We start from the raw sequence: 56879 nt of genomic DNA, 5'->3' as shown, positions 1-56879 counted from the left end.
AATGCAATAAGCCAAGCTCAGCGCTGGCGCGGCGGTGCCGCGCACGCTGGACGCGCTAGAACAGAAGTTACAGTGAGCCTGTATTTACATATCCAACTACCCAAGAACCTGGTCTCAGAAGACATGGTCCGGCAAAAGAACATTCCCTGCCTTTGCAAAGTGGCCACCGACCTCGCCATGTTCAACACCACCTTTGGCTGGTGCCAGGTGCTGGAGAACGGTGAATACAGCCCGCCGGGGAAATTCCACGACGACGACGAGGATGACGACATCGGACGTTGAATAAAGCGCCCGGCCCGCAGGCCGGGCGCCCTGGCTTACTCGGCTGGCACGCGGACCCAGCCCTCCATCAAGACCCGCGCGCTGCGGCTCATGATAGCTTTCTTCACGCTCCATTCACCGTTTTCCCGTGTCGCCTGGGCGCCCACGCGCAGCGTGCCGGAAGGATGCCCGAAGCGCACCGATTCACGCTCGCCGCCACCGGCAGCCAGGTTGACCAGCGTGCCGGGAATCGCTGCTGCGGTGCCGATGGCAACGGCGGCGGTGCCCATCATGGCGTGGTGCAGCTTGCCCATCGAGAGCGCGCGCACCAGCAGGTCAATATCGCCGGCCCCCACCTGCTTGCCGCTGGAAGCGGCGTAGCTGGCCGGCGGCGCGACGAAGGCGACCTTCGGCGTGTGCTGGCGGGTGGCCGCTTCGCTCACGTCCTTGATCAGGCCCATACGCAGCGCGCCGTGGGCGCGGATGGTTTCGAACTTTGCCAGCGCGGCGGCGTCGCCGTTGATGGCTTCCTGCAGCTCGGTGCCGGTGTAGCCGATGGCGTCGGCATTGATGAAGATGGTCGGAATGCCGGCATTGATCATGGTCGCCTTGAGCGTGCCGACACCCGGCACTTCAAGCTCGTCCACCAGGTTCCCGGTCGGGAACATCGAGCCGCCAGCGCCCTCTTCTTCGGCCGCCGGGTCCATGAATTCCAGCTGCACTTCGGCGGCCGGGAAGGTAACCCCGTCCAGTTCAAAGTCGCCGGTTTCCTGCACCTCGCCGTTCGTCATCGGCACGTGGGCGATGATGGTCTTGCCGATATTGGCCTGCCAGATGCGCACCACCGCCATGCCGTCGTGCGGCACGCGGGCCGGCGGCACCAGGCCGCCGCTGATGGCGAAGGCGCCCACCGCCGCCGACAGATTGCCGCAGTTGCCGCTCCAGTCGACAAAAGCCTTGTCGATGCTGACCTGGCCGAACAGGTAGTCCACGTCGTGGTCGGAGCGGGTGGAGGCGGACAGGATCACCGTCTTGCTGGTGCTTGACGTCGCGCCGCCCATGCCGTCGATCTGCTTGCCGTACGGGTCGGGGCTGCCGATCACGCGCAGCAGCACGTCGTCGCGCGCCTTGCCCGGCACCTGGGCGGCCTGCGGCAAGTCCTGCAGCCGGAAGAACACGCCCTTGCTGGTGCCGCCACGCATATAGGTGGCGGGGATCTTAATTTGCGGTTTGTGTGCCATTACGCTGCCTTTGCCGATTCCAGGAAGTCCTGCGCGAAGCGCTGCAGCACACCGCCCGCTTCGTAGATCGACACGTCTTCCGACGAATCGAGGCGGCAGGTGACCGGCACTTCCACGCGTTCACCGTTCTTGCGGTGCACCACCAGGGTCAGGGTGGCGCGCGGCGCACGCTGGCCAATCACGTCGAAGGTCTCGGTGCCGTCCAGGCCCAGGGTCAGGCGGTTCACGCCTGGCTGGAACTCCAGCGGCAACACGCCCATGCCGACCAGGTTGGTGCGGTGGATGCGCTCGAAGCCTTCGGCCACAATCGCTTCCACCCCGGCCAGGCGCACGCCCTTGGCGGCCCAGTCGCGCGAGGAACCCTGGCCGTAGTCGGCGCCGGCGATCACGATCAGCGGCTGCTTGCGCTCCATGTAGGTTTCAATGGCTTCCCACATGCGGGTGACCTGGCCGTCGGGCTCCACGCGCGCCAGCGAGCCGGCCTTGATGCTGCCGTCGGCGTTGCGCACCATCTCGTTTTTCAGCGTCGGGTTGGCGAAGGTCGCGCGCTGCGCGGTCAGGTGGTCGCCGCGGTGGGTGGCGTAGGAGTTGAAGTCCTCTTCCGGCAGGCCCATTTTGTGCAGGTATTCGCCGGCGGCGGAGTCCATCATGATCGCGTTGGACGGCGACAGGTGGTCGGTGGTGATGTTGTCGCCCAGCAGCGCCAGCGGACGCATGCCTTTCAGCGTGCGCTCGCCCGCCAGCGCGCCTTCCCAGTACGGCGGACGGCGGATGTAGGTCGATTGTGGGCGCCAGTCGTACAGCGGGTCGGCGCGTTCGCCGGCGTCGGCGCTGCGCGCAAACATCGGGATGTACACCTTGCGGAACTGTTCCGGCTTGACGGAGGATTCGACGATGGCGTCGATCTCTTCGTCGCTCGGCCACAAGTCCTTCAGGGTGATTGCCTTGCCGGCGGCATCGTGGCCCAGTACATCCTTCTCGATATCGAAACGGATGGTGCCGGCGATGGCGTAGGCCACCACCAGCGGCGGCGAGGCCAGGAATGCTTGCTTGGCGTATGGGTGGATGCGGCCGTCGAAGTTGCGGTTGCCCGACAGGACGGCGGTGGCGTACAGGTCGCGCTCCACTACTTCCTTCTGGATCGCCGGGTCGAGCGCACCGGACATGCCGTTGCAGGAGGTGCAGGCATAAGCAACCACGCCAAAGCCCAGTTTTTCCAGCTCCGTCATCAGGCCTGCTTCTTCCAGGTACAGCGTGACCGCTTTCGAGCCTGGCGCCAGCGAGGATTTGACCCACGGCTTGCGCAGCAGGCCGACCTTGTTCGCGTTGCGCGCCAGCAGGCCGGCTGCGATCATATTGCGCGGGTTGTTGGTGTTGGTGCAGCTGGTGATGGCGGCGATGATCACGGCGCCGTCCGGCATCTTGCCCGGCTCGTTCTCCACCACGCCGGAAATGCCGCGCGCGGCCAGCTCGCTGGTCGGCACGCGCTTGTGCGGGTTGGACGGGCCGGCGATATTACGCACCACGCTCGACAGGTCGAACCTCAGCACGCGCTCGTATTCCACCTGGGCCAGGTCGTCCGACCACAGGCCGGTGCGCTTGGCGTACTGCTCGACCAGTTCCACCAGCGCGTCGTCGCGGCCGGTCAGCTTCAGGTATTTGATGGTTTGCGCGTCGATCGAGAACATCGCGGCGGTGGCGCCGAATTCCGGCGCCATATTCGAGATGGTGGCGCGGTCGCCCAGGGTCAGCGCGGCCGAACCGGCGCCGTAGAACTCCAGGTAGGCCGACACCACTTTTTCCTTGCGCAGGAATTCGGTCAGCGCCAGCACGATGTCGGTGGCGGTGATGCCGGGCTGCGGCTTGCCGGTCAGCTCAACGCCGATGATGTCGGGCAGGCGCATCCAGGAAGCGCGGCCCAGCATCACGGTTTCCGCTTCCAGGCCGCCCACGCCAATCGCGATCACGCCCAGCGCATCGACCATCGGGGTGTGCGAGTCGGTGCCGACCAGGGTGTCCGGGTAGGCCACGCCGTCGGTGACCTGGATCACCGGCGACATGCGCTCCAGGTTGATCTGGTGCAGGATGCCGTTACCCGGCGGGATCACGTCGACGTTCTGGAAGGCTTTCTTGGTCCAGTTGATAAAGTCGAAGCGGTCTTCGTTACGGCGGTCTTCAATGGCGCGGTTCTTGTTGAACGCGTCCGGATCGAAACCGCCGCATTCCACGGCCAGCGAGTGGTCCACCACCAGCTGGGTTGGCACCACCGGGTTGACCAGGGCTGGATCGCCGCCCTGCTCCGCGATGGCGTCGCGCAGGCCGGCCAGGTCCACCAGGGCGGTCTGGCCCAGGATGTCGTGGCACACCACGCGCGCCGGGAACCATGGGAAGTCCAGGTCGCGCTTGCGCTCGATCAGTTGCTGCAGCGAGGCGGTCAAATTGGCTGGATCGCAGCGGCGCACCAGATTTTCCGCCAGCACGCGCGAGGTGTACGGCAGCTTGGCGTAGGCGCCTGGCTTGATCGCGTCGACCGCTTCGCGCGCGTCGAAGTAATCCAGCTTGGTGCCTGGGAGTTGTTTGCGATATTGGCTGTTCATGATTACTTGCGGTCCTTGATCGGTACGAAGGCCAGGTCTTCAGGGCCAACATAGTTGGCGCTTGGACGGATGATCTTGTTGTCGATGCGCTGCTCGATCACGTGGGCTGCCCAGCCGGAGGTGCGCGAGATCACGAACAGCGGGGTGAACATGGCGGTCGGCACGCCCATCATGTGGTAGGACACGGCGGAGAACCAGTCCAGGTTCGGGAACATCTTCTTGATTTCCCACATGGTCGATTCCAGGCGTTCGGCGATGTCGAACATCTTCATCGAGCCGGCTTCCTGCGACAGGGTGCGCGCCACTTCCTTGATCACCACGTTGCGCGGGTCGGAGATGGTGTAGACCGGGTGACCGAAGCCGATCACCACCTCCTTGTTGGCGACGCGGTTGCGGATGTCGGCTTCCGCTTCGTCGGCGTTTTCGTAGCGCTGCTGGATGTCCAGCGCCACTTCGTTGGCGCCGCCGTGCTTAGGGCCGCGCAGCGCGCCAATCGCGCCGGTGATGGCGGAGTGGATGTCGGAGCCGGTGCCGGAGATGACGCGGCTGGTGAAGGTGGAGGCGTTGAACTCGTGCTCCGCGTACAGGATCAGGGAGGTGTGCATCGCGCGCACCCAGCTTTCGGACGGCTTTTCGCCGTGCAGCAGGTGCAGGAAGTGGCCGCCGATGGTCTCGTCGTCGGTTTCCACGTCGATGCGCTTGCCGTTGTGGCTGAAGTGGTACCAGTACAGCAGCATGGAGCCGAAGGATGCCATCAGGCGGTCGGCGATATCGCGCGCGCCGGCGATATTGTGGTCGTCCTTCTCCGGCAGGCAGCAGCCCAGCACGGAGACGCCGGTGCGCATCACGTCCATCGGGTGGGCGGAGGCAGGCAGCGCTTCCAGTGCCGACTTCACGCCTTGCGGCAGGCCGCGCAGGGATTTCAGCTTCTTCTTGTAGCCTTTCAGTTCGGCCACGTTCGGCAGTTTGCCGTGCACCAGCAGGTAGGCGATTTCTTCGAATTCGCAGGTGGTGGCCACGTCCAGGATGTCGTAGCCGCGATAGTGCAGGTCATTCCCGGTCTTGCCGACGGAGCACAAGGCGGTGTTACCGGCTGCAACGCCGGACAGGGCGACGGATTTTTTTGGTTTGAAGGTAGGTGCGTCGGTCATGTCTATGTCTCCTTATTTCTTAGCGGCGGCAAACAGCGCGTCCAGCTTTTGTTCAAAATCGTGATAGTTGATGCGTTCGTACAGTTCGGCGCGGGTCTGCATGGTGTCGACCACATTCTGCTGGGTGCCATCGCGGCGGATCGCGGTGTACACATTCTCGGCGGCCTTGTTCATGGCGCGGAAGGCGGACAGCGGATACAGCACCAGGCCCACATCGGCGGACTTCAACTCCTCCACGGTAAACAGCGGAGTCGAACCAAACTCGGTGATATTCGCCAGCACCGGCACCTTCACCGCAGCGGCGAACTGCTTGTACATATCCAGCGAAATCATCGCCTCCGGGAAGATCATGTCGGCACCCGCCTCCACGCACGCCACGGCGCGCTCGATCGCCGCATCCAGTCCCTCCACGGCCAGCGCATCGGTGCGCGCCATGATCACGAAGTTCTCGTCAGTGCGCGCGTCGACGGCAGCCTTGATACGGTCCACCATTTCACCTTTGGTGACGATCTCCTTGCCCGGACGGTGGCCGCAACGCTTGGCCCCCACCTGGTCTTCGATATGCATGGCCGCTGCGCCGAACTTGATCATCGACTTCACCGTGCGCGCCACATTAAAGGCGGAAGCGCCAAAGCCGGTGTCCACGTCCACCAGCAGCGGCAGGTCGCACACATCGGTGATACGGCGCACGTCGGTCAGCACGTCGTCCAGGTTGGAGATGCCCAGGTCGGGCAAGCCCAGCGAACCGGCGGCCACGCCGCCACCCGACAGGTAGATCGCCTTGAACCCGGCGCGCTTGGCCAGCAAGGCGTGGTTGGCATTGATCGCGCCCACCACCTGCAGTGGGGATTCTTCTTGCACGGCCTTGCGGAAGGCGGCGCCGGCGGAGTGTTGGCTCATGGTGTCCTTTCAGGAAACAGGTTTGTTTGCCGCCTTTATTGCAAGCGCCATGCCAGCTCGGCGTTGCCAGCAAAATCAAGCACTTGCAACAGGCGCACCAGAGTATAATGTTTCACATTGAAACACTGAAACGTTTCAGGTGAAACATGCGACATTCGACACCCCTACCCTTCGACCCCGCCGACAAGCCCGTCATCTGGACGGTTTCCGTCTCGCGCCTGTCCGAGCTGTTCCGCGACATCACCCTCGAATACGACGCCCTGGCCGACATTGAGCCGATCAACCTGGGCTTCGACGAGGCGGCGCGCCATATCCGCGAGCGGCTGGCCACGGAGCGCTGCGACGCCGTGATTGCGGCCGGCTCCAACGCCGCCTACCTGAAGGGCCGCCTGTCGGTGCCGGTGGTGATCGCCAAGGCCAGCGGCTTTGATTTCATGCAGGCGCTGGCGCGCGCGCGCAAGGTATCCGACCGCATCGGCGTGATCACCTACCAGGAGGACATGCCGGCGCTGGCCGAATTTGCCGCCACTTTCGGCGTGCCGATCGAGCAACGCACCTACGCCACGGAGGAAGATGCCCGCGCCCAGATCAATGAGCTCAAGGCCTCCGGCATCAAAGCCATTGTCGGCGCGGGCCTGATCACCGACCTGGCCGAGGAAGCCGGACTGACCGGCGTCTTCGTCTACTCCGCCGCCTCCATCCGCCAGGCCTTTGACGACGCGCTGGAAATGGCGCGCCTGGCGCAGCTGGAAACGGGCCGCAACCGGCGCCCGGTGGTGGCCGACACCCTGCGCGCCAAGCACGGCCTGGCCGACCTGCGCGGCGAATCCGATGCCATGGAACGCGTGCGGCAGGCCGTCGTGCTGTACGCGAAATCGCCCGCCACGGTACTGATCCAGGGCGAGACCGGCTGCGGCAAGGAACTGGTGGCGCAAGCCATCCACCGCGAGTCGCCGCGCACGCTGGGCGGCGCCAACCGGCCTTTCGTGGCGGTCAACTGCGGCGCGATCGCCGAATCGCTGCTCGAGTCCGAACTGTTCGGCCACGAAGAAGGCGCCTTTACCGGCGCGCGGCGCGGCGGCCACGCCGGCCTGTTCGAAGCGGCCAACCGGGGGACGCTCTTCCTCGACGAAATCGGCGAAATGCCGCTGGCCCTGCAAACGCGCCTGCTGCGCGTGCTGGAGGAACGCGAAGTGGTGCGGGTCGGCGGCACCCGCCCGATACCGGTCAATGTGCGCATCATCAGCGCCACCCACTGCGACCTGGAAGCGCGCGTGCGCGAAGGCCGCTTCCGTGCCGACCTGTTCTACCGCCTGGCCGTCCTGCGCCTGGCGCTGCCGCCACTGCGCGAGCGCCCGAGCGATATCCTGCCGCTGGCTGAATGGTCGCTGCGCACCGCCCTGGCCAGCCTGGGCGTGCGCGCCCATCCCAACCTGGCCGCCGAACTGGCGGCCTGCGCCCCGCTCCTGCTGCGCTACGACTGGCCCGGCAATGTGCGCGAACTGCGCAACCTGACCGAGCGCCTGGCCCTGTTCCTGGCCGCCGAACCGCTGCAGGCGCTGACGCCGAACTTTGTCGCCGGCGTGGCCCCCGAGCTGACGGCCGCCCTGCCAGCACCGGCACCAGCGCGCCACCTCGCGGCCGTAGCCGCCACGGCCGACGCACCGGCCGCACGGCAAGGCCCGGCGCCGCGCGAAAGCGTGAGCGCTGTGCTGGCGCGCTTCGGCGGACGGCGTGACGCCGCTGCCGATTACCTCGGCATCAGCCGCACCACGCTGTGGCGCCGCCTGCGCGAAGAAGGCAGCGTCTAGTCGCGCGCCCCCCTTCCCGGCGGCCAGCTAGAATGCCGCCATGGACAATCCAAGCGAACAAGAATCGCTGAAAGAGCAGATGGGGCGCATCATCGAGGAAGCGCGGATGATGCTGCCCGGTATCCAGGCCCTGTTCGGCTTCCAGACCATCGCCGTTTTCAACGACCGCTTCGAACGCCTGCCGCTGTACGCCCAGGATTGCCATGTTGCCGCCCTGGCGCTGGTGGTGGTGGCGATTGCCCTGGTCATGTTGCCAGCCGCCTATCACCGCCTGGCAGAACCGGGCTGCGTGTCGCAGCATGCCATCAAGGTCAGCTCGCGCGCCATCTGCTATGCCCTGGCGCCACTGGCGGCCGGGCTATCGCTCGACATTGCCCTGGTGCTGTACATGGTGACGGAATCGAGCCGGGCCAGCGCGGTCGGCGGCCTGGCGGCATTCATCCTGCTGATCGGCATGTGGTTCGTCTACCCGCTGATGATGCGGCGGCGCCTGCGGCGCTACTGCTGACACCACCCATCACGCGTTTCTACCGTTCGTCACGCCGCTGCCATGCCTGCGCGGGGGATGCGTTATGCTCCCACCCATGAAACGCGCTCACTATTATTGGCTGTTGCAGGTGCTTGGCTGGAGCGCCATCGCCCTGTTCACGGCCCTCTTCATCAACCAGTTCAGTCCCCTGAGCACCATTTATTTCCCGTTGGCCGCCTGGTGCGGCGCCACCGGCCTGCTATTGTCGGAGGCGTGGCACCGCCTGTGCCGCCGGCGCCAGGCGCGCGGCCAAGCGCTGGCCTGGCCGGCCGCGCTGGTCGCCACCGTGGTGCTGGGTACCGTCCAGGCGGCGAGCAACCTGGCAATGGACCAGCTTATTTCCGGCGGAGGCTGGAACAGCGCGCCGCCGGGCTGGATCATGATGCTGCTGCTGTTCTGGAGCGGCATCATGCTGGCCTGGAACGTCGCCTACATGGCGGCCCTGTCGCTGCGCCGCAACCAGCGCCTGGAAGCCGAGGCGCTGCTGCTGGAAGCCGAAACCCTGCGCCTGGAAGTGCTGGCCAAGGATGCCGAACTGCGCGCCCTGCAATCGCAGGTCAACCCGCATTTCTTCTTCAATAGCCTGAACAGCGTGCGCGCCCTGATGTACGAGGACCGCGACAACGCCGCCAACATGATCGACCAGCTGGCAACACTGATGCGCTACACCCTGATGTCCACCTTCACAGACTGTGTGCCTTTGGCACAGGAACTGGGCGCGGTGCGCGCCTACCTGGCGATCGAGCAGATCCGTTTCGAAGAACGCCTGCGCGCGCGCTTCGAGATCGAAGCCGGCATGGAAGGCGTCACCATCCCACCCATGTCGTTGCAAACGCTGGTCGAAAACGCGGTCAAGTACGGCGTCGAGCCGCGGTCGGCCGGCAGCGAGATCCGCATCATCGCCCGCCAGGACGGAGCCGGCGCGGTGATCGAGGTCGCCAACCAGGGCGTGCTGCGCGCCAACCCCGGCGCCACCCGCGTCGGGCTGTCCAACGCGCGCAAACGCCTGGAGCTGGCCAAAGGCGGCCAGGCCAGCCTGGACCTGAGCGAGCATGAAGGCTGGGTGCGCGCCACCTTGCGCTTCCCGCTCGCAGCCTGAACACAACCCATCGAACGATCATGCAAACAAGTAAAGCCCCCCTGCTGGCGCGCATCAACTGGTATTGGCCCCTGCAACTCCTCGGCTGGAGCGGCATTATCGGCTTTGTCATGCTGGCCAACGGTCCCTTCCTCACGCGGCCCGGCGCGGTCGCCACCTGCATCCTGGACGGCGTCGCCGGCCTGCTGTTGACGGACCTATGGCGCCGCTTCCTGAAAGGGCGCCGCTGGAACACGCGCGCCGTGGATTGGCGCCAGGTGGCGGTCGCCCTGCTCGTGCTCGGCCCGCTGCAAACGGCATGTGTCGCCCTGATAGCGCGCGTGCTGCTTAAAGAGGACGACAGCGGCAGCTGGCTGCCAATGCTGCTCTTGTTCTGGACCGGGGTCATGATGGCCTGGCAGATCTCCTATATGGCCGCCACCGCCTTGCGCCGTGCCAACCGCTTCGAATCGGAAGCGCTGCGTCTTGACGTGCTGGCCAAGGATGCCGAACTGAAGGCCCTGCAGGCCCAGGTCAACCCGCACTTCTTCTTCAATAGCCTGAACAGCGTGCGCGCGCTGATCTTCGAAAACCAGGAGTCGGCCGCGCGCATGGTGGACCAGCTGGCAACCTTGATGCGCTACACCCTGGCCTCCAGCTATGCCGACACCGTGCCGCTGAAGGACGAGCTGGAAGCCGTGCAGGCGTACCTCGCGATCGAAAAGATTCGCTTCGAGGAACGCCTGAGCGTGGCGCTGGATATCGCGCCCGGCATGGAAACGGTGGCGATTCCGCCCATGTCCTTGCAAACGCTGGTGGAAAACGCCGTCAAGTACGGCGTGGAGCGAAGCAGCAGCGGGAGCGAGATCCGCATCAGCGCCCGCCACGCCGGCGGCCGCGCCGCCATCGAGGTGGCCAACCGCGGCGCCCTGGCCATGCTGGGCAACTCCACGCGCATCGGCTTGGGCAATGCCCGCAAGCGGCTGCTGCACGCCAAAGGCGGCGACGCCAGCCTGGAACTGGTGGAGCGCGACGGCTGGGTGCGCGCCACGCTCGACTTCCCGCTGGCGGCATGATGCGCGTGCTGCTCGTTGACGACGAGCGGCTGGCGCGCCAGGAGCTGCGCCGCCTGCTGGCAGTCCACCCCGACGTGGAAATCGTGGGTGAAGCGGACAGCATCGCCGGCGCCCTGTCCCAGGCGGCGCTGCTCACGCCGGACCTGGCCCTGGTGAATGTACAACTGCCGGACGGCAGCGGCTACGACTTGCACGAGGCGCTGCCAGACGCCACCGAGGACGCGCCGGAACTGGTATTCACTACCGGCCACGGGCCCGGCCTGCCCGACACGCTGCTCAAGCCCATCGATACCGAACGCCTGGCCGCCGCGCTGCAGCGGGTCGCCGTCAGGCGCGGCATGGGTGGCGGCCGCCAGCAGCGCAAGCTCTTGCTGCGCGACGGCGAGCGCTGCTGGCTGGTACGGCAGGATGACGTACGCCTGTTCGAAGCCGAGGGCCGCCACACGCGCGCCTACCTGCCAGGCGCGGCGCCGCTCATCCAGCGCCCCTTGCGCGAGATCGAAGCCAGGCTGGATCCACTGCGCTTCATGCGCGCCAGCCCGCGCCATATCGTCAACCTGGCCGACGTGCGCCGCATCAGCCAGTCCGGCGACGGCGCCTTGCAGCTGGACGTGGCAGGCATTCCGGTAAGGATGTATGCTCACATCGACCAAATCATCCGATAAATTTCTCACCATGGAACACACCCGCATCATGCGCGTCCTGCTTGTCGACGACGAACGCCTGGCGCGCGCCGAGTTGCGGCGCATGCTGGCCAGCCATCCGGGGGTGCAGATCGTGGGGGAAGCGGCCAATGCGGCCGAGGCGGCGCTGCAGGTGGCGGCGCTGCAGCCGGACTTGCTGCTGCTGGACGTGCAAATGCCGGGCGGCAGCGGCTTCGACCTGCTGGCCGCGCTGGACGATGCGCCGGAAGTGATCTTCACCACCGCCTTCGACCAGTACGCCCTGCAAGCCTTCGAAGCCAGCGCCCTGGACTACCTGATGAAACCGATCGAGCCGCAGCGCCTGGCCTCCGCCCTGGAGCGGGCCGCCGCGCGCCTGGGCATGGCGCCCGCGCCCAGTAGCGCGCCGCGCAAGCTGTTTATCCGCGATGGTGAACGCTGCTGGTTCGTCAAGCTGGAGGATATCCGCCTGTTCGAGTCGGAGGGCAACTACACCCGCCTCTATTTCGACGACGCCAGGCCGCTGCTGGCGCGCTCGCTGCTGCAACTGGAGCAGCGCCTCGATCCGCAGCAGTTTTTCCGCGCCAGCCGCCGCCACATCGTCAACCTGGCGGCCGTGCGCGGCATCGACAACGCGGACGGCGGCGGGCTGACCCTGCGCCTGGACGACATGGCGGTGGAAGTATCGCGCCGCCGGGCGGCGGCGCTCAAACAACTACAGGACTTCTAGCGCTTATTTCAAGGCCGGAATGGCTTGCGGCTGCAGCGGCCTGACCGGCTGCTCTCTCAGCTTCTTCTGCAGCATTTCGATCGCCACGTCCAGCTGGCGGTCCTGCCCCTTGTAGCTGGCGTGCGGCAGGTTGTCCACCTCCACGTCCGGCGACACGCCCACGCCCTCGATCAGCCACTGACCGTCGGCCTCGCTGAACTGGCCGTTCTCCGCCACGCGCACCATGCCGTTGTCGCTCAGGCGGTTGCGGTCGCTCAGCCAGACGCCGGCGCCGGCCGTGCGCTTGCCGACCAGCGGCGCCAGCCCCAGCGACTTGACGCCGGCCGCGAAGGTTTCGCCATCCGAATAGGTCAGCTCATCGACCAGCACCACCAGGTGGCCGCGGAAGGTGTTCTGCATATTCGGATAGGTGCGGCCCGACGGCGGCGCCCAGTAAGCCCAGGCCTTGCGCAGCAGCTTCTCGATGATCCAGCTGTCGATATTGCCGCCCTGGTTGCGGCGCACATCGATAATCAGGCCGTCGCGGTTGACGTTGGCGTAGAACTCGCGCGCGAAGGTGGCGATATCGTTCGGCCCCATGGCGCGCAGGTGCAGGTAGCCGATGCGGCCTTTGGAGGCTTCATCCACCTTGCGCGCCAGGCTTTGCTCCCAGTCGCCGTAGCGCAGGGTCGCATGGCGCGCCTGCGCCACCGGCGTCACGATCACCGAGCGCTGCGCGCCCTTGGCCGTGACCACGTTCAGCAGCACCTGCTTGTCGGCCTGATTCAGCAGCAGGTCGGAAATATCGCGCGCCTCGAGCACCGGCTTGCCGTTGACGGCGGTGATGGTGTCGCCCTCGCGCACGTCCACGTCCGGCTGCGCCAGCGGCCCGCGCGCATTCGGCAGCTCGGGCTCGGTGCGGTAGACATGCTCGACGCGGTAGCCCTTGGCGGTGCGCGCCAGCACGGCGCCCAGGCCGGCCGGGCTGCCCTCCGGCGCGGGACGGCGGATATCGCCCGGCTGCACCTGCGAATGCAGGGCGCCGACTTCGGCCACCATCATGCCCAGGATGTCGTTCAGCTCCGCACGCTCGGTCACGCGTTCGACCAGCGGCGTGTACTTGGAGCGCACCAGGTTCCAGTCCACGCCGCGCATCTTGGCGTCGTACAGGAAATCGCGGTGCATGCGCCAGGCGTCGTTGAACATCTGCTTCCATTCCAGGCGCGGGTTGGAGACGAAGGTCCAATCCTCCACGCGCACCTTGGCCTTGCTGATGTCGGCCGGCTGCTTGGCGCCCGCGTCCACGATCAGCATATCGCCCGGGCCGCTGGCCGAGAAGCTGCGGTAGAACACGCGTTTGCGGTCGCCGGACAGCTCAAAACTGCGCACATTGGCGGCAAACACTTCCGGCTGCGGATTGTTGCGCGCAATGGCCAGCGTCTTGAGCGTGGAACGGCCGTCGCTGCCCTCGCGCTCCAGGAAATACAGGCGCTTGTCGTCCACCGCCAGGTCGCGGTAATTGCCGGGAGCCAGCGGCACTTCGTACACGCGCTCGGCCAGGCCGGCGAACACGATGGCCGGCAGCGCAGGCTTGGCCGGCGCGCCTGGCTTGGCAGGCACACCACCGGCCGCCTTGTCGGCCTTGGCGTCGGCCACTTTCTCGACCGCCTTCTCGACCGCCTTTTCCGCCGCCTTCTCCTCCGGCGTTTCGGCCGGCTTGGCGCCCGCCTTGCTCAACTCATCGTCCGGCTTGAAGGGGAAGCGGTTGCCCGGCTGCAGGGCCAGCGCGAACACGCCGACGCGCTTGTCGAACACCGGGCCCATATTGCGGTCGCCCCATGGCGAGCCGTTGGCCAGCGTGAAATTGCGCGCCGACAGGAAGTACAGCCAGCGGCCGTCCGGCGAGAACACCGGCGACTCGGACGGATAGCGGTCGCCCGTCACGAAGGCCAGCTGCTTGCCCTCCACCGCGTACAGGCCGACCTGGTCGCGCTGCGCGTCCGTGTCGGAGCGCACGAAGGCCAGGTAGCGGCTGTCGGGCGACCACACGGCCGGGTCGTGCTGGTCGATGCCGGCCGCCTTGCCGGCGTCGTCCACCAGGGTGTTCACGCGCGTGGCCAGGTCCAGCAGCCACATGCGGCCTTTCTTGTCATTGTGCGCCAGCCACTTGCCGTCCGGCGAAGGGTAGATCGCCCAGCGGTGGTTGTTGCCGTCGGTGGTCAGGCGCTCGGCCTTGCCGGAGCCGTCGGCGGCGAACTTCCAGATCTCGTTCTCGCCGCTGGTGTCGACGATGGCGTAGACCGATTTCTCGTCGTGGCTGAAGACCGCGTCACGGGCGCGCGCGCCTTCCGGGATGGCGATCTCGACCCGGCGCAGGCTGCCGGTGCCGGCAATGCTGACGCGCCCGCGCGCGGTCAGCACCACGCGCTCCTCGCGCGCCGACAGCGCGGTATTGGTCAGGGCCTCCAGCGGCGAGCGGACCTGGCGCGTGCGCTGCTGGTCGAAGTCCGACAGCAGCGACACCTTCAGCGCGCGGGTGGCGCCGCTGTCCAGGTCCAGCAGCTGCGCGTCCGCGCCCAGCTGGTAGACGATGCGGCCGTCGCCCAGCGCGGCGTTGCGCACATCCCAGTCCTTGTGCTGGGTATGCGCGCGCAGGTCGCCGCCGTCCGCGTTGGCGGACCAGATATTGTCGGCGCCGTCGCGGTCGCTGACGAAGTACAGGCGGCCCTTCCACCACATCGGGCGTTTGAAATTGGCCGTGTCGCCTTGGAATACCGGGCGCGCCTCGCCGCCGCCGTCCACGTCGTAGCGCCACAGCTGGGCCGTCGCGCCACCGCGGTAGCGGCGCACATTGTCGCCGGTCATCAGCAGGCCGAGGCGGGTGAAATACAGCGTCTTGCCTGCATCGTCCAGCACCGCGTCGTTGGCGTCGGCCACCGGGAAGCTGCGGCGCGCCAGGGTGTCGGGCTGCAGCGCCGCCACTTCCCAGCGGTTGCGCGGGCCGGTCTGGGTCGGCAGCGCCACCAGCACCTCGCCCTTGGCGGTCCAGCCCAGCACGCGCACATTCTCGTTGGCGAAGGTCAGGCGCTTGGGCAGGCCGCCGGCCAGCGGCATGACGTAGGCTTCCGGCGCGCCTTCATAGCTGGCCACGAAGGCCAGCCACTGGCCGTCCGGCGAAATGGCGGCCTGGGTCTCGGAACCGGCATGCGTGGTCAGGCGTTGCGCCGGGCCGCCGGCGACGCCGGCTTTCCACAGGTCGCCTTCGGCGGTGAAGACCACCGTGTCGCCGCGCACGGCGGGGAATCGGACATATGGGTCGGCGGCATGGGCGCCGGCTGTGGCGGCCAGCAGGCCAAGCGAAAGCAGGATGGATTTATTCATTACGTTTATAAAAGATGATTAAACCGCTCACGATTGTGCAATAAAAAACCCGCTCTGTGAGCGGGTTTTTGCGGCGCTATGCCGGTTTATTCGACTTCGACGGTTTCCGGCGGCGGGGTCGGCGCCGCATCCGGCTCCGGGAACTCCAGCTTGATCGCTTCCGCGTCGTCCAGGTCGACGATCACGCGCCCGCCGCTGACCAGGCGGCCGAACAGCAGTTCGTCGGCCAGCGCCTTGCGGATCATATCCTGGATCAGGCGCGACATCGGACGCGCGCCCATCAGCGGATCGAAGCCCTTCTTCGCCAGGAACTTGCGCAGCTTCTCGCTGAAGATCGCTTCCACCTTTTTCTCGTGCAGCTGCTCTTCCAGCTGCATCAGGAACTTGTCCACGACGCGCAGGATGATCTCCTCGTCCAGCGCGCGGAAGCTGATGATCGAATCCAGGCGGTTGCGGAACTCCGGCGTGAACATGCGCTTGATGTCCGCCATCTCGTCGCCCGCTTCCTTGCTGTCGGTGAAGCCGATCGAGCGCTTCTGCAGGCTTTCCGCACCCGCATTGGTGGTCATGATGATGATCACGTTGCGGAAGTCGGCTTTGCGGCCGTTGTTGTCGGTCAGCGTGCCGTGGTCCATCACCTGCAGCAGGATATTGAAGATATCCGGATGCGCCTTCTCGATCTCGTCCAGCAGCAGCACCGCGTGCGGCTTCTTGGTGACCGCCTCGGTCAGCAGGCCGCCCTGGTCGTAACCCACATAGCCCGGCGGCGCGCCGATCAGGCGGCTCACCGCATGGCGCTCCATGTATTCGGACATGTCGAAGCGGATCAGCTCAATACCCAGGATGAAGGCCAGCTGCTTGGCCACCTCGGTCTTGCCGACGCCGGTCGGACCGGAGAACAGGAAGGAGCCGATCGGCTTGTCCTGCTTGCCCAGGCCGGCGCGCGCCATCTTGATCGCCGATGCCAGCGCTTCGATCGCCGGATCCTGGCCGAACACGACATTGCGCAGGTCGCGATCGATGGTCTGCAGCTTGCTGCGGTCGTCCTGGTTGACGGTTTGCGGCGGAATACGCGCGATCTTGGAGATGATTTCCTCGATCTCGGTCTTGCCGATGGTTTTCTTCTGCTTCGACTTCGGCAGGATGCGCTGGGCGGCGCCCGCCTCGTCGATCACGTCGATCGCCTTGTCCGGCAGGTGGCGGTCGTTGATGAAGCGCGCCGCCAGTTCAGCCGCCGTCGACAGCGCCGACGACGAGTATTTCACGCCATGGTGCTCCTCGAAGCGCGATTTCAGGCCGCGCAGGATTTGCACGGTCTGCTCCACGGTCGGCTCGTTCACGTCCACTTTTTGGAAGCGGCGGCTCAATGCATGGTCCTTCTCGAACACGCCACGGAACTCCGTGAAGGTGGTCGCGCCGATGCATTTCAGCTGGCCGTTGGCCAGCGCAGGCTTGAGCAGGTTGGACGCATCCAGCGTACCGCCCGAGGCCGAACCGGCGCCGATGATGGTGTGGATTTCGTCGATGAACAGGATGCCGTTCGGGTTGTCCTTCAGCTGCTTCAGCACCGCCTTCAGGCGCTGCTCGAAGTCGCCGCGGTACTTGGTGCCGGCCAGCAGCGCGCCCATATCGAGCGAATAGACCACGGCATTGGACAGCACCTCCGGCACGTCGTTCTGGGTGATGCGGTACGCCAGACCCTCGGCGATGGCGGTCTTGCCCACGCCGGCCTCGCCCACCAGCAGCGGATTGTTCTTGCGGCGGCGGCACAGCACCTGGATCACGCGGTCCACTTCGTCCTCGCGGCCGATCAGCGGGTCGATCTTGCCTTCGGCGGCGGACTTGTTCAGGTTCTGGGTGAACTGGTCCAGCGGCGACTCCTTGGCCTGGCCTTCCGGTGCGGCGCCCTCTTCCACGCCCTCGGAAGCTTTGCCGGAATCCATTTGCTGGTCCTTGCGCACGCCGTGGGAGATGAAGTTGACCACGTCCAGGCGCGTGACGCCCTGCTGGTGCAGGTAGTACACCGCGTGCGAGTCCTTCTCGCCGAAGATCGCCACCAGCACATTGGCGCCGGTTACTTCCTTCTTGCCGTTGGAAGCCGACTGCACGTGCATGATGGCGCGCTGGATCACGCGCTGGAAGCCCAGGGTTGGCTGGGTGTCCACCTCGCCGGTGCCCGGCACGGTCGGCGTGTTGTCGCCGATGAAGTTGGTCAGCGTCTTGCGCAGGTCTTCAATATTCACCGCGCAGGCGCGCAGCACCTCGGCTGCCGATGGATTGTCCAACAAGGCCAGCAGCAGGTGTTCCACGGTGATGAACTCGTGCCGTGCTTGCCGCGCCTCGACAAACGCCATATGCAAACTTACTTCTAATTCCTGCGCAATCATACTTCCTCCATCACACATTGCAGGGGGTGCCCCGCCTTGCGTGCATGCGTTAACACAAACTCCACTTTGGTTGAAGCTATATCTTTAGAGAAAACGCCGCACACGCCTTTGCCATAGCGATGCACACTCAGCATAATTTGCGTGGCCGTTTCCCGGTCCTTATTGAAATACTCCTGGATTATGGCCACTACGAACTCCATGGGAGTGTAGTCGTCATTGAGTAGCGCCACCTGGTACATAGGTGGCGGCTTAATCGCCTGCCGTTCCAGGACGGTTTCTGTTTCATGCTTGGTTGCCATACGCTTATATTCTAATGCTTTCAGACTAGATGCAACGCCCATTTAGGGGGGCATTTCCACCAGTACTTATCTTACGCGTTTTCGCCGATCACCGCAGATGGCGGCAGAGTTGGCCAAAATCAAGTGCAGCCGAAATAGCTGTTGCAAAAATCTCACCGTGTGCTAGTGAAAGCGCTTGACATTAAAAATTGTTCCGCCAACAATGCGATATCGACTTTGTGCAGATATGTACATGTGTTGGTAAGAAGTGAGTTGTCGAGGAGGGGGCAGGAAGCTTCTTGCTTTTATGGCTCGTGTGATTCGTTTTTATTGAAAGTTTTTTTAAAATGGCAACTGGTACCGTTAAGTGGTTCAATGACTCCAAAGGTTTTGGCTTCATCACTCCTGATGATGGCGGTGAGGATTTGTTCGCACACTTCTCCGCTATTAACATGAACGGCTTCAAGACCCTGAAAGAAGGTCAAAAAGTTCAGTTCGAAGTCACGCAAGGCCCTAAAGGCAAGCAAGCTTCCAACATCCAGTCCAGCTAATCCCTGGCCTCGGACAACGAAAAGCCCCGCCCCGCGGGGTTTTTTTTCGCCCCGATCATACCCGCATTATGCCGATTTCGTCATGCTAATCCGCACTATCCGCCCAACCGATGTCCCGGCACTCCTGGCGTTCGAGCACGCCAATCGCACCTGGTTCGAGTCGCACGTGGACGCGCGCTCACCGGACTTCTATAGCCTGGCCGGGGTTGCCGCCCATGTCGACGACTACCTCGACCGCCATGCGGCTGGCAGCATGCATCCATGTTTGTTGGTCGCTGACGACGGCGCCATCCTTGGTCGCTGCAACCTGAAAGATATCAACCCGGCCACCCACCGTGCTGAAGTCGGGTATCGTATTGCTGCAGACGCCTGCGGCCGGGGCCTGGCCAGCGTGGCATTGCGCCACCTGATGGAACTCGCTTACGGCCAGTGGCAGCTAACTGGACTCGACGCTCATGTGACAGTCGCCAACGCTGCCTCCACTCGCGTCCTGGAGCGCGCCGGATTTACCCTCGCAGGCCCCTCCCCTTACCAGGCCCGCGTCGCCGGCCGGCTACTGGATTGCCTGCGCTACCGGCACCAGGCTTAAAAAAGGCGGCTGGCCATGTGGGCCACAAGGACGACCACGGCCATCGTCAAGCCTACCATCCAGCGGCTGAAAGCATCCTGTCGGCGCGACATTTCGACCTGGCGCGCCTCCTGCCGCTTGTCCATTTCAACCATTTGCGCTTGAAGCTGGTTGGCCAGCGCTTGCATATTGGCTTGCTGGCGCCGCTCCATCTCGGCAAAGCGTTCCGCGATGGCTAAGTCTTGTTTCGCAAAGCGTTCCGCGATCGCCAGATCTTGCTCGGCAAAGCGCTTGGCGATGGCCAAGTCCTGCTCGGCAAAACGCGTCGCAGTGTCGGCACGCACAAGGGCAAAGCCACTGTCCATATGCTGGCGCAACAATGACAACTCGTAACTCAAGGCATCCACCTTCTTCTCCAGTGCTTGAAGCGGGACTCCTTCCCCATCTTCCGACCTGCACGATTGATCGTCAAGCAAGCTCTGCGACATAGAGGCCTCCCGGAACGGACATGGACGTCTGATTGTCCGCCCGCCCGAATGCTGCAAGTTTGCGCTACCTCAGAGGTTCGTCAGCGCATTTCGCACGACCGGATACAAACTCCGTGAAACCGGAATACCACTGGCGAAATGCGTGTCGATCGAATACTTGCCGCCAGCTTCAATCTGCAGCCGCGAAAAGTGCTGCAAATTCACCGCATAAGACCGATGCACACGCAGGAAATGCGGCGGCAGGGCCTCCAGCAGCCGGTCAAGCGAGCTGTCATGGAAATGGCAGCTGCCGTCACACATCCGCACCTGCGAGTAGTGCCCATCCGCGCGAACATGGCAGATCTTATCTACGGGCAGCAATTCAATCCCTCCCATCTTCTTCACCAGCAGCGAGCGCGCCCGCGCCTGGCCAGCACTATCGGCAAAGCGCTGGAATGCCTGCTGCAAGCGCAACTGGCTGAACGGCTTGGCGACAAAATCCAGCACGCCGAAATCGAATGCCCGCACCGCCTGTTCAGCATGCGCCGAAACGATAATGGTGCGGAAAGCCCCCTCCCCAACAAGCTGCAGCAAGCGGAACCCGTCATCCCCATGTAAATTGAGATCAAGCAGCAGTAAGTCGACCTCGCCAGCGCGCAGCGTTCCCAACACTTCGTCAACATCATCGCCCATGGACAAATCCTGCAAGCGGGCCCCAAAAAAGGCCCGCACCTCGCGCGCCAGGCGCTGTGCGATCAAAGGCTCGTCCTCGACAACCAACACCCTCATGCCGGCACCCTGAACGTAGCGCGCCACATGCCATCGCGTGGGCCGCTATGGAAACTCGCCATCCCCGCGAACGCTTCGCGCAAGCTATGAAGGATATACGTGGCGCCGGTACCGCTTCCCTGGTGTTTGCGACCATCCGCCAGCGGCATGGCCAGCGCCAACGTGGCATGTCCCTCCCCGCATTCGATGCTGAAGTCGAAAGCCAGATCATCCCGATAACGGTTATGTGAAAATGCATTCTCCAGGCAGGTCAGCAAAACAGCCGGCGGCAAGCACAGCGCCCCCGGCTCGCCGCGTACATGCAGCACGCAGCTTCGCTGCAAGCGCATACCCATGATGGCGAGGTAGTTGTGGCAAAGTTCCAGCTCCCGCACCAAGGGGATCGTGACATGGCTCGCGTAATCGCCCAACATGCGGAACTCGCTTCCCAGCGCCTCAATGAATTGCTCCGCCTGCGCCGGCGACTGGTGCACCAACTCCCCTACCAGGCTTAAAGAATTCATCAGGAAATGCGGTTGCAAGCTTTTGCGCAGCAACTGGATCTCCAGGCGCGACGCCAGCATCGCCTTCTCCCGGTCGCGGATGAACTGGCGCAGCAACTGCCCAAGGATGGCAAACAACAGCAAGAACACTACCAGGGCAAACCCGGCTTCCGAGAAAAATCCCGCCCCCGGCACCAGCCATAACACCAGCGCGCCGATCGCCACGGCCAAACCCGCACCGCTGCCGCCACGGCCGCGCCGCCACGCCAGCAAGTTGATGCCAAGGCTCGCTAACAAGGCAACACTGAAGGTAAGCGCAGCCATGGCATCGAACGGTATGCCGCTGCTGGCAATACCCGCCATGACCAGCGCCAGCCCACCCATTGCCAGCATTTTGCGCCGCAACTGGTAAGCCACCAGGAAATAAAGCGGCAACAGCAATCCGAACACTGCCGTCAGTAGCTGGACCGCCAGTAAACGCGCCAGGTGAAGACCATAGGCGTATCCCGTCACCCCGCGCCACGCCTCCACCACCAAGAGCACACTGGCCGCCGCACACAGTGCACTGAATACGCCCCACCGGGCGTTGCGCTGGTAGCGCAGCAACAGGGCCAGGAACAGCAGCGCCATCAGCGCCAGCGCTCCGGCCAACATCAATGGCAGGATGGTTCCCGCCGCACCAGGCGCAGCATCTTCCATCGCTAGCTGGTAAAACTGATGGCGAATCCTGTCACTGCCGTGCCATGTCGAGAGCTTCAGCACCAGTTCGTGCCGGCCTGCCGCGAGTTGGCCCGGCGCCAGCGTCACGTGGTAATCGACCAGCCCTTGCCGCTCGGCCGGGGCTGAATCCGCCGGTACCCCGTTGACACCCACCCGTACACCATCCAGGTAAATTTCGCTGGCCGCCAGAATCGACAACCCCAGGCGCTGCGGCTGTCCGGGCTGGCGCGCAACCGTGAATCCGGCACGCAGGCAATAAGTCTTCTGTGCGCGCAGTTGCTCGAAGGAGAACGGTAATCCGCCTCGCGCCTGCACGCGGCCGCAATCTGCAAACGGCACGCCGACTTCCTCAAATCGCAGACTTTCCAGCACTATGGCACCGGCAGCCTGGAGCGGCATCAACACCAGCAAGCAGCACAAAAGGAATGGTCGTTTCATGCGACGCATTGTAACGAACTATTTTTGCCTGGCAGTGCAATTGGCGCCCTCGCAGTGCAGTTCACGCTTTTGAGCCGCCCTGCCGCACCGGCGCGGCATATGATGTCACCATGCGCCTCCCATCCAATTTGCTGCTCCTGCTCGCCGCCCTGTCCCTGCCCGCACTTGCCGCGCACCCCACGCCTCCCGGACCCGGGTTCGACCGTTTCGTCAACGCCGAAATGGCAGCGCGTAAAATCCCCGGGCTGTCTATCGGCTATTCTCGCGACGGCGTCACCTGGGCCAAGGGCTATGGCTATGCCGACCTGGAAAACAAGGTGCCAGCGCGCGCCGACTCCAGCTACCGCCTGGCTTCCGTCACCAAACCCATGACAGCCGTCGCCATTCTGCGCCTCGCAGAGCAAGGCAAGGTCGACCTCGACGCAGAAGTGCAGGCCTATGTGCCCTACTTCCCGCGCAAGCCCTATCCCGTAACGGTGCGCCAGCTACTAGGCCATCTTGGCGGCATCAATGCCTATGTCAACCCGCAGGCGGAGCAACACTTCAAGGAGCACAAAGACACGCGTCAATCGATCGCCGTATTCCAGGACTTCGACCTGGTTGCGGAGCCAGGCACGCGCTACCGCTACACCAGCTATGGCTACAACCTGCTCGGGGCGGTGATCGAAGGCGCCTCTGGCCAGTCTTACGCTGACTATATGCGCGCATCCGTGTGGGCGCCGCTCGGCATGACAGCCACCCGCATGGATAACCCGCTCGACCTGATCCCACATCGCGTGCGCGGCTACCAGTTGCTGGACGGCCGGTTAAAGCACGCCGAATTCATCGACATCAGCAGCCGCTTTTCCGCCGGCGGCACACGCTCCAGCGTTCCAGACATGCTGCGCTTTGGACAGGGCGTCAGCGCGGGACGCCTGCTGTCGCCAGCCAGCGTGGTGATGATGACGACATCGATGACCACAAAAAACGGGCAATCGACAGGCTACGGCATGGGCTGGGAAGTGCGCCCGCTCGACGGCAAGTTTGTCATCTCCCACGATGGCGTGCAGCCGGAGACCTCGACCCACCTGTTTGTCTTCCCGTCGCGGGGACTGAGCATCGCAGTGGCGGCCAATCTCCAGCGTATCGACCTTACCGCGTTTGCACGGCGCCTGTTCGAAGCAGTCACCGGCGAGGCCTGGCAGTTGGCAGTCCACATCCGCCAGCCTGCCTATCGGCCCTATTACGAAACAATGCAAGGCTTGTACAACGAAGGCCGCAGCCATGCCGAGGCTGGCCGCGCGCCCTTGGCCGTCGACCGCACGGTAATCGATGCGGCTTTCGCCGCGATCAACGAGCGCGCATACACCCAGGCACCAGCTGGCGCACCAAGTGCGACGCAGTTTCGCATCGCCGGCAGCGCCATGGCGCAAGCACTGGCGCGCAGCGGCGCCCGGCTGGACAGCTATTCCAACGCCGGTGCAATCGCCTTCTTACATGACTATATTTCGCTTTACCGCCGCGACGCCACCATCCCGCCGGAGCAGCGCTTCACGCCAGCATACGAGGATGCGGTGCTGGCTTTGCACGCTGATTGGCAACGCACGCGGAGTGCCACACCGCGCTCGCTCGATACAACGGCCGCCATTCAGGCACTTCGCCGCGCCATGCAGTCATACCGTAGTGCGCAAGCCTACCCCGACCACACTGCGCAACTGCGCGAAGCCGCCTTCCGCCTGCTCGCGCGCGGCCAGCAGGCAGGCGCACTGCAAGCTGCACAACTGGCAGTTGAACATTATGGCGACACTGATGCCGCACAAACCCTGTACGGCACAATCGCCATCCTGACCGGCAAGCAAGCACTTGGGGAAGACGCGTGGCGCAAAGCAATCGCCATCGCTCCGGCAGGCAACGCCAGCTCGACATCGCTGAATTCCCTGGCCTATGCAGTGGCAGCTGGCGGCGGCGATTCCATCCCTTTATTGCAGACCGCCATTGCCGTCCATCCCGGCGACGCTAACCTGCACGACACGCTTGCCGAATTCTATGCCAGTGCCGGAGCTGGCGATAAGGCCCTGCTCGCCTATCAACAAGCGCTCACCCTCAACCCGCACTACCCCAATGCCAACGCCGCCAAAGAAATCATCCGCAAGCTGACTCAGGAGCGCTACACAAAATAAAAACCCCGCCTCCTTTCGGATGGCGGGGCTTGCTTGCGCGGAGGGCGCGAATCTTACATCTGCTCGATCATCACATCGCCGAAACCGGAGCACGACACCTGGGTCGCGCCTTCCATCAGGCGGGCGAAATCGTAGGTCACGCGCTTCGAGGTGATGGCCTTCTCCATGGCGGAGATGATCAGGTCCGCCGCCTCGGTCCAGCCCATATGGCGCAGCATCATTTCGGCCGACAGAATCAGCGAACCCGGGTTCACATAGTCCTTGCCTGCGTACTTCGGTGCGGTGCCGTGGGTCGCTTCGAACATGGCCACGGAGTCGGACAGGTTGGCGCCCGGCGCAATGCCGATGCCGCCCACTTGCGCCGCCAGCGCGTCCGAGATGTAGTCGCCGTTCAGGTTCAGGGTGGCGATCACCGAGTATTCCGCCGGGCGCAGCAGGATCTGCTGCAGGAAGGCGTCGGCGATGGAATCCTTGACGGTGATCTCGCGGCCGGTCTTGGGATTCTTGAACTTGCACCATGGGCCGCCGTCGATCAGCTCCGCGCCAAACTCTTTCTGCGCCAGCGCGTAGGCCCAGTCACGGAAGCCCCCTTCGGTGTACTTCATGATATTGCCCTTGTGGACAATGGTCACGGATGGCTTGTCGTTATCGATCGCGTACTGGATCGCCTTGCGCACCAGGCGCTCAGTGCCTTCGATCGATACCGGCTTGATGCCGATACCCGAGGTCTCAGGGAAGCGGATCTTCTTCACGCCCATTTCCTTGGTCAGGAAGTCGATCAGTTTCTTCACGCCTTCGGTGCCTTGCTGGTACTCGATACCGGCGTAGATGTCTTCCGAGTTCTCGCGGAAGATGACCATATCGGTCTTCTCCGGCTCGCGCACTGGTGAAGGCACGCCCTTGAAGTAGCGCACCGGGCGCAGGCAGACGTACAGGTCCAGCTCCTGGCGCAGGGCCACGTTCAGGGAACGGATGCCGCCGCCGACCGGGGTGGTCAGCGGGCCCTTGATCGAGACCACATAGTCGCGCAGCACCTGCAGGGTTTCTTCCGGCAGCCACACGTCCGGGCCGTACACCTTGGTCGACTTCTCGCCCGCAAAAATCTCCATCCAGCTGATCTTGCGCTTGCCGCCGTAAGCCTTGGCCACTGCCGCATCCACCACCTTGATCATCACCGGGGTAATATCAACGCCGGTACCATCGCCTTCCAGGAAAGGGATGATCGGGGTGTCTGGCACGTTCAGGGAAAAGTCGGCATTGACGGTGATTTTCTGGCCGTCGGCAGGTACTTTGATATGTTGGTACATCGTGTTCTCCGAAGAAGGAATTGGGCAGTCTTCTATAAGACATAAGACACAAGCGTTCCACATTATGCACCAGTATTTTACTGGGCGCTATACAATCCAGCCTATGCCACTGATACTTTTTAATAAACCTTTCCAGGTATTGTGCCAGTTTTCCCCCTCGGGAGATAAGGAGACGCTGGCCGATTACGTGAAGGTGCCGAACATCTACCCGGCCGGCCGCCTCGACTACGACAGCGAGGGCTTGATGCTGATGACCGACGACGGCAAGCTGCAGCACAAAATCGCCCACCCCGACCGCAAGGAAGCCAAGATCTACCTGGTGCAGGTGGAAGGCGTGCCCGACGCCGCCGCCCTGGCGCGCCTGCAGGCGCCGCTCAACCTGGGCGACTTCACCACCCTGCCCTGCACGGCCGTGCGCATTGCCGATCCCGCGTGGATCTGGCCGCGCAACCCGCCGATCCGCCAGCGCGCCGAGCAGCCCACCTCCTGGCTGGCGATCACCCTGCAAGAGGGCAAAAACCGCCAGGTGCGGCGCATGACTGCCGCCATCGGCCACCCGACCCTGCGCCTGGTGCGCTCGGCCATCGGCGGCATTTCCCTGGCCAGCCATCCCTTGCTGCCGGGCGAGTGGATGGAAGTGTCGCCGGACGACCTGCGCCCGGCTTAAGTCAACCCAGGCGGGCGCGACAGCGTTTATGAAGCAGGTTCATCCAGAACCTGCCTTCACTATAAAAGGAGTCCGTCATGTCTAAGACTACTGTCGCGCTGCTTGCCTCCCTGCTCTCCCTCTCCGCTTTTGCTGCCGACCATCATATGAAGGGCTCGGCCTCGGCATCCGCCGCGGCGTCGGCCGCCTCCGCCGCACCGGCCGCATCGGCAGCTGCCTCCGCCGCATCAGCCGCATCGGCCGCCGACAAATCGGCCAAGAAAGCCAAAAAAGCCGCTTCTGCCGCAGCGTCCGCAGCTGCATCCGCCGCCTCCGCTGCTTCGGCCGCCGCTTCGATGAAGTAAGTAGAAAGCGAAAAACCCGCTATGGCGCAATGCCATGCGGGTTATTTCGGTACACCTGTTTGGCGGCTAATGCCGCCAGCACACGAACTTAAGCGGACAGTGCCTTCAGGGCAGCTGCCAGACGGCTCTTGTGACGAGCAGCCTTGTTCTTGTGGATGATTTTCTTGTCAGCGATCGAGTCGATGGTCGACACGGAAGCTTGGAAGATGGTGGTAGCAGCAGCTTTGTCGCCAGCCTGGATAGCCTTGCGAACAGCTTTGATAGCGGTACGCAGGGTCGAACGCTGAGCGGAGTTGTGAGCGTTTTGCTTAACTGCTTGGCGAGCGCGTTTGCGCGCTTGTGCGGTATTTGCCATTTGAGAATCCTAATTCGTTGTCAAAGTTCGTTTGCAAACAATAGCGTTTGCCAAACCGGTGCGGTGTTTTCAGAGCCGGCTGAACGTCGTTGCCTGCCTTACTGAATTCTGTACAGCCTTAGATTATAACGGGGTTTTGCTGCCAGGGCAATTCAAAATATAATCAGCCCCCATGAACTTGCTCAAAACCCTGGCTGCCATTTCCAGCATGACAATGCTGTCCCGTATTACGGGTCTCCTGCGCGACATCCTTTTCTTCCGCGCCTTCGGCGCCGGGGGCATGACGGATGCCTTCTATATAGCCTTCCGCATCCCCAACCTGCTGCGGCGCCTGTTCGCCGAAGGGGCTTTTTCGCAAGCTTTTGTGCCAATGTTGGCAGAATACAAATCCAAACAGGGCGAAGAAGCGACCCGCACCCTGATCGACCATGTGGCCACGGTGCTGGTCTGGGCCACCCTGCTCACCAGCGCAGTCGGTATTATAGGCGCTCCGGTGTTTGTCTTCCTGCTTGGTTCGGGCCTGGAGAAGAATTCCTTCGACGCCGCCGTCTGGATGACGCGCCTGATGTTCCCTTACATCGCCTGCATGTCCTTCGTCGCGCTCTCCAGCGGCATCTTGAATACCTGGCGCCAGTTCAAGATCCCGGCCTTCACGCCGGTGCTGCTGAACGTCTCCTTTATCGGCTGCGCCCTGTTCCTGGCGCCCCACCTCAAGCAGCCGGTGTACGCCATGGCCATTGCGGTGGTGCTGGGCGGCGTGCTGCAGGTGGCGCTGCAGGTGCCGTCCCTGGTCAGGATCGGCATGCTGCCGCGCCTGTCCTGGAACCCGCGCCATGGCCTGGCCGATCCCGGCGTGCGCCGCATGCTGAAGAATATGGTGCCGGCGCTGTTCGCCGTCTCCGTTGCGCAAATCAGCCTGATGATCAACACCACCTACGCCTCCTGGCTGCAGGAGGGCAGCGTGTCCTGGCTGACCGGCGCCGACCGCCTGATGGAGTTCCCGAATGCCTTGCTGGGCGTGGCGCTCGGCACCATCCTGCTGCCCAGCCTGTCCAAGGCCAGCCAGGAGCAGGATCACACCGAGTACTCGGCCCTGCTGGACTGGGGCTTGCGCCTGACCTTCCTGCTGGCGTTGCCGGCGGCCGTCGGCCTGGCCGTGCTGTCGCTGCCACTGGTGGCGACCCTGTTCCACAACGGTAAATTCACCGACTTCGCCGCGCAGATGACGGCGCAGCCTTTGATTGCTTACGCGGTCGGCCTGCTGGGCATCATCCTGGTGAAGTCGCTGACGCCGGCCTTCTATGCGCGCCAGGATGTGCGCACGCCGGTGCGCATCGGCCTCTTTGTGCTGGTTGCCACGCAGTTGATGAACCTGGCCTTCGTGCCGGCCTTCGCGGTGGCTGGCCTGGCGCTGTCGATCAGCGTGGCGGCGCTGCTGAATGCCGCCCTGCTCTATCGCGGCCTGCGCAAGAAGGGTATTTACACGCCGCAGCCGGGCTGGCTGAAGTTCTTCGGCAAGCTGGTGGTGGCGGTGGGCTTGATGGGCGCTGCGGGCTGGTTCGGCGCGCAGCAGTTCGACTGGCTCGGCATGCGCGGCCAGGTGCTGCTGCGCGCGGGCGCGTTGTTCCTGGTGATCGGCGGCTGCGTGGTGATCTACTTTGGCACCCTGTTCGCACTCGGCTTCCGCGTGCGCGACTTCAAACGCCGCGCCAAGTAAGCGGGCCGCGCTTAACGGCGCGCAGGCGGCGTCGCCGGTTGCTCGCGCGCTGGTTCGGGCGCGGTTTCCTGCTGCGGGTCGGCCGCTGCTTCGGGCGGCTGCTGCGGCTCCTGGGGCGGCTCCTGGGGCGGCTCTTGCGGCGGCTCCGGTTCCGGCTCGACCGGCTTGGGCGGCTCTTGCGGTGTGCCGCTTGGCGTGCCGGTCGGTGTGCCCGGCGGCGTGGCAGGCGGCATGCCCGTCCCGGGCCGCGCTGCCTGGCCTGGCATCGGCTCGCCGCCTTTGCCGCCGGCCACCTGCACGCCCTCCCCGCTGAACTTCCATTCGCTCAGGCTGGACTTGCCGTCGAACGCCGCGAAGCGCGGCGGGAAGTTGGAGATCTTGATCGGGGCCGCTTTCGACAGGCTGTAGATGGCCAGGATGCCGCCGTTTTCATTGGCCTTCACGACGCCCCACTCCGCCTTGCCGGTCATCGGGTCGACATAGACGCGCCGTAGATGGCGCTTGAGCTGCGGCGAGCGCGGGTCTTTCAGCAGCTCCTGGAACGAGTTCGGATAGTTGGGCTGGCCGTCCGGCGTGGCGGCGGCGTAACTGGCCAGCGCGTTGCTGTATTCAATGCCGATATCGAGCAGGGCCTGTTCGGCCAGCGCGCGCTGCAAGGTCGTCCCCAGGCGCAGCGAGGTCGCCCCCACCAGGCCGATCACCATCACCAGGATGATGACGCTGGCGTAGGTGAAGCCTGCCTGCTTACCATTCCGAATAGGGCCTGCCGCTGCGGTCATTGCCGGGCGCTCCACTCTTGATATCCGCCACATTGCCCTTGGCCACATCATCCGGCGCGACGATGGTCCAGCTGTCGCTCTTTTCCGTGATCGGGTCGATCGGCACCGCGCGCAGGTATTTTTTCTCCACCAGCTGCTCCAGGCTGTCCGGGTAGCGGCCGGTGTCGCCGTAGAACTGGTCGATAATGGCGCGCGTGCTGCGCAGGTTATCGGCCAGGATGGTTTCCTTGGTCTTGTCCACGCTCGGGAAGTAGCGCGGGACTGCGAGCGTCAGCAGCAAGGCGATAATGCCCAGCACCACCAGCAGCTCGATCAGCGTGAAGCCTCTTTTGTTCACCATTTCTTGTACGGCACGCCGTTCAGGCCCACCTGCTCCGAAGTCGAATACACGTCATACACATCCTCGCCCTCGCGCGGGTCGTCGGCCTCACTGGCGTAGCTGCGCTTGCCCCAGGTCTCGGCGCCGCTGGCGCCGCTCTCGTTGTTGAACGGGTCGCGCGGAATGCGGCGCAGGAAGAAGATCTTGGCGCGCTTGGGGCTGCGCAGGTCGACCACGCCTTCCACCAGCACTTCCAGCTTGCGCGGGTAGCCGTTGCCGGTGATCGATTTGGCGATGCGGCCCTCGTCGTAGGCGACCTTGTAGTCGTCCAGCGCCTTGCGGATTTCGTGCAGCGAGCGGCGCAGCTCCTGTTCGTTGCGGCGCTGGACCACGGTCTGGCCGACCGGGATCGCCAGCATGGCGAGCAGGCCGAGGATGGCCAGCGTCACCAGCAGTTCAATCAGCGTGAAGCCGCGCGCGCGCATCGCTTAGTCCTTGCGCTCCGTGCTGGCGGGCGGCTGCACGGTGTTGGCCGGGGATGGCGCTGGCGCCGGGGCCGGCTGCGGCGCGGTGACGCTGCTGGCCGGGCCGGGCTGAGTGTCGGACAGCGGCACGTTCTGCGGCGCAGCCAGGCTGCCCGGCGTCGGCACGGCCATCGGCGTGGCTGCCGGCTGCGGCGCGACGCTGCCGGCAGCGGGACGGGCGCCCGGCAGCACGACCGGCTGGCGCGGCGTCACATCCGGACGGCGGCGGAAGTTGGCCTCCGTGCCGGCCGAGAACTCGGCAGCCGAAGACTCCGGCCGCTGCAGGTTGCGCACCAGGTGCGGCGTAATCGACAGCACGATCTCGGTCTTTTGCTTGTCGTCCGATTGCGAGCCAAACAGGCGGCCCAGGATCGGGATGTCGCCCAACCCCGGCACGCGGTCCGCCGTGCTGCGCTCCTCGTTGTTGATCAAGCCCGCCAGCACCTGGTTCTCGCCGTCCTTCAGTTGCAGGAAGGTGGAGGCCTGGCGCGTGCCGATCTGGTACGCCGTGGTGCCGGTCTTGGTCGTGATCTGCTGGATCAGGTTCGATACTTCCAGCGCGATACGGATGCCGACCTCGTTATTCAGGTAAATGGTCGGTTCCGCGTTCAGCGTCAGGCCGACATCGACATAGCTCACCGACTCGTAGGCAAAGCCCTGCGTGCCCGGCGACACGGTGGTGGTAATCACCGGCACCTTCTCGCCGATCACGACCTTGGCCTTCTCCTTGTTGCGCACGCGGATGCGCGGGCTGGCCAGCAGGTTGGTGTCGCCGTCGGTCTTCTTCAGGTTGATGTTGGCGCCCAGCGCCGACACGCCGATGTAGTTGCGGTTGATGAAATCCAGGTCGCGCAAGGTCAGCGGCGTGCCCTTCTTGTCGGCATTCAGCACCGACAGCCCAACCTGGTTCGGCCAGTCGATGCCCAGCTCCAGCAGGCGGCTGCGCTTGATCTCCAGGATCTCCACGTCCAGCATGACTTCCGGCTCCGGCTGGTCCTGCATGGCGATGATCTTCTCGGCCAGCTTCACCGCATCGGCGCTGTCGCGCAGGATCACCAGGTTGAGCTTCTCGTCGGCCACCACGTCGCGCGATTTGAGGATGGTCTTGAGCGTGTTGGCCACGCTCTTGGCTTCCGCGTTGGACAGGTAGAAGGTGCGCACCACCGTCTCCTGGTATTCCTTCAGCTTGGCCGCCGTATTCGGGTAGATCAGGATCGTGTTGCCATCCATGACCTGCTGTTCCAGCTGGTTCGTCATCAGCAGGAAGTAGACTGCCGACTCCACCGTGCTGTTCTTCAGCATGATGGTGGTGCGCGCGTCGCTCTTCACATCCTTGTCGAAAATGAAGTTCAGGCCCGAGCGGCGCGAGATGATGTCGAACACCTGCTTCAACGGCGCCTCGCGGAACTCGATCGTGATCGGCGTCTTGTACGCCTTGGACAAGCCGGTCTCCACCGGCGCCGGCGGCACCTGCTCGTTGATCGCGCGCAGCAAAGCGCGCCCGCGCGCATGGTCGGGCTTCTCCGACAGCACGGTGCTGACGCGCGCTTTCGCCGCCTCCAGTTCTTTCTGCTCCAGGTGCAGGCCGGCCTGCGCCAGCAGCTTCTCGTGGCGGTCCGCCATTTCCAGCGCGCGCATGCCGGCGCGGGCGCGCTCATTCTGCGGGTTCAGCACCAGCACACGCTGGAAGTTCTGCGCCGCCAGCTCATACTTGCCTTCGCCGATCAGGCGGTCGGCCTGCTCCAGCAGGCGGATGCTGTTGCGGTCGCGCGCTTCGTAGAAGGCGGCGCGGTAGGTCGGATTGCCCGGCTCTTGCTTGATCGCCTCCTGGAATTTCAGCAGGCTCGCCTCCACCTGGTCCTTCTCGGCCAGGCTGCGGCCTTCGCGGTAGGCCATTTCGCCGGCGCAGCCGGACAGCGCCAGCGCCAGCACGGACAGGGTCAGCGTTCTCAGGGTTGGCTTCACTCAATCACTCCAATATGTAGCTGCTGCGCCTGGTTCATGGGCAGGTAGGTAATCGTCAGGGTGGGCGGGGCGATGTTATCGACGCGGTAGGCGCCGTCGATCTGCGTGCCCTTGCGCACCACATAGGTTTGCTCGCCGCGCCCCAGGTAGACTTCCCACTGGCCGTCGGCGGCCGCCTTGCCCAGGAACTGGAACGGCAGCGGCGGCGCGCTCGGCGGCGGCGCGGCCTGATTGCGGTTCTCGGGCGGGGGCGGCGGCGGTGGCGGGTTCCATGACTGGCCGCCGAACACCCCGTCCTTGCTCTTGAACGAGCCCTCGCCCACGGCGCCAATCAGCTCATCGCGCGGCACCAGGCGCAAGATGGCGGCCGGGCCGGAGGCCGGTTGCCCGCCTGCCGGCGTGGCCGCGCGCGCCGGCGCCGCCGCTGCCGGCGTGGCCTGCGCGCTGCGCGCCGGCTTGCGCTCCACCGCCTCGGCCACGGTTGCATTGGGCGTGCGGTCGCCGAACAGCACCAGCGCCGCCGCCCCGGCCAGGGCCGCGCCCATCAGCATATGGCGCGGCTTCATGGCTGCTCCTTCATATACAGGGTAAAGCGCACCCGCGCCTCCACCACCGGCTCGCTCACCGTCTCGCGGCGGAAGGCGATATCATCCAGCGCCGCAAAAGGAATCGCCGCCAGCGCCTGCAGGCTGAATTGCCAGATATTGTGGTAAGCGCCCTTCACCGGCAAGGTGACCTGGTAGGACGCCACGCCGCTGGCCTTGTCCGCGCTCAATTTGTAGTCGCCCTGCTCCAGCGTCAGCCCGGTCTTGGCGGCGATATCGAACAATTGCCTGACCTGCTGCTCGGCGTGGCGCTTCTCGCCCAGGGTGGCGTAGAACAGGGCCAGGTTCTCATTGGCGGTCGGCGGCGGCGCGGCCTGCACCAATTGCGGCGGCGCCGGCGGCAACGGCGCATTGGCCAGCTGGCGCGCCTTGAGCGACCATGCCAGCGCCAGCGCGCCGGCCAGCAGCAAGCCAAGGGCGATGCAGGCCGCCGGTCCAAGGCGCATGGCGGCCAGGCGCAAACGCAGCAGCACGGCGGCGACGTTCATGGCGCCCTCCATTGCACTTCCACCTGGAACCGCAGCGGGCGGTTCGGGTCCTGCTCGTTGGTTTCATGGCGCAGCAAGACCGCGCCGCGGAAGAACTCCTGCTGTTTCAACTGCGCGATGTAAGCCACCATATCGTCCGCATTCTTTGCCTCGGCGGTGAGCTTCAGCGCCTGCTTGCGCGGGTCCGGATCGAGCGCCAGCAAGGCCACCGCCGGCGTGTTGGCGGCGGCCACCGCGTCCTGCAGCTGGCGCCATGGCAGGTTCAGTTGCAGCACGGCGGCATTGACCGCGACCGCCTGCGCCTCCGGGATGGCGCTCTCCGGCTGGCGCAGCGGTGCGCGCACGGCGGCCGCCTGCTTGCGCTGCTGGGCGCGCAGGGCTTCCTCGCGCGCGGCCTGCTGCTGCGAGGCCTGCAGGCCGACGCTGGCCCCGGCCAGCAGCAGGGCGCCGCCCGCCAGGGCGGCCACGATGGCGGCCGGATGCACGCGGTACAAGGCGCGGCGCCAGCCCGGGCGCGCAAAATCAAGCTGCATCGGCTTCATGCGGCGGCTCCCAGGGCGGCGGTGGCGATATGCTTGTCGTGGCCGGCCGGCTTGGCCAGCGCCGGCGGCACCTCGCCGCTCAGCTGGATCAGGGCCGGCGCCTGCAGGCCCAGCAGCAGCGCTTCACGCTGCGCGGTTTGCGTCAGCCAGTAATGGTCGGCGCCGTGCGGGATGGCGATGTGGCGCAAGGCGCGCAACTGCCCGCCTTCGCAGGCGGCCAGCGCCAGCACATTCCCATGCGCCACGCCGAACCAGGCGTCGCGCTTCAGCGCGCGCGCATGGCGGTTCCAGGCCGCGACAAAATGCGGCACAACGGCGATGACGGCCAGCGCGTGGCGCGCCGCGCTCGACTCGATGGCCGCCTGCAGCGCGCGCGGCACGGCGGCCGCCATGAAGGGCGCCGCAGCATTCCAGTCGGCGCTCATCTGCCAGGCGGCGGGCGCTTCGCCGTACAGGGTGTGGAAGCGCAGCGCGGCGGCCGCTTCCAGGTCGGCCAGGCGCGCCGCCTGCAGCGGCGGCACCACCTGCCACATGCGCACCAGCTCGTCGGCCAGCACGAAGCTGGCGGCCAGGCCGCGCGCCTGCTGCCCGGACAGCAGCGCGTCGAGCGCGCCCGGCAGCGCCGCCGCCAGCGCGTCCGGCGCTGCGGCCAGCGCCTGCTCGGCCAGCAGCGCCGGCGCGGCCTTGCCCCAGCGCGGCGCGCGCAGCAGGCGCAGGGCTTGCGGCGCGACCTCGATGCGCAGCGACTGTGTGAAATTCTTAAGCATGCAAGGTCACCCGCTTGATTTCCGCCAGCGTGGTATCGCCGCGCCGCACCAGTTCCAGCGCCGCATGGCGCAGGCTGCGCGTGCCGTTGGCGTAAGCCGCCGCCTTGACCTGGCGGATTGGTTTCTTTTCCACGATCAGTTCGCGGATCTCGTCGTTCAGGGTCAGGATTTCCGCGATCGAACGGCGCCCTTTGTAGCCGGTGCCGCGGCAGTCGCCGCAGCCCTTGCCTTCCTTGAAGCGGAATTCATAGGCGTCGGCGCGCGCCAGGCCGACGCTGGCCAGCTCCTCGTCCGACGGCGTCACCTCCAGCGCGCAATGCGGGCAATTGATGCGCACCAGGCGCTGCGCCCAGATGCCGTTCAGCGCCGAGACAAAGGCGTAGGGGTCGATCCCCATATGGGTAAAGCGGCCGAACACGTCGAACACGTTATTGGCGTGCACCGTGGTCAGCACCAGGTGGCCGGTCAGCGCCGACTGCACCGCGATTTCCGCCGTTTCGCGGTCGCGGATCTCGCCCACCATGATTTTGTCCGGGTCGTGGCGCAGGATCGAACGCAAGCCCTTGGCGAAGGTCAGGCCCTTCTTTTCGTTGACCGGGATCTGCAGGATGCCCGGCAGCTGGTACTCCACCGGATCCTCGATGGTGATGATTTTCTCGCGCCCGTTGTGGATTTCGGTCAGCGCCGCGTACAGCGTGGTGGTCTTGCCGGAGCCGGTCGGTCCGGTCACCAGCAGCATGCCGTAGGCCTCCTGCGCCAGCGCGCGCAGGGTCGACAGCGACGGCGCGTCAAAGCCCAGCGCCTCCAGCGTCAGCGCGCCGTACGACTCGATCATGGCGCGCTTGTCCAGGATACGGATCACCGCGTCCTCGCCGTGGATCGAAGGCATGATCGACACCCGCAAATCGATCTCGCGCCCCATCGATTCGACCCGGAAGGAGCCGTCCTGCGGCACGCGGCGTTCGGCGATATCGAGCTCGGCCAGCACCTTCAGGCGCGAGATGATCTGCTCCGCCACGTCGACGCCGTTGACCGCCGTCGCATGGTCCAGCACCCCGTCCACCCGGTATTTCACGGCCAGGCCGCCGGCGGTCGACTCCAGGTGGATGTCCGACGCGCCCGCCTTGAGCGCGTCGTACAGCGTCGAGTTCACCAGCCGCACCGCCGGCGAGGCGCCTTCCGAGACCGAGGCGAACGACAGCACCGCCGCCGTCTTGCCGTCGCGCCGCGCGCCCTCGCCGCCCGCCACCAGGCTGTCCACCGCGCGCGCCGACTCCTCCTGCTTCGACAAATAAGCCTGGATATCGGCCTGCAGCGCCAGGCGCAATTGCAGCGGCGCCGCCGCCGTGCAGCGCGCCTGCGTCGCCAGCCAGGTTTGCAAATCCAGGTCGAACGGGTCGGCGATCACGCCCACCGCCGCCCCGTCGTGGGAGCGCAGCAGCACGCAATGGCGCGCCATCGCCTGCGACAGCGGCAGCAGGTCGAAGGCCGGCGCGAAGGCCAGCATGTCCGCCGTTTCCAGCACCGCCAGCCCGAACGGCAAGGCCAGCGCGCGCACCGCCACGCGCGGTTCGATGCCGGTCAGCTGCTCCAGCTCCTCCACCAGGCTGCGCTTCGATTGCAGGCATTGCGCGCGCGCCTTGGCCAGCATGGCGGCGTCGAGCACCGGTACGTTCATGACATCTCCCCGGCCAGGTCAAAGATCGGCATATACAGCAGCACCACGATGGCGCCCACCACCAGGCCGATGCCCGCCATCAGCAGCGGTTCGAAAGTGCGCGTGAAGCGGTCGATCCAGCGGCTGATTTCGCCGTCGTAGAACGCCGCCGACTGCGTCAGCATGGCGCCCATTTCGCCGGTGCGCTCGCCCACGCGCAGCATGCGCAGCGAAATCGGCGTGGTCAGGCCGTTGGCCTCGAACGCCGCCGACAGCGGCAAGCCCGCCTCGATCATGGCGCGCGCGCCTTGCAGGCCTTGCTGCACATTGACCGACACCATGCCCTGCACGGTATCGATCGCATTCAAGATCGTGATGCCGCCTTCGCTCAGCATGCCCAAGGTCAGGTACAGGCGCGACAACTCGTAGATGCGCACCCGTTCGCCCACGCCCGGCAAGCGCCCCAGCAAACGCGCCATGGCGCCGCTGCGCACCAGGCGCCGCACACCCAGCAGCGCGCCGCCGATCGCCGCGCCGATGCCGGCCAGCAGCGGCGTGGTGTGCGCCGCCGCGAACTGGCCCCAGGCCAGCATCACCTGCGACATCCACGGCAGGTTGCGCCCGGCGCCCTGGTACACCTCGGCGAAGCGCGGCACCACGTAGCCGATCAGGAACAGCGACACGCCGCCGCCCACCAGCAGCAGGATGCAGGGATAGATGGCCGCGCTGACCAGTTTGGTGCGCACCAGGTCGACCCGCTGCTGGTAATCGATGAAGCGCTCGAGCGAACGCGGCAAATCGCTGGTGCCTTCCGCCGCCTTGACGATGCCCACGTACAGCGGCGGGAATAATTGCGGCTGCTCGCCCAGCACGGTGGAAAAACGCTGGCCCTCGCGCAGGCCGGCCAGCAAGCGTTCCAGCACGCCGCGCGTGGCCGGCGCCGCCTCTTTTTCCAGCAGCGCCTCCAGCGCCTCCACCACCCCCAGGCCCGCGTTGAGCAGCGCCAGCAGCTCCTGGCTGAACAGCACCAGCGAAAGCGCCTTGGCCTTGCCCGCACGCAGGCCGGCGCGGCGCGGCGCGATGGCGCTGACGAACAGGCCGCGCGCCTCCACCTGGCGGCGCGCGTCGGCCTCGTCGCGGCCATCGATCACCAGTTGGCCGATCACCATTTCCGGCGACAGGGTGCGGACATCGAATTGCATGGGGCGGCTGTGCTGCTTTACTGCGAGCTGATATCGGCGTTCTCACCCTCGCCGCCGGCCTGGCCATCCTTGCCGAGGGAGGTGATTTCGAACTCCGCCTTGGCGCCGGGCGCCTTGTACTGGTACACGCGGCCCCACGGATCGGGCGGCACGCCTTTTTTCAGGTAAGGGCCGTTCCATTTGGCGCCGGCGCTAGGTGGCGCGGCCAGCAGCGCGCCCAGGCCCTCTTCCGTGCTCGGGTAGCGGCCCACGTCCAGGCGATAGGTGTCGAGCGCCTTCTCGAAGGCCTCGATCTGCGCCTTGGCGACGGTGACTTCCGATTTGCCCAGTTGGGAGAAGTATTTCGGGCCAACGTATGCCGCCAGCAAGCCGATGATAACGATCACCACCAGCAGTTCCAGCAACGTGAACCCCCTGCTGGACTTGTCGTGAATCCGCGCTGCAAACATTCCGTACCACCTCCCCCATTGAAAGAACGGCAAAGGCTACCACGCAGCTTTAGGTTTCGACAATTTTTTCTGCAGTGCGCGCGCGCCCGCGGCGCCCGCCGCAATGTTCAATTGGATTGTTATCAAAAGTGTCGCGAATTTTTCACAAGTAAATACATATTCTTTCGACACTATTGTCATAGGTATTTCCGAACTAAATTTGTTTTCATCGCCATAAAATTAAATAAATATCATTGAATTATTTGCATCGTGAAGCGCGACCATTGCTATATTTGTTGCAACCTGTACAAGACAGGGAAGCCGTTTTCGACCACAAAAAAGTAAGGGAACGCATCATGCATCGCCACATCACTCGCCTTAAAACCCTGGCCTGCGGCACGCTGCTCGGCGCCGTCGCACTGCTCTCGGCCCCGGCCCACGCCAGCCTCGCCACCTTCGATTCCAGCCCGCTCACCGCCTACAACCACGGCGAAAAATTCCAGGACGGCGGCCTGACCTTCAGCACCAATATGTCGGCGGCCCTGCTGGCGCTCGGCTATACCGACGGCGCGGCCGGCGTTATGCTCGATAGCGCTAACCCGAACAGCTGCGGCGCGATCAATGATTGCCCGAGCGGCGGCATCGGCAATTTCTATGGCGGCACCAATGACGGCTCCATCAATGTGCAGCGCCTGGGCAGCACCTACTCCCTGCGTTCCCTGCGCTTTTCCTACTTCACCCCGCTGGGTGGGGCGGACGACGGCTTCTACGGCCAACTGGTCCTGAAAGCCACCACCGCCGACGGCACCGTCGTCACCCGCAGCGCCGATTTTGCCAACCAGGACAATGACGGCCACTTCCAATTTTCCACCTGGGTGCTGGACAACGATTTCGCGGCCCTGAAACTGAGCGACTTGAACATCAGCGCCTGCCTGTTCGACGGCAATGGCGGCTGCTTCAACACGGCCGACTGGGCGCCATTCGCCGCCCAGTTCGCCATTGACGACCTCGATGTGGAACTGCCGCTGCCAGGCTCCGCCCCCCTGCTGCTGCTGGGCCTGGCCGGCCTGGCCGCCCTGCGCCGCCGCGCCAACTAAGCTAGCCGAACCGATAAGGAATTCTATGAAACTGCGACCATTAAGCCTGGCCGTCCTGACCGTCCTGAGCGTCCTGGCGGCCCATGCCGGCGCCGACGAAGCGCGCCACTCCTACATCGTGCAACTGGCCGACGCGCCGGTGGCCAACTACGCCGGCGGCGTGAGCGGCCTGCCCGCCACCAAGCCGGCCGCCGGCAGCCGCCTCAACATTTCGGCCCAGGATGTGCAGAACTACATCGCCTACCTGGACCAGAAGCAGAACAATGCCGCCGCCCTGGTGCCGGATGCCCAGATCGTGCACAAGTACAAACTGGTGCTGAACGGCTTCTCGGCGCGCCTGACCGACAGCGAAGTGCGCGCCCTGAAAAAATCCGGCGCCATCGCCAGCATCAGCGCCGACGAAGGGCGCAGCCTGGACACCAATTTCACCGCCAAGTTCCTCGGCCTGGACAACCCGGGCGACGGCCTGTGGACCAAGCTGGGCGGCAACAGCAAGGCCGGCGAGAACATCGTCATCGGCATTATCGACGGCGGCATCTGGCCCGAGCACCTGTCCTATGCCGACCGCGTCGACGGCCAGGGCAAGCCGACCTTCGATGTCGGCGGCACCCTGGTGTACGACAGCCCGGTCGGCTGGAACGGCGCCTGCCAAACCGGCCAGGGCTTCACCAGCGCCCATTGCAACAACAAGCTGATCGGCGCGCGCTACTTCAACGCCGGTTTCATTGCCAGCGGCCGCCAACTGCACTGGACCGACTTCATCTCGCCGCGCGATTCGCTGGCCGGGGCCGAGGGCCAGGGCGGCCACGGCACCCACACCTCCTCCACCGCCGGCGGCAACTTCGGCGTGACCGGCAGCCAGGGCGGCATCAGCCTGGGCAGCATGTCCGGCATGGCGCCGCGCGCCCGCCTGGCCGCCTACAAGGTGTGCTGGACCTTCCCCGACCCGACCAACCCGGACGGCACCGGCAGCCGCAACACCTGCTACCAGTCCGACAGCGTGGCGGCCATCGACCGCGCCGTGGCCGACGGCGTGCACGTGCTGAACTTCTCCATCAGCGGCGACCAGACCAGCGTCATGGACCCGGTCGAGCAAGCCTTCTTCAACGCGGCGGCGGCCGGCGTCTTCGTCGCCGCCTCGGCCGGCAACAACGGCCCGGCCAATACCGTGGCCCACCTGTCGCCCTGGCTGACCACGGTCGGCGCCTCGACCCACAACCGCAGCGGCGCCAGCACCCTCACCCTGGGCAATGGCGCTACCTACAGCGGCGCCTCCTTCAACCAGACGCCGCTGCCGGCCACCGCCACCATCCTGGCGCGCAATGCCGCCATGAAACCTTACGCCGAGCTGAGCACCGCCGACCAGACCGCCGCCCGCCTGTGCTACACCGCGGCCGACCGCAGCGCCTTCGGCGGCGGCGCCGATGGCGCCCTCGACCCGGCCAAGGTGAGCGGCAAAGTCCTGCTGTGCGAACGCGGCAACAGCGCGCGCGTCGACAAGTCGCGCGCCGTCAAGGAAGCCGGCGGCGTCGGCATGATCCTGATGGACACCTCGGCCGCCCAGGCCCCGGTGGCCGACCTGCACAGCCTGCCGGCCGTGCACCTGAACTTCGCCAACGGCAGCGCCGCCCGCAGCTGGATCAACGCCAACCCCGACGGCAGCAGCAGCATCGCCAAAGCGGAAATGGTCAGCAGCAGCACCCCGGCGCCGCTGATGGGCAGCTTCTCCTCGCGCGGCCCGAACAAGCACAACGCCAACATCCTGAAGCCGGACCTGACCGCACCCGGGGTGGACATCCTGGCCGGCGTCACCGCCGACTACCTGACCCAGGCCGAGCGCGACGCCATCGCCGACGGCACCCTGGTGCCGGAAGCGAAGTGGGCCAGCTACAACGGCACCTCGATGTCCAGCCCGCACGTGGCCGGCCTGGCCGCGCTGCTGCGCCAGGCGCACCCGAGCTGGTCGCCGGCCGCCATCAAGTCGGCCCTGATGACCACCGCCGGCCCGACCCTGAACGACGGCCTGACCGGCATGGCGCAGGGCACGCTGCCCTGGGGCCAGGGCGCGGGCCACGTGCGTCCGAACAAGGCGCTCGACCCGGGCCTGGTGTACGACAACGGTCCCATCGATTGGGTCCGCTTCATGTGCGGCATCCCGGGCACCCTCTCGGCCAGCACCTGCGCCCCGTTCGGCTCGATCGCGCCATACAACCTGAACCTGGCCTCGCTCACCGCCGCCTCGGTCCTGGGCAAGCTGACCATGACGCGCACCGTGACCAACGTCGGCAGCCAGGCTTCCACCTATACCGCCTCGGCCACCCTGCCCGGCTTTACCGTGGCGGTCAACCCTGCCAGCCTGACCCTGGCGCCGGGCGCCAAGGCCACCTTCACCGTGACCCTGACCAATACCAGCACGCCGGCCAACACCTGGTCCTACGGCAGCCTGACCTGGAGCGACGACGCCGGCCACGTGGTGCGCAGCCCGCTGACGGCACGCCCCACCATGCTCGCTGCGCCCAGCGTGGTGGTCAACGAGGCCGCCAGCGGCAGCACCACCTACACCATCGGCGCCGGCTTTACCGGCCCGCTGGTGGCGGCCAAAGGCGGCCTGAAGGCGGCCCTGCGCAGCGATGCCACCGTCGGCCAGGACGACTCCGGCGACGGCGGCCTGGCCGCCTGCCAGGCCGGCGGCAATGCCGGCGTCAAGGTGCATGAGGTGGCAGTGCCGGCGAATGCGCTGGTGGCGCGCTTCTCGCTGTTCGATGTGGATACCTCGGGCTACAAGGCGGGCGAACATGACGACCTGGACCTGGTGGTGCTGAGCGGCAGCGGCAGCCTGGTCGGCAGCAGCGGCGGCGCCACTTCGAGCGAAGTGGTGACCCTGAGCAAGCCGGCGGCCGGCACCTACAAGGTGTGCGTGGTGGGCTACAAACCGCTGGGCGGCAGCTCGGACTACACCCTGTCCAGCTGGACCGTGGCCAAGGATGAAACGGCGGGCAACTTCAAGGCCAGCCTGCCGCCGGCCGTGTTCACCGGCGCCACCGCCACCATTGCGGCCTCCTGGTCCGGCCTGGGCAGCGCCAAGCACCTGGGCGCGATCCAGCTCACCGCACCGGGCGGCGCAGTCTCGACCACCCTGCTGGAAGTCGACACCACCGTGCCGGTGCCGGAGCCTAGCGTGGAACGGCAGGCGATGAACCGCCGCGACTAAGCGACGCCATCGCCCTGGAACGCCGCGCCTGGTGCGCGGCGTTTTTTTTAGTCGACCGGGATCGCGCCGCTGCGCAACTGGCAGCGACCGGCGCGGCACTGGGCGCCGGGGTCCATCAGGTAGCGGCAATCGCTGACCAGGCCACTGGCCTGGTTGGCGGCCTTGCGTTCCTCGCGGTAGCGCTCGGCCAGCGCCTGCACTTTTTCAGGGCTGACCTTGGCGGTGGAATACGCCATATACGCTTCCGGCCCGCCGCAGGATTTGGCGCCCAGCGCCACGCTGCGGCATTGCTGGTCAGTGCTGCAGGCGGCTTCGCGCTCCAGCGCGCGCAACTGGTGCAGGGTGTCGGCGGCAGGGGCGGCCTGGACGCACGCGCTGGCGGCCAGGCAGGCCAGCAGGAAGGCAAGGCGTTTCATCATCGGACTCCGAAAGGGCATGGCGCCATCATCGCGCCGGCGGCGCGCCCGGTCAACCCGCGCTGCGCGCCACCGCATGGGCGCGGTTGCTGACGCCGAGCTGGCGGTACAGGCGCTGCAAATGGTTCTTCACGGTCAGGGCGCTAATGCCCAGCAAGCGGCCGATTTCCTCGTTGCTTTTGCCCTCGCGCAGCCACTGCAGGATTTCCGCCTGGCGCGGCGACACCATAGGCGGCAGCGCCGGCGCCGCCGCAGCACTGGCCGCGCGCTGCATGGCCAGGTGCAGGTAAGGCAGCAGCACTTGCAGCAGCCAGCTTTCACGGAAGCCCGCCGGCGCCGGCATGCCCAGCAGCACCACCGCGCTGCCGCCGGCCGGCAGCGCGCCGCTGCCATGCACCAAGCCCTGGCCCATGGCGCCCGCCTGCAGCGCCAGCGGCTGGCCGCCGCCCTGCTGCCATTGGCGCAGCCAGGCCGGCACCGGCCCTTGCGCCGGGTCGCGCAGCAAGGCCAGTTGGTCCGCCGCCAGCACCGTGCCATGCAGGCAGTCAACGGCGCGCGCGCGGCCCTGCTGGTCGAGCTGGACGCCCAGCAGCACCCCGTGCGGCAGCAGGGTCTGCAGCGCGCCCTGGCTCCACAGGAACAATTCGCGCCGGGTGGCGATGCCATGCGCGCCATCGATGGCGTGCAGCAGGTATTCCTGCTCGCGCGCGTTCGGGTTCAGCATGGCGTGCCGGACAGGAAACGGTAACCGCTGCCGCGCACGGTCTGGATCGCGTCGTGCAGGCCGCTCGGCTGCAAGGCGCTGCGCAGCCGGCCCACATGGGCATCGACCGTGCGTTCATCGAGGAAGACGTGGCTGCCCCACACCTGGTCCAGCAACTGCGCGCGGCTGTGCACGCGGCCCGGGTGGTGCATCAGGTAGTTCAGCAGGCGGAACTCGACCCGCCCCAGGCTGAGCTGGCGGTCGCCCGCGGTCACGCTCAGGGTGTGCGGGTCCAGGCGCAGGCCCGCCACGTGCAGCGCGCCCGGCATGGCCGCCGGGCGCCGCCGCCGCAGCACCGCGTGCAATCGCGCAATGGTTTCGCGCGCGCCCAGCGGCTTGCAGATGAAATCGTCGGCCCCGCTTTCCAGCGCCAGCACCTTGTCCTGCTCGGCACAGCGCGAGCTCAGCATCAGGATCGGCAACTCGCTGGTGTGCGCCGCCGCGCGCCAGCGCCGCATCAGTGCCAGGCCCGACAGGCCCGGCAAGTCCCACTCCAGCAGCACCGCTTCCGGCAGCGCGCGCGGCAGCGCGTCGAGGGCGCTCAGGCCATCGTCAAAGCACTGCACGGCATAGCCCGCCTGGCCCAGATTCTGGGCCAGAAGTTGCTGCACGGCAGGATCGCTGTCGACGACGAAGATGTTGAAGGACATGACGAAAAAGGCAGATCGCGATGAGGAAAACTATGGATCATGCCAAGTCCTGGGCACTAATACAATTTTATTTGACTATTAATATTTAATTGGAATAAATGACCATCTTCACTCTATTGCTTGCAAATGAAAAGGCGCTCCGGGAGCCGCAGCTCCCGGAGCGCCTGTAGCATTTATGCAACCGCGCGTCAGGCGCGGCGCTGGCGCCGGGCCACGCCCAGCATCAGCAGGCCGAGGCCGGCCAGGGCCAGCGCGCCCGGTTCCGGCACCTGCGACACGGCCACGTTGGCGGCCTGCACATCGGCCACGGCGCCCGCCTCGCCGCCTGGCAGCAGCTGGTAGGTCAGCTCCAGCAGCGCGCCGCCGATCTGCGCTTCCATCGCGTCCAGCGCAAAGATGCTGAAGGTCGACAGATCCACGGCCGAGGCGTCGCCGGCGAAGCTCAGCATGAAGCTGAACACGCCGCCGAAGGTGGCTTGGTAATACACGTCGTTAAAGCCGGCGCTATTGAGCAGCTGGAAACCACCGGCAATCGCGCTGGCATCGTTCATGGTGTCGAAGTTCTCCGGGTCCATGTCGAAACCTTGCAGATTGCTCATGGTGGCGGTGACTGCCGGGCCGCTGCCCTGGCCGTTGAACACGAAGTCCAGGAAACCGCTGGCGCCCACGCCGTATTGCTTGGTATCGACCGACACCAGGTACATGGCGCCGGCGGCGGCCTGGTTGGCGGCGCCCAGGGCCAGCAGCAGTGCCAGGGTGCGGACGATGTTTTTAAAGATAGTCATTGCTTGTCCTCGTAGTATTTAGAACGAACCGCTCAGCACTTGCGGCACATAGTTGATGGCGGCCTTGGCTGGGTTATTGAACTTCAGCTGGAAGGTGATTTGCGCGCCGGCCGCCAGCGCTGGCGCCACGGTGATGTACGGCACGCCGTTCAGCGAACCGCTGGCATTGGCCAGGGTCACGCCGGCCGGCAGGCCCGGCACCAGGTAATGCACGGGACCGGACAAGGCAGCGCCGTTGTTGGTCAGCCAGACATTGCCAGTGGCGACGCTGCTGCTGCGGCTTTGCACCAGGCCGGCACGCTGCACCAGCACGGTCGCGCTCACATCCTGGTAGGTCGCCTCCAGGTTCAGGGCGATTACCACCGGATCGTGGTCGGAGGCGCGGTAAGGCAGTGCGCTGTAGAGCGCCAGCGCGGACGCGTTCTTGTCCTCGAAGTTGTAGTCCAGCACTTCCGGCTCGTCCGCATTCACGTTCCATTCGGTGGCGCCAACCACCTGGTTGCTGAGCGATGCGCTGGCCAGCGCGTGGTCCAGGTAGCCGCTCTCGCCGCCGAACACATAGGAGTGCGGCATGGTCAGCGGGCGCACGAAGCGCTCCAGCTGGTTCACAAAGCCGGCGTTGGTCATGACCTGGATCGGCTCTTCCATGCCGTAGGAGTTCATGTCGCCGATCAGCAGCACGTCGTCGTCGCCGGCCGCGGCTTTCACTTGCGGCACGAACACATTGACCAGTTGCTGCGCCTGCAGCAGGCGGTCGCCGTTGTAGCAGCTCTGGCCGTCGCCCTTGTCGGCATTGGCGCCGCTGGCACCGGAGCAGCGCTTGGATTTCAGGTGGTTGACCACCACGCTGAACTTGGCGCCGTTGCCGGCCTTGAACGCTTGCGCCATCGGCGGACGGTCGTTGACCGCGTCGGCATCGGCCAGCGCATTGCCGACCAGGGACAGCTTGCCCGGCTTGTAGATCATGGCGACGCGGATCGCGTCGGTGCCGGTGGCGCTGGGTTTCGGCACCACGGCATACTCCACCTTGCCGTACGCGGCGTTCAGGGCATTCACCAGGTAGCCGGCCGCATAGTCGCCGTTGTTCTGGATTTCCATCAGGCCCACCACGTCGGCGTCAATTGCCTTCAGCTGGGCGACAATCTTCTCATGCTGGCGCGCGAATTCCTGCGCGTTGTTGGCGCCGCGGCAGTTGCTGGCGAGGATCTTGCCGCCCAGGGCGCAGCCCTGGCCGGAGGCGCCGGTCACGTCCTTGCCATCGACGAAGGTGGTGAAGTAGTTCAGCACATTGGCGCTGGCCACGCGCACATTGCCCAGCGCGATTTCCGGTGCCGCCGTACGCGCATTGCTGCGATGGAAGAGCGGGCTTTCGGTCGGCTGCAGCTTGAAGCCGGCGCCGCCGCTGCCCAGCGCGCCGTAATCGACCACGCCGGTCAGGCCGCTCACGGTATCGCCGGTGCGCACGGTGCCGCCGTCAAACACGTAGGGCACGGTAGCCGGGGTGACGAAGATGCCGTCATCCAGGGTGATCATATTGGCCGCGTTTTCCGCCGCCAGGGCGATCGCCTCGGCGCTGCGCGGCGCGTAGCGGTTGGTCGGGATTTCGCGGCGGCCGACGGCCAGGGTCAGCTCGCCACGGCTGGCCAGCGACTCATTGGCGTTGACGGTCAGTGCGCCGTTGAAGCGCACCAGCATGCCTTCCACGTCCGCCAAGTTGGCGCCCAGCAGGCTGACCGGGGTTGGCGTGATGCTGTGGCCGCCGCCCTGGCCCACCACCGAGGTCACATTGCTCAGCTCAGTGTAGGACCGGGTGGCGCCGCCCGGCTTGTACTCGACCACGGTGCCGGCCACGCGCACCAGCTCACCCACCGCCACGCTGACCGGGGTCGCGCCCATGTACACAAACAGGCCATCCGAAGTGGTCGGGTCGCCGTCGCCGTTCAGGTCCTGGATGAAGAAGCCGCTGCCGACTTTCGCCGTCACCACGCCTTCGGTGGTGATCTTGGCGCCGGTGAGCGGGCTGGTCGCGCCGGCACCCTGCACCTGGTACACCGGCACCACGGTGCCGGCCGCCAGTTCCACGCTCAGGTTCACGGTGCAGCTGGCGTTCTGGCCCTGGTCGTTGGTGAAACGCACCACGACCGGATAGCTGCCCGCCGCCACATTCGTGGCCGCCAGCAGGGCCACATTGGCGCTGCCGCCGATGGCGCCGGCCGGGGTCAGCTGGCCCAGGCTCAGGCCCGGCACCGCGGCCGAGGTAATGCTGGCGCCGTTGACGATGCCGTCCGCATCCGACGCCGACAGCGCGATGCTGCCGCCCGTGCCCACGGTCAGGGTGGCGCTGGCCGGGCAGACCGGCACGATAGGCTGCAGCGGCACGCCGCCGCAGGAATTGAAGGGCGACGCCATATTGCGCGGCGCCGCGGCGGCCGCCGCGAAGTCGGCGCTATTGTTGTCGCTGTCGGTGCAGCCGGAACCGGCCCGCAGCAGGGCGGTCTGGTTATTGCCCATGGCAACGGCGCGCGCGGTTTCGAACGCGCTGGCGGTGCCGCCCCAGCCCAGGAAATCTTCCACATCGGTCAGGGCCGGCGCGCTGCCTTGCAGGGCGCCGGTGGCGCGCACCAGGGCCAGCTTGCCGGCCGCGATGGCCATGTTCAGCGGATTGCGCGCCGGGTCGTTGCCGTCCACCGCCAAGCCGCCGCCACCGCCGCTGCCTTCTTTCAGCAGCAGGTACTGGCCCGCTTTCAAGGTCAGCGCTGGCAGCGCATGCACGCTCCAGCCGGTACCGGTGGCGCTGGCGTACTGCACGCTCCAGCCGCTCAGGTTGACGTCCTGCGCGCTGCGGTTGAACAGCTCGATATAGTCGTTGGCATAGGTCGCCTGGCTATTGCCGCCGCCGGCGTAGATTTGGCTGATGACGACATTGCCGGCAGTGGCCGGCAGGCAGGCCAGCATGGCGGCCGCCGCGAACAGGCGCAGCCCGAATTGCTTTTTCATATGGATAACCCCAGAGAATATTTACAAAAAGGAACTTTTTGTTGTTGTTTGCATATTAACGGGTTGATATGACTACTTGGTGACAAGCGATTAGTCCGAACGGACTAATGCGGTTCAGCGGGCATACGGCCGCGCCAGCGGTTCCCCTATGAACAGGCCCTGCGCCGGCCAGGCCACGCTGCGCCAATACGCTTCGATGGCGCTCGCACCGTTGAGGTAATGTTGCAACAGGATCTGCGGATGCGGAAATTTCTGCCAATGGTTGCAGGGCTCGCTGACCGTGCCGTAGCTGGCGGTGGCGCCCGCTTCCAGCCAGCGCAGGCTGCTCATTTGCGTGCCGCCCAGCAGGTCGCCGCCGTAGGACGTCAGGTGGTCGGCCAGCGCCCCGGGCAGGAAATGCAGGCTGTCCAGCTTGCCCACCTGGGCCATGCCGGTCTGGTAGAACATCACGTCCTGGGCGCCCTCCAGCACGTCCTGCTGCAGGGTGTGGATGGTGAGCTTGCGCGCCGGGATGGCGCCGCTGGGCGGGAAGAAGCGCGCGCGGCTGTTGCGCGCGGCTTCGCTGGTGCGCAGGAAGTAGGCGCCGGCACGCGGCAGGCTGAAGCCCGCCGCCTTGCCGCGCTCGGCCACCGTGCGCGCCAGCGCCGGCGGTTCAGCCGGCAGCAGCATCGACAACCGCATGCCGGCCGGCAGCACGCTGGCGTTGAAATAAGGATTCTTGCGGCCCGGCGCGCAACTGCGCACACACTGGGCGGCGTCGAAGCCCAGGGTATAAGCGGACGTCAGACTGTTGCACTCCACTGCATACGGCGCGGTCCAGGCGAACAGCACGGCGCGCACATCGCTGGCCGGCGCCAGCTGGCGGTCGATCTCGCCCTTCAGGCGCGCAAAGGCGGCGGCGTCAAGCCGCGCCGGGCGGCCGTCAATCCGGACATGGGCGATATGCTGGGGCGGGATGGCGCGCAGCTGCGCATAATAGGCGCCGAGCGCCACGCTGGCTGGGTCGGCATCATTGACCACCAGCGCCAGCTGGGCCGGGCCGAGAAAGGCGGAAGACTGGGCGCGCGCCCCGGCTGCCAGCAGCAGGAGCGCGCCGATGACGCAGCGCTTAGGCGCGCTGGTAGACATCCTCGAAGCGGACGATATCGTCCTCGCCGAGGTAGCTGCCCGACTGGACTTCAATCAGGTGCAGCGGCAACTTGCCCGGGTTTTCCAGGCGATGGCTCATGCCGATCGGGATGTAGGTCGACTCGTTTTCGGTCAGCAGGGTCACCTTGTCGCCGCAGGTCACGCGCGCGGTGCCGCTCACCACCACCCAGTGCTCGGCGCGATGGTGGTGCATTTGCAGCGACAGCTTGCCGCCCGGGTTGACCGTGATGCGCTTGACCTGGAAGCGCTCGCCCATATCGATGCCCTCGTAGCAGCCCCACGGGCGATACACCTTGGTGTGGTGCACATGCTCGGTGCGGCCATTGGCCTTCAGGTGATCCACCACCTGCTTCACGCGCTGCACCTGGTCCTTGTGCGCCACCAGCACCGCATCGGCGGTCTCCACGATCACCAGGTCCTGCACGCCGATCGCCGCCACGATGCGGCCTTCGGCGCGCACCAGGCAATTGCTGGAGTGATCGGTATACACGTCGCCGCGCGTCACGTTGCCGTTGGCGTCGGCCTGCTGCACCTCGGCCAGCGCCGACCAGGAACCGACATCGTTCCAGCCGATGGCCGCCGGCACCACCACCGCATGGCGGGTGTGCTCCATCACCGCGTAGTCGATGGAATCCGACGGGCAGGCGGTGAAGGCGGTTTCGTCCAGGCGGCAGAAGTCCAGGTCGCGGTAGCCCTTGGTAAAGGACTCCTCGCTGGCCTTGGCCATCTCCGGCTGGAACTGCGCCAGCTCGCTCAGGTAGGACTCGGCGCGGAACAGGAACATGCCGCTGTTCCAGAAGAAATTGCCGGCATCGACAAAGCCCTGCGCGGTGTCGCGGTTCGGCTTTTCAACAAACTTGGCCACCTTGAAGCAGCCCTCGACCGCCAGTTGCTCGCCGCTCTGGATATAGCCATAGCCGGTTTCCGGCGCGGTCGGCACGATGCCAAACGTGGCCAGTGCGCCGCTTTCCACCTGGGTCGCGGCGCGCTGGATGGCCGCATAAAACGCGTCCACGTCCTGGATCACATGGTCGGCCGGCAGCACCAGCATCACCGCCTGCGGATCGACCGCCTGCAGGAAATGGGCGGCGGCAGCCACCGCCGGCGCGGTATTGCGGCCTACCGGCTCCAGCACGATGCCGAGCGGGTTGACGCCGATTTCGCGCATTTGCTCGGCCACCAGGAAGCGGTGCTCATTGCCGCAAACGACCAGCGGCGCCATCATGCCGTCACGGCCGGCCAGGCGCAAAGCGGTGTCCTGCAGCATCGTCTTATCCGTGACCAGGGGCAGCAATTGCTTCGGCAAAGCCGCGCGCGACAGGGGCCACAGGCGGGTGCCGGCGCCGCCGGACAGGATGACGGGATAAATTTTCATATCTTTTTATATGTCTTCTGAGGTGTTCGTGATTATCTATTTTACAACATCTTCATCCATTCGCCGCATGCCGCGACGGTCGCGCGCATTGCCCCAACCGCCGCTATCAGCCTGGGTCACATGGTGCATTTCGCCTGCGCGGTCGACACTATAATCCTTAAAGACGATCAATTCGTCGAGCGTAACGTCTGGTAACACTCGAGTATATTCGAACAAAACGCTGCGTACTACCCGCGCCCCGCTGCAAATGTGGCTGCCGTGCCCCACCCAGGCCGGGCCGATAATGGTGGCGCCGGCCTCGATCTGGCAGCCGGAACCAATGTATACCGGCCCCACGATGCGCGTGCCGTTCCAGTCGATGCGCGTATTCAGGCCGACCCACACGCCCTCCTCCACCTGCACCCCGGGCACCGTCATATTGCCGATGCCCCCGGTCAGCACGCCTTGCAGCACCTCCCAGTAATCCTTGACGCTGCCGATATCGATCCAGTTGAATTTGCGCGTCTGGCAGTAAAACGGCAGGCCGCGCTGCGCCAGCAGCGGGAACAGCTGGGAGCCGATGTCGAACACTTCGCCCGACGGGATCAGGTCGATCACCTCCGGCTCGAACAGGTAGATACCGGTACTGGCGCAATTCGATTTGGCGTCGGCGCGCGCCGGTTTTTCCTGGAACTCGCGCACGCGGCCGTCGGCATCGCTGACCACCACGCCGTAGCTGCTGGTCTTATCCCACGGTACTTCGCGCGTGATGACAGTCGCCATGGCGCCCTTGCGGCGGTGCTCGTACAGCGCCGACTTCAGGTCCAGGTCGATCAGCGCGTCGCCGCACAGCACCACCGCCGTCTCGTCGAAGAAGCCGCCGAATTCCTGGATCTTCTTGATGCCGCCGGCCGAACCGAGCGGCTCCGGCACCACCTCGCCCTGGTTGTTGGTATAGCCCTCGAAGGAGTAGCCGATCTGCACGCCGTACTGGTGCCCTTCGCCGAAGTACTCCTCGATCTTCTCGTGCAGGTAGCTGACATTGACCATGATCTCGCTCACGCCGTGGCGCTGCAGGTGCTCCACCAGGTAAGCCATGACCGGCTTGCCCAGGATCGGGATCATTGGTTTCGGCAATTCGTAGGTTAAAGGACGCACCCGCGTGCCTTTACCGGCCGCCAGAATCATTGCTTTCATTGGGTCTTCCTTTCTTGAAACAGCTACTTAAGCTGCGCCGTGGCCCGCGCTTTGCCAGCGCCACGCATCGGCACACATCCTGGCCACATCATAGCGCGCCTTCCAGCCCAGCTCGCGCTCGGCCAGGGTGGGGTCGGCATAGCAGGCGGCGATATCGCCGGGCCGCCGCGCCACGATCTTGTAAGGCACCGGCTTGCCGCTGGCCGCCTCGAAGGCGCGCACCATTTCGAGCACGCTATTGCCGCGCCCCGTCCCCAGATTGTAGGTAAACAAGCCGGACGCTGTCGCCAGCTTGTCCAGTGTTTTCACATGGCCCTGCGCCAGATCCACCACGTGGATGTAGTCGCGCACGCCGGTGCCGTCCGGGGTCGGATAATCGCCGCCGAACACGTTCAGGAATTCGCGCCGCCCGACCGCCACCTGCGCCACGTACGGCAGCAGGTTGTTCGGGATGCCGCTCGGCTCCTCGCCGATCATGCCGCTTTCATGCGCGCCCACCGGATTGAAATAGCGAAGCAGCGCGATGCGCCAGCCCGGGTCGGCCTTGGCGGTATCGCGCAGGATGTCTTCGATCATCAGCTTGCTGTGGCCGTAAGGATTGGTGGCCGACAGCGGGAAGTCCTCGGTGATCGGCACGCTGGCCGGATCGCCATACACGGTGGCGGAAGAACTGAATACCAGGGTCTTGACGCCAGCCTCCGCCATGCACTCGAACAGCACCACGCTGCCGCCCACATTATTGTCGTAATAGCGCAGGGGTTGTGCAACCGATTCGCCCACCGCCTTCAGGCCGGCAAAATGGATCACGGCATCGACCTTGTGGATGGCGAACAGCGCCTGCATGGCGTCGCGGTTGCGGATATCGGCCTGCTGGAACAGGAAATCGCGCCCGGTGATCCGTTGCACCCGCTGCCGCACCGAGATGTCGGCGTTGCTCAGGTTATCCACCACCACCACCTCGTGCCCGGCCGCCATCAGTTCGACCACGGTATGCGAACCGATATAACCCAACCCACCTGTTACCAGAATCTTCATTCAGCTTCCTTTGCGATCAGCGCGGGAGCGGAAAACAGGCACTCGTAAGCCGCCAGCAGCTTGGGCGCCTCGTATTCCCACTCAAGTTCATTGACGACCCGGTTGCGGCCGTACGCGCCCATGCGCGCGCGCCGTTCCGGATCGTCCAGCAATTCAACGATTTTCAGGGCCATGTCGGCAGGATCGTTCTTTGCCGCGTACAGCGACGCCTCCTGCGCCGACACGCGGCCCTCGGTCAGGTCGAACTGTACTATAGGTTTGCCCAGCGCCATATACTCCATGATCTTATTCATGGTCGATTTATCGTTCATTTCATTGGCCACGTCCGGATTGACGCAGACATCGGCCGTATTCAGCATCTCCAGCAGCTGCTGGTCGGGCACGCGCCCGGTGAAGGTCACGTAGTCCGCCACGCCCAGCCCGCGCGCCAGTTCCCGCATCTGTTCCAGCGACGTGCCGCCGCCCACCAGGCCGAAATGCACATCGCTGCGACCCAGCACATGCACGATATGGCGCACGCTTTGCAGCAGCAGGTCGATGCCCTCCTGCGCCCCCATCACACCCACATAGCCCACCAGGTAGCGCCGCCCCTGCTTCAGCGCCTCGACCGGCGGCAGCAGCCGCAGGCGATCCAGCTTCGGCCCGCTGCGCACCACGTACACCTTGTCCGGGTCCATGCCGCCGCGCCCGACCGCGATGCGCTTGTACGATTCGTTGGTGGCGATCGACACGTCGGCGGTGCGGAAGGTCAGGCGCTCCAGCCACACCATCAGCTTGTAGAAGAAATCGCGCCGGCCGAACTTGGCCTCGTACAGCTCGGGGTTGATGTCATGGTGGTCGAACAGGAAGCGCTTGCCCAGCGCGTATTTGAAAAAGCCGCCCACCAGGAATAGCAGGTCGGGCGGGTTGCAGGCGTGGACCACGTCGAAGCCATGCCGGAACAGCACCTTCCACGCCAGGCGCGAGCTGTGAAACAGCGCCGCCGAGTATTCCAGCGCATAGCCCAGCGCGCCCTCCGCCTCCATCGGCAGCTTGTAGCGGTAGATATGGATGCCCTCCAGCTCTTCGTAGCGCGCCTCGCAACCCTTGCCGGTCGGGCAGATGATGGCCACCTGGTAGCCGCTGGAGTGCAAGGTCGTCGCCTCCTGCCACACACGCCGGTCGAACGGCGACGGCAGGTTTTCGACGATGATCAGGACCTTGCGCTTACCAGCAGATGCCATCGTACGCCCCTGCGCTTTGCTTGTCGGAGACGCGCACCAGGTCCACCAGGTGCTGGCCGGGGCGCAGCCGGCCGGGCACGTCGCGGAACTCGGGCGCGCCGTTGCCGATCACCACCGTGTCGGCGAACGCCAGCACCGCCTCCATCGAGTCCACCATCAGCCGCGAGATATGCGGGATGATGTTCATGATGTAGTCCTGGTTGGCGCCGGTCAGCGCCGCCAGCTTCACATTGCGGTCGTACAGGCGCAGCTCGTAGCCTTTGCCGATCAGGTGCTCGATCACATCCACCAGCGGCGACTCGCGCAGGTCGTCGGTACCGGCCTTGAAGGAAAAGCCGAGGATGCCGACCTTCCTGCCCGGTTTCTCCATCACCATCTTCAGGCCCTTCTCCACCTGCTTGTGGTTGGACGGCAGGATGGCGTTCAGCAGCGGCAGTTCCAGGTCCAGCTGGCGCGCCTTGTACACCAGGGCGCGCACGTCCTTCGGCAGGCAGGAGCCGCCGAAGGCGAAGCCCGGCTTCATATAATAGGGCGAGAGATTGAGCTTGGTGTCCTTGCAGAAGATCTCCATCACCTCATGCCCATCGATGCCGACCGCCTTGCAGATGTTGCCGATCTCGTTGGCGAAATCGACTTTCAGCGCGTGCCAGGTATTGTCGGTGTACTTCACCATCTCCGCCGTTTCAACGTCGGTGCGCACCACCGGCGCATCCATCTGCGCGTACAGCTGCAGCAGCAGGTCGCCCGAGCGCCGGTCGGTCTCGCCGATCACGGTCTTGGGCGGATGGCGGTAATCGTGCACCGCCGTGCCCTCGCGCAGGAACTCCGGATTGCTGCAGACGCCAAAGTCCACGCCCGCGCGCTTGCCCGAGGCCTGTTCCAGCGTGGGGATCACCAGCGAGCGCATGGAGCCGGGCAGCATGGTGCTGCGCGCCACCACCACATGGAAGCCCTCCTTCTCGCGCAGCGCGGCGCCGATCTGCTCGCACACCTTGCGCACCGCGCTCAGGTCAAGATTGCCATTGAGCTGGGACGGCGTGCCCACGCACACCAGCGACATTTCGCTGTTCAGCACCGCGTCGCGCACATTCTCGGTGGCGCGCAACTGGCCGCCCTTGGCGGCGGCGGCAATCATTTCGCCGATATCCTTCTCGATGATGGGCGTGCGCCCCTCGTTGATCAGGCCGACCTTGGTGCGGTTCGGATCCACCCCGATCACCGTGTGCCCGTCGGCCGCCAGGCAGCCTGCCGACACCGCCCCCACATAGCCCATGCCAAAGATACTGATCTTCACGATGATGCTCCTTCCCATAAGGCGATTTCGGTCACGATGGTTGTCGTGCCGTGGATCGTGCCGCCCCAGCGCGCGGTCACGCAGCCGCTCTTGCGGTCGAACTGGCGCGAGATCCAGCCGGCGATTGGCGCCGTGCTGGCGCGGAAGAGTTGCGGCCCCGGACCGAAGCCGCAATGCATGCGCAAGCGCTGGCGGCGCGCGGCGACGTGCAGCGTGTGCCCGTCGGTTTCGGCGCGGCAGTCCTCGGCAAAATGCCAGTGCAGGGCTACCTCGTGCTCGCCAAGGCATTCTAGGATATCTTCCACTTTCACCGCGTTCCGTTTGGAATCGAAGCGGATCACGCGGCGATGCATGACAGGATCGCGCAAGCGCATATACCCGTCTTGCGTTCCCTCAAAGAACTGCAGCGTTTCATGGGCCAACGCCAGGCTGCGCGCCTTGTGCAGCCACATGAAGTTGCCGGCGATTTCCGACTGGTCCTGCCCGTCAACTTGCACCGTGTTATGCGCTGCGGTGCTGCGGAAATAGTCGCGCCATGCGCGCTGCGTGTGGTAGGCATAGGTGCCCGGATCGACCAGCAATTCCTCGCCGCCGGCCGACAAGGTGAACGACAGCGCGTCGGCATGGCCATGCGCCGCGATCGACAGGTAGCCGAGCGGGGCGCAATCGACCACGATGCGCACTTCCCGCGGCGTGTCGAAGTCACGTCCCAGCAGGTAGTAGCCGCCTTGCGGGAAAGCGCTGACCAGCGGCTGCGGCAACGCGGCGCCAGCGGCGGGGATGGCCTGCCAGCGCGCATCGGCCTCGGCGAACAGCCAGCGGTTGCGCTCATCGAGGGCGCCGGCCTTGGCCTTGAAGTCGCCGCGTCCGAACAGCAGCGCGCAGCTGGCCAACAGGGAGCGGTACGGCGTGGCGCCCTCCGCCTGCGCGCCGTCCAGGCGCAGCATGCGCGCATCGTCCGCATCGCCGAACATCGGCACGTTGCCGCCGGCATCCATCAGCGCCGCCACGAATTCCGCCATGCGCTCCAGGCGCTGCAGCCAGGCGGGCGAGAACTGCAGGCCATTGGCGCGCGCCGCCAGGTGGCACAGCAGCATCATGTCCATCACCTCGTGGTGGTAGTAGATCGCCTGTTCCTTGTTGACGCCGTCGGCATGGTTTTGCGCCAGCCCCTCCGCCTCTAGGCCGCGCTGGGCCAGCGTGCGCCAGCCGGCGCTCTCCGGCCAGCAGGGCCACTGCAGGCTGGCGATAAACAGGCCCATGTACTCGCCCAGCAAGTGGTTGTTGGCCGATGAGTGGCGCGACAGGTGGTGGCGGATGAAGTGGCAATGCTGGTATACCGCGCGCAGCCACTGCGCGCGCCACGCGTCGTCGATCGCGTCGCCCAGCAACTGCCAGGCGGCGCACCAGTTCAGCAACCGCACGCCCAGTTCCAGCGCGCTGGCCCAGTGCACGCCTTGCGGATACGGACATTGCTCCAGCCAGGACAGCAGCAGGGTGCGCGCGCCATCGGCGTAGCGCCGCTCGCCGCTCGCATGCCAGGCCTGCGCCAGCGTCACCAATTCCAGGTGGCGGCTTGGCTCCCACAGGTATTTGATATCGCCTACCAGCGCCGCGTCGCGGTAATCGATGGACGGGCCGGCATGCATCGGCGCCAGCGTGCCGGTCTTCGGATCGCGGTTCCATTGCGGCGGGAAGCCCAGCTGCACGCCGCGCAGGGCAAACACATCCCAGCGCCCCGCCAGCAGCTCGTCCGCCGCGGCGCGCAGCAGCGCCACCGGCGCCGCCGCGCCCTGGCGTCCGGGCG

50 protein-coding genes (1 of these 50 running past the window's edge) are annotated in these 56879 nt (G+C 65.5%); 15 read left to right on the top strand and 35 right to left on the bottom strand.

Annotated features, from left to right (window positions below):
• Positions 1-282, top strand: the 3' portion of a protein-coding gene (locus tag GTP41_RS23555; RefSeq protein WP_202419860.1) for a hypothetical protein. The gene continues 27 nt to the left of window position 1, outside the view; only the last 282 of its 309 coding nucleotides appear in the window; its start codon lies beyond the left edge, outside the window; it ends in the stop codon at positions 280-282.
• Between the two features lie 35 nt (positions 283-317).
• On the opposite strand, the gene prpF is transcribed toward GTP41_RS23555, so the two are convergent.
• From prpF to prpB, 4 genes are read right to left on the bottom strand one after another with little or no spacing between them, the layout of a single operon-like run.
• On the bottom strand, positions 318-1502 hold the full coding sequence (gene prpF / locus GTP41_RS23550; RefSeq protein WP_161028029.1) for a 2-methylaconitate cis-trans isomerase PrpF: 1185 nt from the start codon (positions 1500-1502) through the stop codon (positions 318-320).
• A complete protein-coding gene (gene acnD, locus GTP41_RS23545) occupies positions 1502-4099 on the bottom strand; it encodes a Fe/S-dependent 2-methylisocitrate dehydratase AcnD (RefSeq protein WP_161028028.1) in 2598 nt (865 codons plus the stop codon). Before acnD ends, prpF begins: the two co-directional genes overlap by 1 nt.
• A gap of 2 nt (positions 4100-4101) precedes the next feature.
• On the bottom strand, positions 4102-5250 hold the full coding sequence (gene prpC / locus GTP41_RS23540) for a bifunctional 2-methylcitrate synthase/citrate synthase (RefSeq protein WP_161028027.1): 1149 nt from the start codon (positions 5248-5250) through the stop codon (positions 4102-4104).
• Between the two features lie 12 nt (positions 5251-5262).
• On the bottom strand, positions 5263-6150 hold the full coding sequence (gene prpB, locus GTP41_RS23535; RefSeq protein ID WP_161028026.1) for a methylisocitrate lyase: 888 nt from the start codon (positions 6148-6150) through the stop codon (positions 5263-5265).
• A 146-nt stretch (positions 6151-6296) separates the two neighbouring features.
• On the opposite strand from prpB, the gene prpR reads away from it, so the two are divergent.
• The 6 genes from prpR to GTP41_RS23505 all read left to right on the top strand — a co-directional run bounded on the left by prpR (position 6297) and on the right by GTP41_RS23505 (position 12036).
• Complete coding sequence (gene prpR, locus GTP41_RS23530; protein ID WP_161028025.1) at positions 6297-7961, top strand: propionate catabolism operon regulatory protein PrpR; 1665 nt, start codon at positions 6297-6299, stop codon at positions 7959-7961.
• Positions 7962-8001: 40 nt separating this feature from the next.
• Complete coding sequence (locus GTP41_RS23525) at positions 8002-8469, top strand: DUF6328 family protein (protein ID WP_161028024.1); 468 nt, start codon at positions 8002-8004, stop codon at positions 8467-8469.
• Between the two features lie 76 nt (positions 8470-8545).
• Complete coding sequence (locus tag GTP41_RS23520; RefSeq protein ID WP_229503034.1) at positions 8546-9589, top strand: sensor histidine kinase; 1044 nt, start codon at positions 8546-8548, stop codon at positions 9587-9589.
• A 20-nt stretch (positions 9590-9609) separates the two neighbouring features.
• Positions 9610-10644 (top strand): sensor histidine kinase, encoded by a 1035-nt coding sequence (locus GTP41_RS23515; protein WP_161028022.1) that lies wholly within the window; start codon positions 9610-9612, stop codon positions 10642-10644.
• Positions 10641-11309, top strand: a complete 669-nt coding sequence (locus GTP41_RS23510; protein WP_161028021.1) for a LytR/AlgR family response regulator transcription factor — start codon at positions 10641-10643, stop codon at positions 11307-11309. Before GTP41_RS23515 ends, GTP41_RS23510 begins: the two co-directional genes overlap by 4 nt.
• 10 nt (positions 11310-11319) lie before the next feature.
• Positions 11320-12036 (top strand): LytR/AlgR family response regulator transcription factor, encoded by a 717-nt coding sequence (locus GTP41_RS23505; protein WP_229503033.1) that lies wholly within the window; start codon positions 11320-11322, stop codon positions 12034-12036.
• Positions 12037-12039: 3 nt separating this feature from the next.
• Here GTP41_RS23505 and GTP41_RS23500 read toward each other — a convergent pair whose 3' ends face one another.
• The 3 genes from GTP41_RS23500 to clpS all read right to left on the bottom strand — a co-directional run bounded on the left by GTP41_RS23500 (position 12040) and on the right by clpS (position 18082).
• Positions 12040-15396: a S41 family peptidase gene (locus GTP41_RS23500; protein ID WP_161028020.1), complete on the bottom strand. Its 3357-nt coding sequence runs from the start codon at positions 15394-15396 to the stop codon at positions 12040-12042.
• Between the two features lie 86 nt (positions 15397-15482).
• On the bottom strand, positions 15483-17783 hold the full coding sequence (gene clpA / locus GTP41_RS23495; protein ID WP_161028019.1) for an ATP-dependent Clp protease ATP-binding subunit ClpA: 2301 nt from the start codon (positions 17781-17783) through the stop codon (positions 15483-15485).
• Complete coding sequence (gene clpS / locus GTP41_RS23490) at positions 17780-18082, bottom strand: ATP-dependent Clp protease adapter ClpS (RefSeq protein ID WP_161028018.1); 303 nt, start codon at positions 18080-18082, stop codon at positions 17780-17782. The genes clpA and clpS overlap by 4 nt, the downstream gene beginning before the upstream one ends.
• Before the next feature lie 326 nt (positions 18083-18408).
• On the opposite strand from clpS, the gene cspE reads away from it, so the two are divergent.
• A complete protein-coding gene (gene cspE / locus GTP41_RS23485; protein WP_055937397.1) occupies positions 18409-18612 on the top strand; it encodes a transcription antiterminator/RNA stability regulator CspE in 204 nt (67 codons plus the stop codon).
• A gap of 82 nt (positions 18613-18694) precedes the next feature.
• Positions 18695-19201: a GNAT family N-acetyltransferase gene (locus tag GTP41_RS23480; protein WP_161028017.1), complete on the top strand. Its 507-nt coding sequence runs from the start codon at positions 18695-18697 to the stop codon at positions 19199-19201.
• On the opposite strand, the gene GTP41_RS23475 is transcribed toward GTP41_RS23480, so the two are convergent.
• From GTP41_RS23475 to GTP41_RS23465, 3 genes are all read right to left on the bottom strand, one after another.
• The gene (locus GTP41_RS23475) at positions 19198-19668 is read right to left on the bottom strand and encodes a hypothetical protein (protein WP_161028016.1); all 471 of its coding nucleotides are present in this window, start codon (positions 19666-19668) and stop codon (positions 19198-19200) included. The genes GTP41_RS23480 and GTP41_RS23475 overlap by 4 nt on opposite strands.
• Before the next feature lie 69 nt (positions 19669-19737).
• Complete coding sequence (locus GTP41_RS23470; RefSeq protein WP_161028015.1) at positions 19738-20463, bottom strand: LytR/AlgR family response regulator transcription factor; 726 nt, start codon at positions 20461-20463, stop codon at positions 19738-19740.
• Positions 20433-22076: a histidine kinase gene (locus GTP41_RS23465; RefSeq protein ID WP_161028014.1), complete on the bottom strand. Its 1644-nt coding sequence runs from the start codon at positions 22074-22076 to the stop codon at positions 20433-20435. The genes GTP41_RS23470 and GTP41_RS23465 overlap by 31 nt, the downstream gene beginning before the upstream one ends.
• Before the next feature lie 110 nt (positions 22077-22186).
• Between GTP41_RS23465 and GTP41_RS23460 the strand changes: the two genes are divergently transcribed.
• On the top strand, positions 22187-24235 hold the full coding sequence (locus GTP41_RS23460) for a serine hydrolase domain-containing protein (RefSeq protein ID WP_161028013.1): 2049 nt from the start codon (positions 22187-22189) through the stop codon (positions 24233-24235).
• A 53-nt stretch (positions 24236-24288) separates the two neighbouring features.
• On the opposite strand, the gene icd is transcribed toward GTP41_RS23460, so the two are convergent.
• Positions 24289-25542, bottom strand: a complete 1254-nt coding sequence (gene icd, locus GTP41_RS23455) for an NADP-dependent isocitrate dehydrogenase (RefSeq protein ID WP_161028012.1) — start codon at positions 25540-25542, stop codon at positions 24289-24291.
• Positions 25543-25645: 103 nt separating this feature from the next.
• Between icd and GTP41_RS23450 the strand changes: the two genes are divergently transcribed.
• Positions 25646-26209 carry a pseudouridine synthase gene (locus GTP41_RS23450; RefSeq protein WP_161028011.1) on the top strand — a complete coding sequence of 188 codons (564 nt, stop codon included), beginning with the start codon at positions 25646-25648 and terminating at the stop codon, positions 26207-26209.
• A 77-nt stretch (positions 26210-26286) separates the two neighbouring features.
• On the top strand, positions 26287-26553 hold the full coding sequence (locus GTP41_RS27215; RefSeq protein ID WP_202419859.1) for a hypothetical protein: 267 nt from the start codon (positions 26287-26289) through the stop codon (positions 26551-26553).
• An 88-nt stretch (positions 26554-26641) separates the two neighbouring features.
• Here the strand turns inward: GTP41_RS27215 and rpsT are convergent, their stop codons facing one another.
• Positions 26642-26908, bottom strand: coding sequence for a 30S ribosomal protein S20 (gene rpsT, locus GTP41_RS23440; protein WP_055937377.1), 267 nt, complete (start codon positions 26906-26908; stop codon positions 26642-26644).
• 172 nt (positions 26909-27080) lie between these two features.
• Here rpsT and murJ point away from each other — a divergent pair, with 172 nt between their 5' ends.
• Positions 27081-28625, top strand: a complete 1545-nt coding sequence (gene murJ / locus GTP41_RS23435) for a murein biosynthesis integral membrane protein MurJ (RefSeq protein WP_161028010.1) — start codon at positions 27081-27083, stop codon at positions 28623-28625.
• 11 nt (positions 28626-28636) lie between these two features.
• On the opposite strand, the gene GTP41_RS23430 is transcribed toward murJ, so the two are convergent.
• Genes GTP41_RS23430 through gspG form a run of 11 tightly spaced genes read right to left on the bottom strand, consistent with a single transcriptional unit; the run spans position 28637 to position 37922 of the window.
• Positions 28637-29404, bottom strand: coding sequence for a type II secretion system protein (locus GTP41_RS23430; protein WP_229503032.1), 768 nt, complete (start codon positions 29402-29404; stop codon positions 28637-28639).
• Positions 29370-29744, bottom strand: coding sequence for a type II secretion system protein (locus GTP41_RS23425; RefSeq protein ID WP_161028009.1), 375 nt, complete (start codon positions 29742-29744; stop codon positions 29370-29372). The genes GTP41_RS23430 and GTP41_RS23425 overlap by 35 nt, the downstream gene beginning before the upstream one ends.
• Positions 29738-30208 (bottom strand): type II secretion system protein, encoded by a 471-nt coding sequence (locus tag GTP41_RS23420; RefSeq protein ID WP_161028008.1) that lies wholly within the window; start codon positions 30206-30208, stop codon positions 29738-29740. The genes GTP41_RS23425 and GTP41_RS23420 overlap by 7 nt, the downstream gene beginning before the upstream one ends.
• Before the next feature lie 3 nt (positions 30209-30211).
• Positions 30212-32212 (bottom strand): secretin GspD/PilQ domain-containing protein, encoded by a 2001-nt coding sequence (locus GTP41_RS23415; protein WP_371867388.1) that lies wholly within the window; start codon positions 32210-32212, stop codon positions 30212-30214.
• Positions 32209-32778, bottom strand: coding sequence for a hypothetical protein (locus GTP41_RS23410; RefSeq protein ID WP_161028007.1), 570 nt, complete (start codon positions 32776-32778; stop codon positions 32209-32211). Before GTP41_RS23410 ends, GTP41_RS23415 begins: the two co-directional genes overlap by 4 nt.
• The gene (locus tag GTP41_RS23405) at positions 32775-33305 is read right to left on the bottom strand and encodes a hypothetical protein (RefSeq protein WP_229503031.1); all 531 of its coding nucleotides are present in this window, start codon (positions 33303-33305) and stop codon (positions 32775-32777) included. The genes GTP41_RS23410 and GTP41_RS23405 overlap by 4 nt, the downstream gene beginning before the upstream one ends.
• A complete protein-coding gene (locus GTP41_RS23400) occupies positions 33302-33847 on the bottom strand; it encodes a hypothetical protein (protein ID WP_161028005.1) in 546 nt (181 codons plus the stop codon). The genes GTP41_RS23405 and GTP41_RS23400 overlap by 4 nt, the downstream gene beginning before the upstream one ends.
• Positions 33844-34614 carry a hypothetical protein gene (locus tag GTP41_RS23395; protein WP_161028004.1) on the bottom strand — a complete coding sequence of 257 codons (771 nt, stop codon included), beginning with the start codon at positions 34612-34614 and terminating at the stop codon, positions 33844-33846. Before GTP41_RS23395 ends, GTP41_RS23400 begins: the two co-directional genes overlap by 4 nt.
• Complete coding sequence (locus GTP41_RS23390; protein WP_161028003.1) at positions 34607-36292, bottom strand: GspE/PulE family protein; 1686 nt, start codon at positions 36290-36292, stop codon at positions 34607-34609. The genes GTP41_RS23395 and GTP41_RS23390 overlap by 8 nt, the downstream gene beginning before the upstream one ends.
• Positions 36289-37473, bottom strand: a complete 1185-nt coding sequence (locus GTP41_RS23385) for a type II secretion system F family protein (RefSeq protein WP_161028002.1) — start codon at positions 37471-37473, stop codon at positions 36289-36291. The genes GTP41_RS23390 and GTP41_RS23385 overlap by 4 nt, the downstream gene beginning before the upstream one ends.
• Positions 37474-37490: 17 nt before the next feature.
• A complete protein-coding gene (gene gspG, locus GTP41_RS23380) occupies positions 37491-37922 on the bottom strand; it encodes a type II secretion system major pseudopilin GspG (RefSeq protein ID WP_161028001.1) in 432 nt (143 codons plus the stop codon).
• A gap of 335 nt (positions 37923-38257) precedes the next feature.
• On the opposite strand from gspG, the gene GTP41_RS23375 reads away from it, so the two are divergent.
• Positions 38258-38998, top strand: coding sequence for an NF038120 family PEP-CTERM protein (locus GTP41_RS23375; RefSeq protein ID WP_161028000.1), 741 nt, complete (start codon positions 38258-38260; stop codon positions 38996-38998).
• A gap of 25 nt (positions 38999-39023) precedes the next feature.
• Entirely contained in the window at positions 39024-42209 is a 3186-nt protein-coding gene (locus GTP41_RS23370; RefSeq protein ID WP_161027999.1) for a S8 family serine peptidase, read from the top strand.
• Positions 42210-42256: 47 nt separating this feature from the next.
• Here the strand turns inward: GTP41_RS23370 and GTP41_RS23365 are convergent, their stop codons facing one another.
• From GTP41_RS23365 to GTP41_RS23310, 12 genes are all read right to left on the bottom strand, one after another.
• Complete coding sequence (locus GTP41_RS23365) at positions 42257-42628, bottom strand: hypothetical protein (RefSeq protein WP_161027998.1); 372 nt, start codon at positions 42626-42628, stop codon at positions 42257-42259.
• Between the two features lie 49 nt (positions 42629-42677).
• The gene (locus tag GTP41_RS23360) at positions 42678-43349 is read right to left on the bottom strand and encodes a LuxR C-terminal-related transcriptional regulator (protein ID WP_161027997.1); all 672 of its coding nucleotides are present in this window, start codon (positions 43347-43349) and stop codon (positions 42678-42680) included.
• Positions 43343-44038 (bottom strand): response regulator transcription factor, encoded by a 696-nt coding sequence (locus GTP41_RS23355; RefSeq protein ID WP_161027996.1) that lies wholly within the window; start codon positions 44036-44038, stop codon positions 43343-43345. The genes GTP41_RS23360 and GTP41_RS23355 overlap by 7 nt, the downstream gene beginning before the upstream one ends.
• Before the next feature lie 188 nt (positions 44039-44226).
• Positions 44227-44823: an NF038129 family PEP-CTERM protein gene (locus GTP41_RS23350; RefSeq protein WP_202419858.1), complete on the bottom strand. Its 597-nt coding sequence runs from the start codon at positions 44821-44823 to the stop codon at positions 44227-44229.
• An 18-nt stretch (positions 44824-44841) separates the two neighbouring features.
• On the bottom strand, positions 44842-47820 hold the full coding sequence (locus GTP41_RS23345; protein ID WP_161027995.1) for an ExeM/NucH family extracellular endonuclease: 2979 nt from the start codon (positions 47818-47820) through the stop codon (positions 44842-44844).
• A gap of 114 nt (positions 47821-47934) precedes the next feature.
• Positions 47935-48948 (bottom strand): TIGR03790 family protein, encoded by a 1014-nt coding sequence (locus GTP41_RS23340; RefSeq protein WP_161027994.1) that lies wholly within the window; start codon positions 48946-48948, stop codon positions 47935-47937.
• Positions 48929-50344 carry a mannose-1-phosphate guanylyltransferase/mannose-6-phosphate isomerase gene (locus tag GTP41_RS23335; protein WP_161027993.1) on the bottom strand — a complete coding sequence of 472 codons (1416 nt, stop codon included), beginning with the start codon at positions 50342-50344 and terminating at the stop codon, positions 48929-48931. Before GTP41_RS23335 ends, GTP41_RS23340 begins: the two co-directional genes overlap by 20 nt.
• Before the next feature lie 36 nt (positions 50345-50380).
• A complete protein-coding gene (locus tag GTP41_RS23330) occupies positions 50381-51520 on the bottom strand; it encodes a nucleotidyltransferase family protein (protein ID WP_161027992.1) in 1140 nt (379 codons plus the stop codon).
• 27 nt (positions 51521-51547) lie between these two features.
• Positions 51548-52555: a UDP-glucose 4-epimerase GalE gene (gene galE / locus GTP41_RS23325; RefSeq protein ID WP_161027991.1), complete on the bottom strand. Its 1008-nt coding sequence runs from the start codon at positions 52553-52555 to the stop codon at positions 51548-51550.
• Positions 52552-53778: a glycosyltransferase family 4 protein gene (locus GTP41_RS23320; RefSeq protein WP_161027990.1), complete on the bottom strand. Its 1227-nt coding sequence runs from the start codon at positions 53776-53778 to the stop codon at positions 52552-52554. The genes galE and GTP41_RS23320 overlap by 4 nt, the downstream gene beginning before the upstream one ends.
• Positions 53762-55072: a nucleotide sugar dehydrogenase gene (locus GTP41_RS23315; protein ID WP_161027989.1), complete on the bottom strand. Its 1311-nt coding sequence runs from the start codon at positions 55070-55072 to the stop codon at positions 53762-53764. Before GTP41_RS23315 ends, GTP41_RS23320 begins: the two co-directional genes overlap by 17 nt.
• Positions 55069-56879, bottom strand: a 1811-nt coding sequence (locus GTP41_RS23310; RefSeq protein WP_161027988.1) for an alginate lyase family protein, incomplete at its 5' end; no start/stop codon positions are given. The genes GTP41_RS23310 and GTP41_RS23315, both read right to left, overlap by 4 nt.

Source organism: Pseudoduganella guangdongensis (genome assembly GCF_009857475.1).
In the GTDB taxonomy this organism is placed as follows: Bacteria; Pseudomonadota; Gammaproteobacteria; order Burkholderiales; family Burkholderiaceae_D; genus Rugamonas; species Rugamonas guangdongensis.
Note: the sequence above shows the minus strand (reverse complement) of the source record. Positions and strands in the feature narration are given on the sequence as shown.

Coding starts and splice junctions, on each gene's coding strand:
- cspE (WP_055937397.1), top strand. CDS start 18,409: ATGGCAACTGGTACCGTTAAGTGGTTCAATGACTCCAAAGGTTTTGGC.
- rpsT (WP_055937377.1), bottom strand. CDS start 26,908: ATGGCAAATACCGCACAAGCGCGCAAACGCGCTCGCCAAGCAGTTAAG.
- prpF (WP_161028029.1), bottom strand. CDS start 1,502: ATGGCACACAAACCGCAAATTAAGATCCCCGCCACCTATATGCGTGGC.
- GTP41_RS23335 (WP_161027993.1), bottom strand. CDS start 50,344: ATGAAAATTTATCCCGTCATCCTGTCCGGCGGCGCCGGCACCCGCCTG.
- prpC (WP_161028027.1), bottom strand. CDS start 5,250: ATGACCGACGCACCTACCTTCAAACCAAAAAAATCCGTCGCCCTGTCC.
- GTP41_RS23450 (WP_161028011.1), top strand. CDS start 25,646: ATGCCACTGATACTTTTTAATAAACCTTTCCAGGTATTGTGCCAGTTT.
- GTP41_RS23355 (WP_161027996.1), bottom strand. CDS start 44,038: ATGTCCTTCAACATCTTCGTCGTCGACAGCGATCCTGCCGTGCAGCAA.
- GTP41_RS23475 (WP_161028016.1), bottom strand. CDS start 19,668: ATGTCGCAGAGCTTGCTTGACGATCAATCGTGCAGGTCGGAAGATGGG.
- GTP41_RS23400 (WP_161028005.1), bottom strand. CDS start 33,847: ATGAAGCCGATGCAGCTTGATTTTGCGCGCCCGGGCTGGCGCCGCGCC.
- GTP41_RS23340 (WP_161027994.1), bottom strand. CDS start 48,948: ATGTCTACCAGCGCGCCTAAGCGCTGCGTCATCGGCGCGCTCCTGCTG.
- GTP41_RS23480 (WP_161028017.1), top strand. CDS start 18,695: ATGCTAATCCGCACTATCCGCCCAACCGATGTCCCGGCACTCCTGGCG.
- GTP41_RS23520 (WP_229503034.1), top strand. CDS start 8,546: ATGAAACGCGCTCACTATTATTGGCTGTTGCAGGTGCTTGGCTGGAGC.
- GTP41_RS23370 (WP_161027999.1), top strand. CDS start 39,024: ATGAAACTGCGACCATTAAGCCTGGCCGTCCTGACCGTCCTGAGCGTC.
- GTP41_RS23385 (WP_161028002.1), bottom strand. CDS start 37,473: ATGCAATTCGATGTCCGCACCCTGTCGCCGGAAATGGTGATCGGCCAA.
- GTP41_RS23505 (WP_229503033.1), top strand. CDS start 11,320: ATGGAACACACCCGCATCATGCGCGTCCTGCTTGTCGACGACGAACGC.
- GTP41_RS23375 (WP_161028000.1), top strand. CDS start 38,258: ATGCATCGCCACATCACTCGCCTTAAAACCCTGGCCTGCGGCACGCTG.
- GTP41_RS23405 (WP_229503031.1), bottom strand. CDS start 33,305: ATGAACGTCGCCGCCGTGCTGCTGCGTTTGCGCCTGGCCGCCATGCGC.
- murJ (WP_161028010.1), top strand. CDS start 27,081: ATGAACTTGCTCAAAACCCTGGCTGCCATTTCCAGCATGACAATGCTG.
- GTP41_RS23420 (WP_161028008.1), bottom strand. CDS start 30,208: ATGCGCGCGCGCGGCTTCACGCTGATTGAACTGCTGGTGACGCTGGCC.
- galE (WP_161027991.1), bottom strand. CDS start 52,555: ATGAAGATTCTGGTAACAGGTGGGTTGGGTTATATCGGTTCGCATACC.
- GTP41_RS23410 (WP_161028007.1), bottom strand. CDS start 32,778: ATGAAGCCGCGCCATATGCTGATGGGCGCGGCCCTGGCCGGGGCGGCG.
- clpS (WP_161028018.1), bottom strand. CDS start 18,082: ATGGCAACCAAGCATGAAACAGAAACCGTCCTGGAACGGCAGGCGATT.
- icd (WP_161028012.1), bottom strand. CDS start 25,542: ATGTACCAACATATCAAAGTACCTGCCGACGGCCAGAAAATCACCGTC.
- GTP41_RS23390 (WP_161028003.1), bottom strand. CDS start 36,292: ATGAACGTACCGGTGCTCGACGCCGCCATGCTGGCCAAGGCGCGCGCG.
- GTP41_RS23500 (WP_161028020.1), bottom strand. CDS start 15,396: ATGAATAAATCCATCCTGCTTTCGCTTGGCCTGCTGGCCGCCACAGCC.
- GTP41_RS23365 (WP_161027998.1), bottom strand. CDS start 42,628: ATGATGAAACGCCTTGCCTTCCTGCTGGCCTGCCTGGCCGCCAGCGCG.
- gspG (WP_161028001.1), bottom strand. CDS start 37,922: ATGTTTGCAGCGCGGATTCACGACAAGTCCAGCAGGGGGTTCACGTTG.
- GTP41_RS23350 (WP_202419858.1), bottom strand. CDS start 44,823: ATGACTATCTTTAAAAACATCGTCCGCACCCTGGCACTGCTGCTGGCC.
- prpB (WP_161028026.1), bottom strand. CDS start 6,150: ATGAGCCAACACTCCGCCGGCGCCGCCTTCCGCAAGGCCGTGCAAGAA.
- GTP41_RS23430 (WP_229503032.1), bottom strand. CDS start 29,404: ATGACCGCAGCGGCAGGCCCTATTCGGAATGGTAAGCAGGCAGGCTTC.
- GTP41_RS23525 (WP_161028024.1), top strand. CDS start 8,002: ATGGACAATCCAAGCGAACAAGAATCGCTGAAAGAGCAGATGGGGCGC.
- GTP41_RS23395 (WP_161028004.1), bottom strand. CDS start 34,614: ATGCTTAAGAATTTCACACAGTCGCTGCGCATCGAGGTCGCGCCGCAA.
- GTP41_RS23360 (WP_161027997.1), bottom strand. CDS start 43,349: ATGCTGAACCCGAACGCGCGCGAGCAGGAATACCTGCTGCACGCCATC.
- GTP41_RS23345 (WP_161027995.1), bottom strand. CDS start 47,820: ATGAAAAAGCAATTCGGGCTGCGCCTGTTCGCGGCGGCCGCCATGCTG.
- GTP41_RS27215 (WP_202419859.1), top strand. CDS start 26,287: ATGTCTAAGACTACTGTCGCGCTGCTTGCCTCCCTGCTCTCCCTCTCC.
- GTP41_RS23330 (WP_161027992.1), bottom strand. CDS start 51,520: ATGAAAGCAATGATTCTGGCGGCCGGTAAAGGCACGCGGGTGCGTCCT.
- GTP41_RS23465 (WP_161028014.1), bottom strand. CDS start 22,076: ATGAAACGACCATTCCTTTTGTGCTGCTTGCTGGTGTTGATGCCGCTC.
- GTP41_RS23425 (WP_161028009.1), bottom strand. CDS start 29,744: ATGGTGAACAAAAGAGGCTTCACGCTGATCGAGCTGCTGGTGGTGCTG.
- GTP41_RS23510 (WP_161028021.1), top strand. CDS start 10,641: ATGATGCGCGTGCTGCTCGTTGACGACGAGCGGCTGGCGCGCCAGGAG.
- clpA (WP_161028019.1), bottom strand. CDS start 17,783: ATGATTGCGCAGGAATTAGAAGTAAGTTTGCATATGGCGTTTGTCGAG.
- GTP41_RS23320 (WP_161027990.1), bottom strand. CDS start 53,778: ATGGCATCTGCTGGTAAGCGCAAGGTCCTGATCATCGTCGAAAACCTG.
- GTP41_RS23460 (WP_161028013.1), top strand. CDS start 22,187: ATGCGCCTCCCATCCAATTTGCTGCTCCTGCTCGCCGCCCTGTCCCTG.
- prpR (WP_161028025.1), top strand. CDS start 6,297: ATGCGACATTCGACACCCCTACCCTTCGACCCCGCCGACAAGCCCGTC.
- GTP41_RS23515 (WP_161028022.1), top strand. CDS start 9,610: ATGCAAACAAGTAAAGCCCCCCTGCTGGCGCGCATCAACTGGTATTGG.
- acnD (WP_161028028.1), bottom strand. CDS start 4,099: ATGAACAGCCAATATCGCAAACAACTCCCAGGCACCAAGCTGGATTAC.